Origin of the sequence: Actinokineospora bangkokensis, assembly GCF_001940455.1 — a bacterium.
GTDB lineage: Bacteria > Actinomycetota > Actinomycetes > Mycobacteriales > Pseudonocardiaceae > Actinokineospora > Actinokineospora bangkokensis.
Genome location: NZ_MKQR01000009.1, coordinates 369873 through 427543 on the forward strand (window position 1 = coordinate 369873; position 57671 = coordinate 427543).

The following is a 57671-nucleotide window of genomic DNA, read 5'->3' on the forward strand; positions in this document are numbered from 1 at the left end:
TAGCGGCCCGCCGACCGGTCCCCACCGCACCCGCCCGCCCCCGTCCCCTGTGGACGGCGGCGGGCGGGTGCCGTCTTCCCCCCCCAGCGCGGGAGTTGACCTCAAGCGCTTGAGGGCTGGTTCGCTCGTGGCATGGACACGAACGAGACTGCCCCGGTGCTGGTCACCGGTGGTTCCGGGTACCTGGCCACCCACCTGGTCGCCGCGCTCCTGCGGGAGGGGCGGTCGGTGCGGACGACGGTGCGCTCCACCGCTCGGGAGGGCGAGCTGCGGGCGGCGGTGCGCCGCGGTGGCGCCGACGACGCGCGGCTGACCCTGGTGGCGGCCGACCTGCTGGCCGACGACGGGTGGGACGCCGCGGTGGCGGGGTGCGCCGAGGTGCACCACGTCGCCTCACCGATCCCGCTGGCCCAGCCCGACGACCCCGACGAGCTGATCGTCCCCGCGCGGGAGGGGACGCTGCGGGTGCTGCGCGCCGCCTCCGCCGCGGGGGCCCGGCGCGTGGTGCTGACCTCGTCGTTCGCCGCCATCGGCTACACCCCGAAGGCCAGCGGCGAGTACGACGAGGACGACTGGACGGACCCGGACACCCCGGGACTGGCCCCCTACCCGAGGTCGAAGGCGGTCGCGGAGCGCGCGGCCTGGGACTTCGCGCACGCGCACGGCGGCACGGAGCTGGTGGTGGTCAACCCCACCTTTATCCTCGGGCCGACGCTGACCGCCGACCTGAGGTCGTCCACCCACCTGGTGCGGCAGATGCTGGAGGGCGGCATGCCGCTGGCCCCGGGCAGGCGGTTCGGCATCGTCGACGTGCGCGACGTGGTGGACCTGCACCTGCGGGTGATGACCACCCCGGAGGCGGCGGGCAAGCGGTTCCTCGCCGTCGCGGACGGGTCGACGGCCAGCTTCCTCGACGTGGCGACCATCCTGCGGGACAGGCTGGGGGAGCGCGCCGCGAAGGCGCCCGTCGAGCAGGACGGGGGCGCCGACCTGCCCCGGCTCACCCTCCGCAACGACCGCGCCAAGGCGCTCGGGTGGAAGCCGCGCCCGGTGGCGGACACCGTGGTCGACACCGCCGAGAGCCTGTTCGCCCTCGGTCTGGTGCGCGGCTGACGCCCACCGCCTGCCGCCGGGCACCCGGCGCGTCCGGGCAGCGCTGTTCACACGGGGCTGTGCGCACGGGGTAGCGAAGGACACGCCCGCCCCGCGTGTCGCCGGGGTGGTTGGTGGGTAGGTCCCCGGGTGAGGACGGAACCGGGCGCAGAGGGTGCCACGACGACGGGAGGCCACGATGACCGAGCACGCGACCGCCGGCGGTGCAGGGGGGCGGCACCGCGTCGTGATCATCGGCAGCGGGTTCGGCGGGCTGTTCGCCGCGCGGAACCTGCGCAAGGCCCCGGTGGACGTCACCCTCATCGCCAGCACCGGGCACCACCTGTTCCAGCCGCTGCTCTACCAGGTGGCCACCGGCGTGCTGTCCGAGGGCGAGATCGCGCCCGCCACGCGGGAGATCCTGCGCAGGCAGGACAACGCGACCGTCCTGCTGGGACACGTCACCCACATCGACGTCGAGCGCAAGGTGGTCGTCTCGCGCACGCCGGTGGGGGAGACCACGACCCCGTACGACTCGCTCATCGTCGCCGCGGGCGCCGGGCAGTCCTACTTCGGCAACGACCAGTTCGCCGAGTACGCCCCCGGCATGAAGAGCATCGACGACGCGCTGGAGCTGCGCGGCCGGATCTTCGGCGCCTTCGAGATCGCGGAGGTGCTGGAGGACCCGGCCGAGCGCGAGCAGTGGCTCACCTTCGTGGTGGTCGGCGCGGGCCCGACCGGGGTGGAGATGGTCGGGCAGATCGCGGAGCTGGCGGGCACCACGTTGCAGCGCGACTTCCGCCGCATCGAGTCCACCTCCGCGAAGGTCATCCTGCTCGACGCCGCGCCCGCGGTGCTCGGCCCGTTCGGGGACAAGCTCTCGCGCAAGGCCAAGCAGCAGTTGGAGCGGCTGGGCGTCGACGTGCAGCTCGGGGTGAAGGTCGTCGGCGTCGACTCCACCGGGGTCGACGTGATCGACCCCGACGGCAGCCCGCGCCGCATCACCGCGCGCACGAAGGTCTGGGCCGCCGGGGTCGCGGCGTCCCCGCTGGCGCGGCTGCTCGCGGACCAGACCGGGGCCGAGGTCGACCGGGCGGGCCGGGTGAAGGTCAACCCCGACACCTCCCTGCCCGGCCACCCCGAGGTCTTCGCCGTCGGTGACATGATGACCATGGACAAGCCCCTGCCCGGCGTGGCGCAGGTGGCCATGCAGCAGGGCAAGTACGCCGCGCGCACCATCGCCGCCCGGCTGGCGGGCAAGCCCGAGCTGCCGCCGTTCCACTACCGGGACAAGGGCAACATGGCCACGGTCTCCCGGTTCCACGCCGTCGCCAGCGTCGGCTCGAAGATCCGGCTCGCGGGCTTCATCGCCTGGTTGATGTGGCTGGCGGTGCACCTGGTGTACCTGATCGGGTTCAAGAACCGGGTCACCACCCTGCTGCACTGGACGGTGACGTTCATCGGCCGGGCGCGCTCGGAGCGCATCGCCACCGAGCAGCAGATCTTCGCCAGGATGGCCATCCAGCGCGAGCGCACCAAGTCCTCCGCCGACGCCGTGCCGGTGTCCGACTCGGCCTGACCGCGACCCGCGGGTGCGGCGCCGACGCGGTGGTGCACCCGCGGGACGAGCGCTCGCCGGGTGGGCGCAAACATCCCGAAGTGGAGCTGGGGTGCTGTGGCGCACCCCGGCTCCACTCCCGTGTGACGGGGTGGTCCGGTCAGTGCCGGGTAGCGATCTGGATGAGGTTGCCGCAGGTGTCGTCCAAGACGGCGGTGGTGACCGGGCCCATCGCCAGGGGTTCCTGGGTGAACCGCACGCCCAGGCCGCGCAGCCGCTCGAACTCGGCCTGCACGTCGTCGACCTCGAACGAGGTCAGCGGGATGCCGTCGGAGACCAGCGCCTCCCGGTACGGCGCCACGGCCGGGTGGTGGCTGGGCTCCAGCAGCAGCTCCACCCCGTCCGGGTCGTGCGGGGACACCACGGTCAACCACCGGTCGCGCTCACCGATCGGCACGTCGACCTTCTTCTGGAAGCCCAGCACATCGGTGTAGAAGGCCAGCGCGCGCTCCTGGTCGTCGACGAAGACGCTGGTGATGTAGATCCTCATGGTTCCCTCTCGTCCCCGACCGGGTGGTCGGTGGGCTCTGCCGGTGGTCGGTCGGTCGGCCACCGCTCGGTGATGGCCCGCAGCGGCGCGGTGTCGACGCGGTGGAACTTGTAGCGGCCCTCCCGCCGCGTCCGCACCAGCCCGACCTGCTCCAGGAGGTCCAGGTGCTGCGAGACCGCCTGCCGGGACGAGCCGAGGCCGTGCTTGCCCGACAACCGGGCGCACAGCTCGAACAGCGTCTGGTCGTCGCGCTCGCACAGCTCGTCGAGGATCGCCCGGCGGGTCGGGTCGGCCAGCGCCTTGAACACGTCCGCCACGCGCCCAAGATAGGCAAGTGCGCACTTGCGTGTCAATGTGGACAGCCGAAGCGGCCGGAGGGGACCTGGGTGGAGGTTGAACCGGATGACCCCGGGTAATCAGCACCGACACTCGCGAGTGGTGAAGGAGACTCTGGTGGCTGATGCCGGGCCGTGGTTGTACACAGCGGCGGGAGCGGCCACCCTGGCGGCGGCGGTGCTGCCCCGCGCGCTGTCCCGGATCCCGATCTCGATGCCGATGGTGTTCCTCGGCGCGGGCGCGCTGGTGTTCGGGCTCGTCGACGGCCTGCCCGCGCCCGACCCGGTCACCCACGCCGACGCCGCCCGGCGGCTCACCGAGCTGTGCGTGATCGTCTCGCTGATGGGCGCGGGCCTGGCCCTCGACCGCCCGGTCGGCCGACGGCGGTGGTCGACCACGTGGCGGCTGCTGGGGCTCACCATGCCGCTGTCGATGCTGGCGGTGGGCCTGCTCGGCTGGGGCGTGCTGGGCTTCGGGGTGGCGGGCGCGGTGCTGCTCGCCGCCGTGCTCGCCCCCACCGACCCCGTGCTGGCCACCGAGGTGCAGGTGGGTGAACCGGCGGGGGAGGAGGACGGCGACGAGGACGAGGCCCGCTTCGCCCTGACCTCCGAGGCCGGGCTCAACGACGGGCTGGCCTTCCCGTTCACCTACGCCGCCATCGCGATCAGCCTGGTGGGGGTGGCGCCGGGGGCGTGGCTGCCGCACTGGCTCGGCGTCGACGTGGCGCTGCGCCTGGCGATCGGCGTCGCGCTGGGACTGGTGATGGGGTGGCTGCTGCGCAAGCTGTTCTTCGGCGCCCGCGCCGAGCGGTTCCGGCTCGCGACCTACGCGGAGGGGTTCGTCGCGCTCGCCGCGACGTTCCTGACCTACGGCATCACCGAGTTCGCGCACGGTTACGGCTTCGTGGCGGTGTTCGTCTGCGGGTGCGCCCTGCGCGCGGGGGAGCGGGCGGGCACCTACCACCGCGTGCTGCACAGCTACGTCGAGCAGGGCGAGCGGATGCTCACCGTGCTGGTCGTCTTCCTGCTCGGCGGCGCCGCCGTCACCGGCCTGTTCGCCGGGCTGCGGTGGGTGGAGGTCGGCTTCGCCGCCGCGGTGCTGCTGCTCGTGCGCCCGCTGGCCGGGGTCGTCGGCCTGGCCGGGGGCAAGACCGGGCCGCGGGAGCGGGTCGTCATCTCCTTCTTCGGCGTGCGCGGGGTCGGCTCGCTGTTCTACGTCGGCTACGCGCTGACCCACGGCCAGTTCTCCGACCCGGGCACCATCTGGCGGGTCGTCGGCCTGGTCGTCGTGGGCTCGGTGCTGCTGCACGGGATCACCGCGACGCCGGTGATGCGCCTGCTCGACCGCAGGCGCGAGCGCACCGCCGAGCGCGAGCACGGCGACCCGGCCGAGGCCGCCCACACCCCCGTCTGACCCGTCCTCGATCCGGTCGCCCGGCGCGCCACCACCCGGGCACGTGCTCGACGTCTCACCACGCCGTACGCGATTTGGTTGTGCACAACTCAAATGGCGACTAGGTTCGACCTCGTCGGACGCGCCACCACCGTGAGGAGCACACCATGACCGCCAACCCCCGGAACCTGGTCCTCGAACCCGCCGCCCAGGCCTTCGCCGAGGCCACCGACGAGCCGCCCTACCTGTTCCAACTGCCGCCGGAGGAAGGGCGCAAGGCCGTCGACGGCGTGCAGGACGGCGAGGTCGAGATGCCCGCCGCCGACGTCGAGGTGCTGCGGGTCCCCGGTGGGCCCAGCGGCGAGGTGGAGGTGCGCGTCGTCCGCCCGCGGGGCGTCGAGGGCGACCTGCCGGTCCTGGTCTACATCCACGGCGCGGGCTGGGTCTTCGGCAACTTCCACACCCACGAGCGCCTGGTGCGCGAACTGGCCGTGGGCACCGGCGCCGCCGTCGTGTTCCCCGAGTACAGCCGTTCCCCCGAGGCCCGCTACCCGGTCGCCATCGAGGAGAACTACGCCGCGGCGAAGTGGGCCGTCGAGCACGGCGCCGAGCACGGCCTGGACACCTCGCGCATCGCCATCGCGGGCGACTCGGTGGGCGGCAACATGACCGCCGCGCTCACGCTGATGGCCAAGGAGCGCGGCGACGTCGACTTCCTGGCGCAGGTGCTGTTCTACCCGGTGACCGACGCGGCGTTCGACACCGAGTCCTACCACCTGTTCGCCGAGGGCTACTTCCTCGCCCGCGAGGGCATGCAGTGGTTCTGGGACCAGTACACCACCGACGAGGCGCAGCGCGCCGAGATCACCGCCTCCCCGCTGCGGGCGACCACCGAGCAGCTCGCGGGCCTGCCCCCGGCGCTGGTCATCACCGGTGAGGCCGACGTGCTGCGCGACGAGGGCGAGGCGTACGCGGCGAAGCTGCGCGCCGCGGGCGTGCCGACCACGGCCGTGCGCTACCAGGGCGTGATCCACGACTTCGTCATGGTCAACGCGCTGCGCGAGACCCAGGCCGCCGAGGCCGCGATCACCCAGGCGATCACCACCCTGCGGCGCGCGTTCGGCGCCTGAGCGGACCCGCGGGGCCCGTCTGAGCGCGCCTCGGCGGGCCTCGCGCCCCACCCCGGTCCCCTGATGAGCAGGTCCGCATGCCCGCGGGCCTGCTCATCCGCGTTCGGGCTTGACTTCTGCGCGTCAGCCGCATGCAATATATTGCATGCCGGTCCCGAGCACGTCCGTCCCGATACGCCGCGCGCTGCTGCGCGAGGACGTCTACGCCCGGCTGCGCGACGCCATCGTCGACTGCACCTTCGAGCCGGGGGAGCAGCTGCGCGACCAGGAGCTCGCCGCCTGGCTCGGGGTGAGCCGGACACCGGTGCGCGAAGCGCTGCTGCGGCTCGGTGAGGCCGGGCTCGTCCGCGCCGAGCCGGGCCGCTCCACCACCGTCGCGCCGCTCGACCACGCCGCCGTGCGCGACGCCCAGTCCGTCGTGGCCGCCATGCACCGGCTCGCCGTCGCGGAGGCCATCGCCGCGCTCTCGCCCGCCGACCTCGACCGGATGCGGGCGGCCAACCGGCGCTTCGCCGCGGCGGTGGCCGCGGGCGACGTGCACGCCGCGCTGGCCGCCGACGACGACTTCCACGCCGTCCCGGTGCGGGTCAGCGGGAACGCCGCGCTGCGCGCGGTGCTGGCGCAGTACGGCCCGGTGCTGCGGCGCCTGGAGCTGCTGCGGTTCGGCTCGGCGCAGGCCCGCGCCTGCGTCGAGCGCCACGACCGCCTCGTCGAGCTGTGCGCGGCCGGGGACGCCGCCGCCGCCGAGGTCTCGCACGACACCTGGAAGGACCTCACCTCGGTCCTCGACGACCCGGCGGCGCGGGACCCCCGCCCGCCCCTGACCGGAACGGACCGCCGATGAGGCTCGCCGAGTTCCCCCGCCACCCGCTGACCTTCGGGCCCAGCCCGGTGCACCCGCTGCGCAGGCTCAGCGCCCACCTCGGCGGCGCCCAGGTCTGGGCCAAGCGCGAGGACGTCGCCAGCGGCCTGGCCTACGGCGGCAACAAGGTCCGCAAGCTGGAGTACATCGTCCCCGACGTGCTGGCCAGCGGCGCGGACACGCTGGTGTCCATCGGCGGCTACCAGAGCAACCACACCCGCCAGGTCGCCGCCGTGGCCGCCCACCTCGGCCTGCGCTGCCGCCTGGTCCAGGAGCGCTGGGTCCCCTGGGACGACCCGGTGAACGACAAGGTCGGCAACCTGCTGCTCTCGCGCATGATGGGCGCCGACACGCGGCTGGACCCGGCGGGCTTCGACATCGGCATCCGCGACTCGTGGAAGGACGCCCTGCGCGAGGTCGAGGAGGCGGGCGGCAAGCCCTACCCCATCCCCGCGGGCGCCTCCGAGCACCCGCTGGGCGGCCTGGGCTTCGCCAACTGGGCGTTCGAGGTCGCCGAGCAGGAGCGCGAGCTCGGCGTCGTCTTCGACACCATCGTCGTCTGCACCGTGACCGGGTCCACCCACGCGGGGATGATCGCCGGGTTCGCCGCCCTGGAGGACCTGACCGGCGTCCCCCGCCGCGTCCTGGGCATCGACGCCTCGGCGACGCTGGAGAAGACGCGGGACCAGGTCGAGCGCATCGCGCGGCACACCGCGGAGCTGATCGAGCTGGGGCGGGAGCTGCGCGCGGACGAGGTGCAGGTGCTGGCGGGCTGGGCGGGCGAGCAGTACGGCATCCCGGTGGAGTCCACGATGGCGGCGATCGCCCTCGGCGCCGAGCTGGAGGCGATGATCACCGACCCGGTGTACGAGGGCAAGTCCCTCGCGGGCCTGATCGACCTGGTGACCAGCGGGGAGATCGGGCGGGACTCGACCGTGCTCTACGCGCACCTGGGCGGCCAGCAGGCCGTGAACGCCTACCACCGCTTGTGGGACTGAACGCCGCGCTCCCCTGTGGAGGGTGCGCACCGGGCGGCACCCACCGCCGCCCGGTGCGCCTGCGCCGCTACACGCGCCCGGCCAACTCCAGGAAGGGCCGCAAGGACCCGGGGTCCTGCAACGCGTCCCGGCTCACGGCCTTCTCCAGCGACACCCCGGCGAGGATCTTCTTCACCGGCACCTCGCACTTCTTCCCGTTCAGCGTCCGGGGCACCGAGTCGACCACGACGAACCGGTCCGGGACGTGCCGGGGCGACAGCTCCGACCGCAACGCCTTGCGCAGCAGCGGTTCCACGTCCTCCAGCGCCGTCCCCGGTGCCAGCACGAGGAAGCACAGCAGCGCGCCCTCGTCCTTCGCCCCCAGCTCGGTCGTGTCGATCACCAGGGAGTCGGCCACGCCGTCGAACGCCTCGACCACCGCGTAGAAGTCGGCGGTGCCCATCCGGACCCCGCCGCGGTTGAGCGTGGAGTCCGAGCGCCCGTAGATCACGAACGACCCGCGCGGGGTGGCCCGGACCCAGTCGCCGTGGCGCCACAGCCCCGGGTAGTCCGCGTAGTAGGCCTCGCGCAGCCGGGTGCCGTCCGGGTCGTCCCAGAACCGGACGGGCATGGACGGCATGGGCTGGGTGATGACCAGCTCGCCCACCTCGTCGACCAGGTCGGCGCCGTCCTCGTCGAAGGAGTGGACGTCGGCGCCCAGGGCGGCCACGGACAGCTCGCCCAGCCAGACCGGCACGGTGGGGGAGGAGCACAGGAACGCGGCGCAGACGTCCGTGCCGCCGGAGACCGAGCAGATCTGGATGTGCTCGCCCGCCGCGTCGGCGATCCAGCGGAAGCCCTCGGGGGACAGCGGGGCGCCGGTGGAGCCGAGGGCGCGCATGCCGGTGAGGTCGTGGGTGTCGCGGGGCCGCAACCCCGCCTTGAGGCAGGACTGGACGAACGGGGCGGAGGTGCCGAAGACGGTGACCCGGTGGCGCTCGGCCAGCGCCCACAGCGCGTCGAGGTCCGGGTGGCCGGGGCTGCCGTCGTAGAGCACGACGGTCGCGCCGACCAGCAGGCCGCCGATGAGGAAGTTCCACATCATCCAGCCGGTCGTGGAGAACCAGAAGAAGCGGTCGCCCGGGGCGAGGTCGGTCTGCAGGCGCAGCGCCTTGAGGTGCTCGACGACGATGCCGCCGTGGCCGTGCACGATGCCCTTGGGCAAGCCCGTGGTGCCCGAGGAGTAGAGCACCCACAGCGGGTGGTCGAACGGCACCGGCTCGAACTCCAACGGGCCCGCCTGCGCGGTGAACTCGGCCCAGGGCGTCGCCCCCGCCAGCTCCGCGCCCGGGTCGAGGTAGGGCACGAGCACGGTCGCGCGCAGCGTCGGCAGCTCGGCGCGCAGGGCGGAGACGGTGGGCAGGATGTCGAAGGACTTGCCGCCGTAGCGGTAGCCGTCGACCGCCAGCAGCACCGTCGGCTCCACCTGGGCGAAGCGGTCGCGCACCGCGCGGACGCCGAAGTCCGGCGAGCAGGACGACCAGGTGGCACCCAGCGAGGCCGCCGCGAGGAACACCACCAGGGTCTCCACCGAGTTGGGCGCCAAGGCCACCACCCGGTCGCCCTTGCCGACGCCCGCGGCCACCAGGCCCGCCCGGGCCCTGGCCACCTGGTCGCGCAGCTCGCGGTGGGTGACGGTGCGCTCCAGGCCGTCCTCGCGGGCGAACACCACCGCCACGTCGTCGTCGGCGCGGCCGGGGCCGGGGGTCAACGCGTGCTCGGCGTAGTTGAGGGTGCCGCCGGGGAACCACTGCGCGCCGGGCATCTCCCGCGACCCCAGCACCCGCTCGGGCCGTTCGTGCCAGCGCACGCCGCAGAACTCCGCGATCGCCGACCAGAAGCCCTCCAGGTCCGCGACCGACCACGCGTGCAGCGCGGCGTAGTCGGTGTCGGGCCGCCCGGTGGCCGAGGTCAGCTCCACCCCGCGCTGGTCGCGCACCCAGCGGGCGAACTCCGCGACGGCGCTGCCCGCAGCCTGCTCGGCGGTCGGGGACCACATGGTCTCCGGCACCTCGTGGGTCGCGGTGGCGTCGGACATGGTCACCCTCCGGTGATCTCGGCGTGGACAGCGGGCGGCCCCCAGCCTGCATGGCGGGGTGCGGGCGGACAAGTCCGCCGATCAGCCCACGGCGCGCCCGCGCAGGGTCGCGCTCGGCGGCGCGCCGAACTCCGCCCGGTAGAGGGCGGTGAACCGGCTGGGCCGGGCGAAGCCCCAGCGGGCGGCGACCGCGGTGACGGTGTCGCCGGGGTCGCCGCGGCGCAGGTCGTCGTGGGCGTGGTGCAGGCGGATCCGGCGCAGGTGGGCCATCGGCGTGGTGCCCAGGTGGCGGCGGAAGGCCAGCTGCACGGCCCGGACGGTCACCGACGCGGCCGCGGCGATGTCGGCGGCGCTGAGGTCGACGTCGGCGTGGGACTCCATGAACGCCAGCGCGGCGCGCAGGGTCGCCGGGTGCGCGTCGTGCCGGTCGACGGCGGTGGGCTCGACCACCGCGGTGCTCGGGAACGCGGCGAGGGTCGCGGCGGCCAGCAGGCGGGCGGCCTGGGCGGCCACGAGCGCGGGCAGCGCCGCGCCCGGGGTCCCGTCGACCAGCGCCCGCACCGCGGCGCGCACCCGGGACCACTCGGCGGCGGCCGCGGCGGAGGTGGGGGAGCGGTCGAGCAGGCGCACCGGGCCCTCGGCGTCCGAGCGGGGTTGGGCGACGGCGCCGAGCAGGGCGGTGTCGAGGACGGCCCAGTCGGCGTCCACCTGGTCCACCGCGACCTCCATCGCCTCGTCCGGGTGGCCGACCAGGAACAGCTCGCCGCGCGTGCGCAGCACCTCGGTGCTCCGGTAGCGGTAGCGGACCCGGCCGCTGCGCAGGCTGCCGAGGCAGTACGTCCCCATCGGCTCGACGGCGAAGTCGGCGCGCATCCCCAGCGTGGTCCAGTCCAACCTCGCCCCGGGCAGCTGCGCCTGGGCGATCCGCACGTGGTGCGCGCCCGTCCCGGACATCCGCATGGCGGCGTACTGCTCCGACAGCAGCGCCTCGGCGAAGTCGCGGTCGAAGGTCTCCAGCACCTGGTCCACCGGGGTCTCCTCCCGCCGCCGTCGGGCCAGCCTGCCACCGGGCGCGCCACCCGCCCCGGGCGGGTTCGCTTTCCGGTGCGCCGCGTTCGCTCCGGGGACTATCCCCGGCGGCCGTGGGCTGGTCGGCTTGACCCCGTCGGAGGCGAACGGGGGGTGGGTCGTGGGCACACCGGTTCCGCACCCGGCCGAGCACGCGCTCACCACGGAGGTGGACGGGCGGGCGGCGACGGTGGTGCTGCGCGGCGACCTGGACGTGGCCGCGGTCGGGTGGCTGCGGGTGGGCCTGCGCGACGCGCTGTCCCGCGGTCCCCGGGCGCTGGTCGTCGACCTCGGCGGGGTCACCCTGTGCGCCGCGGCCGCGCTGCACGTGCTGCTGGAGGCGACCGCCGACGCCGAGACCGCCGGGGTGCCGTGGGCGGTGGTGGCAGGGGGACCCGCCGCCCGGCGCGCCATCGAGGCGGCCGGGCTCGTCGACCGCCTCCACCCGGTGCCGTCCGCCGCGGCGGCGCCCTGGCTCAGCGACCGCTGACGCCCACCCGCGCCGACCGGTCGACCCCCAGGGTGAACACGTCCGGGCGGGCGTAGTGGCCGGTGGCGTCGAAGTCGAACCGCGCCCTGGCCAGGTCGTCGAGGTCCAGCTCGGCGGCGAGCACCCCCTCGCCGTCGCGCAGCGGGCCCGCCAGCACCTCGCCCAGCGGGGAGACGATCACCGAGCCGCCGCCGATCAGCACGGTGTCCGGGGCCTCGCCCTGCACCGGGTGCAGGTCCGCGGGCAGCGCGTCCCGCCGCAGGTGCTGCGCGGCGGCCAGGACGAAGCACCGGCCCTCCAGCGCGATGTGGCGCATGGTGGCCTGCCAGGCGTCGCGGTCGTCCACCGTGGGGGCGCACCACAGGTCGACCCCCTGGGCGTAGAGCGCCGTGCGCAGCAGCGGCATGTAGTTCTTGCAACAGGTTGCTGAATGTATGTGTGGCAAGCATACGATTGACTTATTCTGACTTTCACCTGTAACGGGCGTGTTCGTGTACGCGATACCCGTCCTAGTCTAAATTTGGGGTGTTGAATGATTGCTCGAATGCGCTTGACTAGCTATAAAGGATTTGAGAGTTTCACACTTAGCTTTCGAGGTGGGACCACCCTTCTGGTCGGACCCAATAATGCAGGCAAGAGTACTATCATCGACGCTCTCCGGTTGGCTTCCCATCTTCTCAATGTAACTAAGCGTAGAAATCCTGACATCCGCAGAAGAGACGAGACTCGTAAGCTAAACATTAAAGGATACAGTCTCGTCAAATATGGTTCAGACCTAATTGACGAGAACGTTCGTCACGAATTTCGTGAAGTTGAATCTAGGATAGAGCTCCATTTCAAGAACAAAGCGGCGATATATGTAGTGTGGCCTGTCGACAACGATGCATACTTTTACGTAGAGCATGAACCGACAGTGCAAGCTGGAACTCTTCAAACTGTACGTGAGCGGTTCGACACAATAGCAGTCGTTCGGACGATGACTCCGCTAGAGCCGAATGAGTCCATTCTCTCCGAGAAGTATGTTCGGGACAATCTGGGCAGCCGCTTGTCTAGTAGACAGTTTCGTAACCAACTTTTCTACTATCTCAGTAGGTCTGAAGACGATCCGTTTGTTTCTTTCGCGCTCGAAAATACCCCGGAATTGGAATCTTTCAGCGTCGTGGCTCAACCTCCTGACGTGAACGTCTATTTCATTGAGACGACAAGTCCGTGTGAAAAGGAGTTGTCCTGGGCGGGAGATGGCCTGCAAATTTGGTTGCAAATCCTATTCCACATATGGCGGCAACTCGACACGAAGATCCTCATACTTGACGAACCTGACGTGTACCTGCATCCGGATCTTCAGCGGCGCCTAATTGACCTATTGGAAAATCTCGACTGCCAGGTAGTGCTGGCGACGCATGCATCTGAGATGCTTGTCGAGGCAAATCGTGAATCAGTAGTGATCGTTGATCGCACGAAAAAGGCTTCAAGTCGAATCTCGAACGAGCAGGTTCTTACTGACTTGAACTATGCATTGGGTTCGGGATTCAATCTTAAGCTCGCTAGAGTTCTACGGTCACGAGTTGCCCTATTTGTTGAGGGGCAGGACATGCGCGTCATGAAGAGCCTTGCAAAGACTGTTGGAGCCGATCTTGTCGCCAAAGAGCAGGGACTTTCCATAGTTTCGATGGGCGGAGCGTCCAAAAGATCCCTTGCTGCATCATTTGGTTGGTTGAATGAGTCACTTCTTGAGTCTGCCGTACAAGTATTTTTGGTAATAGATAGGGATTATTTGGCGGACGAATCAGTTGTTGAGATATTGGATCAATTTGATTCAAAGCAAGTTGAAGCTCATGTTTGGGACAGAAAAGAGTTGGAAAGCTACTTGTTGGTCCCGGCGACTATTTCAAGAATATCGGGATTTGACGAAGGGATAATTAATGAATGGCTTGATGAAGTGAGCACTACGTTGAAGGAGTATACTTTCTCTCGAATACTAAGTTCTTGGACAAAGTTGGATTCGAACCGCGCCTTGGATGTTTCCACAATCTACCAACGGTGCAAAACAGAGTTCGATTCCAACTGGAAGTCATCCGGTTGGCGACTGCGAGTCATGCCAGCAAAAGATGTGATTAGTCGACTGAATCAGAAAATTCAAGAGGCGGATGGGAAACCGTTGTCTTCACGAGCACTGGCAGGTGCGATGCTTGCGCATGAGGTTCCAGAAGAGATGCGCAACTTCCTGCTAGGTGTCAACAGAAAGCTTGCATAGTCGATGAGCCAAAATCAAATTCAGTGAAATCTGTTAAAGATTTGCATTATACTATTAACGCATAAAATCCCCTGGTATATCAATATCGGGATGATTGGGTGAGCATAGGTAATGTTTTGCAATTAGTCTGTCCTTGCAAGCAAAGAAGCGAATTAGAATGAGGAAGGTTGGCTCATTTGGAAGGTATTCCTATCAGCAAGGCGAGGGGTTCGCGCTCCATCAATGCGCCTGCCTCCGGGTTTGGGCTATGCAGAGGGTCATGGGCAGAGGATTCAACAACCCGCTCGACGCTGCCCCTACCACTATCTCGGCCCGAGTGCCGTCGCGGCGGCCTGGCGTAGCCCGATCAGGGTGGGGAGGGGTCGCAACTTTGCGGAATGGTGGAGGGTGGCTATGGCGGCTTGCGGCTCCTCCCCACCCTGATAGCCCTTGGGAGGTCGTTGCAATGGCACGACCGATGTCGCCTGACCTGCGTTCGTGGCTCTTAACCAGCGGGTTCGGGGCTGGGTTCTGCGGGGTGCTTTGCGTCGGTGGGTGGTGTGGGCTGGTGGGGGCTTGTCACCCGGTGGGAGGGTCGCCCGGCCGGGCGGAGCGGAGCGGGAGCCCGGCCGTGGCGTGCCCGCACACCTATGGGCGACAAGCTGGCTGCCAAGTCCGCGGTGACCCGGCCCGCGTCGCGCAGCGGCGCGCTTGACTGGGGAAAAGAAAGTCTGAACCAGAGTCATGCGGTGCGGGGGTGGCGGCGTTGCTCACGGATGGTCTCGGCCCAGGTCTCCTCGCTGCTGAACTTGTAGCCGGTTCCGATCACGTGCCAGCTTCCGACCTTGTCGACGGGGCCTTCGGGCAGGGGCGGGAGTCCGTGGAACGCTCGGGCCTCGTCGGCGCGGTGTTGGGCTCGGTCGGCGCGCATGGCTCCCAGGGTGGTGGAGTAGCGGCGGCTCTTGGTGGAGAAGTGTCCGCCGTAGCCGAGCATGTGTGCCCAGTCCCGCAACCGGAACGACGGGTACGCCTCGGACAGGTGCCAGCAGGTCTCGATCATGCGGCGGGCATGGGGCGTCAGACCACGGATGCGCTCAAGGTGGCGGATGTTGCGCAATGGGGCGGATGTCGAGCTGCTTGCCCCACCTCAAGGTGTGGTCACCGGCGGACACCTGGGTAGCTCTGGCGGTGATGGTGATGGCCTCGGTGAGAGTGTCGGTGTCCATGCCGAACGGCGGCAGCTCATCCGGGCCTGCGGGTCCGTCCAACCTGATGACGGCGTGGAAGTGGACCAGGCCCCGGGACTGGTACTCGGCGACCTTCGCGAACTCCATCCGCAACACCGTCCCCAACTTCGACCTCGACACCTCGGCGGCCTCGGCTAGATGACGGCGCAGGTAGACGGTGAAGGTGTGCCATAGGTCCCCGGCCCGGTTGTTCCACAAGGCCGCGCTCTCGTAGTCATAGCAGATTGCCGTGCCGATCGTGGCCTCGCCGGTGCGCACGACCTCCAGGGTCGACCCGTCGCCCTGCCCCCACAGGTAGCGCTCGGCGGCGGTCGGCATGAGCTTGCGGCGCAGCCCCAGGAACCCCTCGGGACCCAGGTGCAGGGCCACGCAGTAGAGCGTGCCGCCGCGCCGCTCCACCGCGCCGACGACCGCGTGCACCCCGAGTTCACGGGTGAGCGTGGCGAGGGCGTCGACCTCCGGGCCGGGCACCTCCACGGCTGCGGCGTGGTAGCGGCGGAACAGCTCGCGCCCCTCCGCGGTGCGGCTGCCGACGGTGATGCCGAAGTCCAGGCCCTTCGGGTACCCGCCCAGGAACGCCTCGGGCAGCACCACCACCCGGGCGCCGTGGTCGACGACGGCCGAGCGGATCAGCCGCTCGGCCTTGGCCAGGGCGGCGGGCGTGTCGAACAGCGGGGCGGACGCCTGGACGACGGCGGCGGTGAGGGTGCGCATGGCGTCGAGACTAGGAATCCCACCACTAGGAATCCCGCCAGGCGGCCACCACCGCCGCGAGCTGGTGGGCGTCAGCTGATGCCGTCGAGCGGCCACCACGTGCTCGACGGCCAGTCCAGCCCGTCCCACGCGGCGCGCTGGGCGCCCTGGGGGTCGTCCGCGGTGTGCCCGCCGCCACTGCTGATGACCATGGTCGTGCGCCGCTCGGGGGTGTAGGTGGGCCAGTCCGGCAGGTCGTCGGCCGTCGGGGCGGCCCCGGCGAGGAAGGCGCCCCAGGCCTGGTGCATCCGGGAGTTCTCGGCCCAGATGAGGGGGCCGTCCGTGCCGTGCATGGCGGGCAGGGTGTCGAACGGTTCCGGCAGGTGGGTCAGCGGGCCGTCGAAGCGGGACCGCCACACGGGCGCGTGCGCGGACTGCGCGTCGGCCAGGCGGCTGGTGGGGACCACGTACCGGTTGTCGGTCATGACCGCCACGCGCAGGCCGGTCTCGTCGAGGTCCGGCCGCGCCCGCCGGTAGGCCGCGAACAGGGCGTCGCGGCCCGCCGGGCCGAAGTGACCCGCCAGGACCGTATCGGCGTGTTTGGTGACACCCGGCGCGCCCATCGCGAAGGCCAGGCACTCGTCCAGGCAGTGCTGCGCCAGCAGCGGCACGCCCGCCGCGCTGCCCGCGATGACGGCGTCCAGGGGCCGGGAGGTGAGCACCACGCCGTCGATGGCGGGGCGCCACAACCACGTGCCGCGCAGGTCGGTGGCGAGGGCGGTCTGCGCGGCCAGCAGGTCCGCGGCGCTCACGTCGCGGACGCGGTCGGTGCCCAGCTCCCGGAGGAACCGGCGGGTCACGCTCGCGGCCTGCTCCGGGGTCGCGACGTGGTCGGCGCCCCCGCTCGCGGACGCCGCCCGGTGGAACAACCCGCGCGCCCGCGGCGACCCCATCAGGTTCGCCACGGACTTCGCCCCCGCCGAGAGGCCGACCACGGCGACGCGGTCGGGGTCGCCGCCGAACGCGGCGATGTTGTCCCGGACCCAGCGCAGGGCGGCGACCTGGTCGTGCAGGCCGAGCGCGCCGGTCGGGTGCTCGCCGGGGACGGCCAGGAACCCCAGGGCGCCCAGCCGGTAGTTCAGCGTCACCACGACCAGGCCGTGCGAGCGGGCGAACGACGCGCCGTCGCCCGCCAGGTCGGTGCCGCTGCCCACCTGGTACCCGCCGCCGTGCAACCACACCACGACCGGGCGGCGGGTGCCCCCGGCGGGCGCGGTGACGTTGAGGACCAGGCAGTCCTCCGAGCACGGCGGCAGCACGGGCGCGCCGGGGTCGTCGAACAGCCCCGGCCGCGCGGGCGGGGGCTGGACCGCGGGCGCGCCGTACCGCGTCGCGTCGCGCGTGCCCGACCAGGCCGCGACCGGTTGGGGCGGGCGCAGCCGCAGCTCACCCACCGGCGGCTGGGCGTAGGGGATGCCCCGCCACGACAGGACCCCGTCGTCGACCTCGACGCCGCGCAGCGCGCCCGCCGCGTGCTCGACGACCAGCCCCCGCACCGCGGTCACGGCGCCCCCTCGGCGGGCTGGGCGGTGAGCGGCAGGGCGACGCGGAAGCGGGTGTCGCCGGGCACCGACTCCACCGAGATGTCGCCGTGGTGCTTCTTCACCACGATGCGCCAGGAGATGTCCAGCCCGAGCCCGGTGCCCTCACCGACGTCCTTGGTGGTGAAGAACGGCTCGAACACCCGGTCCCGGATCTCGGCCGGGATGCCCGAACCGGTGTCGCACACCTGCACCACCGCCCGGTCGCCCTCGCGCGCGGTGCGCAGGGTGAGGGTGCCCCCACCGGGCATCGCGGCCACGGCGTTGTCGATCAGGTTCGTCCACACCTGGTTCAGCTCGGCGGCGTAGGCGGGCAGCGGGGGCAGGGCGCGGTCGTAGTCCTTGACCACCTCGACGTCGCGGCCGATCTTGCCCGCGAGCATCACCAGGGTGGAGTCCAGCAGCTCGTGCACGTCGACGACCTGGAACGGCGCCCGGTCCAGCTGCGAGTACTGCTTGGCCGCCCCGACCAGGGTCGACACCCGGGTGGTGGCGTCGAAGATCTCGTTCATCAGCGTCTCGGTCTCCACCGTGTACGCCAGCCAGCGCAGCGCGGTCTCGGTGCCCGCCGAGGCGCACACCGTCAGCGCGCTCTCCAGCCACGGCACGTCCAGCCCGCCCGCGACCAGGATCGGCGCCAGGTCCCAGGACCCGGAGACCTCGTGCGACTCCAGCCAGTCGACCATCTCGTCCTCGGCGTCGTTGACCTGCATCGGCGTGCGCTCCGGGGCCTTGGCGACCTGCTCGACGGCCTTCTCCTGCAACCGCACCAGCCCCGGCAGGGTGGCCGGGTCGATCGCGCCCGAGGCGAGCATCGCCAGCTTGTGCCGCATGCCCGCCACCCGCTCGCGCAGCGCCGCGGTGGCCCGCACCGCCGCCGCGGCGGGGTTGTTCAGCTCGTGGGTCAACCCCGCCGACAGCGCGCCCAGCGCCAGCAGCCGCTCGCGCTGCCCGACCGCCCGCTGGGTGTTCTGCATGCCGAAGAACAGGCCCTCCAGCAGGTGCATGGCCATCGGGAACCACTCGCGCACCACGGGGCCGAACTCGTCGGCGGGCAGCTGGTACATCACCACGTCGGTGATCGCCTCGACCGTCATCTGGTAGGCCGACTTGGACGCGACGTCGGCCTCCAGGTAGGCCTGGGTGGCGCCGAAGTAGGAGCCGCGGTGGTCGGTGCGGCTGATCTCCACCCGCTCGCCGCCGATGGTGCGGCACAGCGCGACCGTGCCCTCCAGCAGCACGAAGAAGCAGGTGGCCTCCTCGCCCTCGCTGAGCACCGGGCCGCCGGCGGGGCTGGTCTCCACCGTGCCGTGCTCGGCCAGCCAGCGCAGCTGGTGCTCTTCGAGGTGCTGGAACAGGAACAGCCCGCGCAGCTCGTCGACCGTCAGCGCCATGTCACGACCTCGCCAGGTAGCGGTGCACCAGGGTCACGGCCATCGCGCCCTCGCCGACGGCGGAGGCGACCCGCTTGACCGAGTCCGAGCGCACGTCACCCGCCACGAACACCCCGGGCAGGCTCGTCTCCAGGTGGTAGGGCGGCCGGTCGAGCTCCCAGCCCGCCGGGGCGGCGCCGTCGACGAGCAGGTCCGGGCCCGCCAGGACGAAGCCGCGCTCGTCGCGGTGCAGCACGCCGTCGAGCCAGTCGGTGCGCGGGGCGGCGCCGATGAAGGCGAACAGCCACGAGGCGTCCACCGCGGTCTCCTCGCCGGTCTTGCTGTGCCGCAGGGTCAACCCCTCCAGGTGGTCGGTGCCGGTGCCCGCCACGACCTCGGTGCAGGTCAGCACCTCGATGTTGGGGATGCGGGCGATCTGCTCGATGAGGTAGCTCGACATCGACCGCTCCAGCGAGTCGCCGCGCACGACGATCACCACCCGGCGGGCGTGGGCGGAGAAGTACACCGCCGCCTGCCCCGCGGAGTTGGCGCCGCCGACGAGGTAGACGTCCTGGCCGGCGCAGTTGGGGCCCTCGGTGGTGGACGCGCCGTAGAACACCCCGCGACCGGACAGCTCGGACAGGCCCACGCCGTCGAGCACCCGGTAGGACACGCCGGTGGCGAGGATGACGGTGTGCGCGGCGATCTCGCTGCCGTCGTCGAAGCGCACCACCCTGGCCGCCCCGCGCGCCTCCAGGGCCACCACGTCCCGGGTGGTCAGCAGTTCCACCCCGAACTTCAGCGCCTGCCTGCGGGCCCGCTCGGTCAGCTGCTCGCCGGACACGCCGTCGGGGAAGCCCAGGTAGTTCTCGATGCGGCTGCTGGTGCCCGCCTGCCCGCCGGTGGCCAGCCGCTCCACCAGCACCGTGCGCAGCCCCTCCGAGCCGCCGTAGACCGCGGCGCCGAGCCCGGCGGGGCCGCCGCCGATGACGATGAGGTCGTAGAACTCCGCGGACGGGGCGGTGCTCAGCCCCACCCGCGCGGCCAGTTCGGCGTCGGTGGGGTCGACCAGCGGTTCGCCGTCGGGGGTGACCACCACCGGCAGCGCGGCGCCGTCGAGCCCGGCGGCGGTGAGCAGCCTGGCCGCCTCGCAGTCGGCGTCGTCGAGGTTGTGCCAGCGGAACGGCACGGAGTTGCGGGCCAGGAAGTCGCGCACGGCGTACGAGCGCGGCGACCACCGGTGGCCCACCACCCGCACCTGCCGGGCGGGCCGCCGGTCCAGCGCCGACCACGCCGAGAGCAGGTCGTCGAGCACCGGGTAGAGCTTCTCCTCCGGCGGGTCCCACGGCTTGAGCAGGTAGTGGTCGAGGTCGACGACGTTGATCGCCCGGATCGCGGCGTCGGTGTCGGCGTAGGCGGTCAGCAGCACCCGGCGGGCCAACGGGAACAGGTCCATCGCCGCTTCCAGGAACTCCACCCCGCTCATCCCGGGCATCCGGTGGTCGGCCAGCAGCGCGGCCACCTCCTCCCCGCGCAGCCGGATCTCCCGCAGCGCCTCCAGCGCCTGCTCCCCGGACTCGGCGCGGACGATGCGGTAGCGCTCCCCGTACTTGCGCCGCAGGTCGCGCGCGACGGCCCGGGACACGCCGGGGTCGTCGTCCACGGTGAGGATCGAGGGCCGCGCGGCCCGGGGCGCCTCGGTGGGCGGCGGAGTCGTCATGGGGACAGTCAAGCAGGCCGGTACCCGCCCACCGCACCGCAGCGGACGCGGGTCACAGGGTGTCGCTCGACCGGGTCCCCGCGACCGGGACTACGGTCGGCGGCGGGCCGCGGCGCACACCGGTCGCGGCAGTGAGGAGCCCCCGATGCCCACCTGCCCCGACCTCGACGTCGACACCCCCGACCCCACCCCCAGCACCACCGACGGCTGCGAGGACTGCCTCGCGGAAGGCACCCGCTGGGTCCACCTGCGCCTGTGCCTGACCTGCGGCAAGGTCGGCTGCTGCGATTCCTCCCCGCGCAAGCACGCCAGCGCCCACGCCGCCGCCGACCACCACCCGGTGATCCGCTCCGCCGAGCCGGGCGAGGACTGGCGCTGGTGCTTCGTGCACCAGACCGCGGGCTGACACCGCACGCCCCACCTCCCGGTAGCACGAGGACGCCCTGGTCTCCGACTCCGAGCCGGCACTAGGGGCTCGGCACTAAAGTCAACTAATTGCTATCGACTATCAAGATATACAGGTGCTCGCCGCGGATGGATGAGACGTGGAGTGAGCAGTCGTCAAGAACGCCACGGCGGGGAAACCCTGCGAGGCGATCGAGGTTGTGGCGGCGCTCAGGGGTGCTGGAGCGGTCAGGTGGTGAGGCGGGCGGCGATGTCCGCGGGGGTGGGGAGGTCGTGGATCTCGGCGGCGAGGGAGTGGGCCGCTCGGGCGTAGGAGGGGTCTTGCAGGACTGCGCTGAGGGCCTGGGCCGCGCCGTCGGGGGAAGGGGTGAGGGCGGCGCCTGCGGCGGTGGCGTCGGCGGCGATGTCGAACTGGTCGGTGGCGATGGGGGTGAGGACGAGGGGGACGCCGTGGGCCAGGGCGCCGAGGGTGGTGGCGGCGCCCGCGTGGCAGAGGACGGCGTCGACGTGGGGGAGGAGTTGGTTCTGGGGGATGAAGCGCTCGACGCGCACGTGCGGTGGTTGGTCGGCGAAGCGGGCGGGGTCGCCGTTGGCGCCGATGGTGACGAGGACGTTGACGGGGTGGTGGGCCGCCGCGGCGATCAGCGACTCCAGCAGGCCGGGTTGGGTGTTGTGGGAGACGCCCGCGGTGACGTAGACGGTGCGCTCGTGCGGGAGGCCGCTCAGCGCGTCGGGCAGCGGGCCCGGGCTGGGCAGCACGTGCTCCGGGCGAAGCGGCCAGGTCCGTGGGTAGTCCCACTCGACGCCGGGTTGGCGCAGCCCGGCGGGCCAGATGTCCAGGTAGGGGCCGGACTTGGCGGGCGCGGGCAGGCCCAGTTCCGCGGCGGCGGCCGCCCCGGCCGCCCAGGCGCCCGCCATGACCTCGGCGGTCTTGGGCGGTCCGATGGCGTGCACGGCGGAGGGGATGCCCAGTTCGGCGGCCACCACCAGCCCGGCGAACTCCCCGATCCCGGCGATCACGAGGTCGGGGCGCCACTCGCGGGCGAAGTCCAGGATCTCCCCGACCCGCGTGCGCACGCCGATGTCGGCCATCGCCCGCACGACGACGGCGAGCTTGGCGGTGCTGTCCATCTCGGCCAGGTCCGCGGGGGTGTAGACGGCGGACATGAACCGCGCGAAGGCGTCCGGCGGTGGGGGTGGCACGGCCAGTGGCCGCACGCCGGAGTCCACCACGGGGCCGACGGCGTCGGGTCCGGTCACGAAGGTGACGTCGTGCCCGGCGTCCAGCAGGGCGGAGGTCAAGGGCAGCAGCGGCACCACGTGGCTGTGCCAGACGCCTGCGGAGACGAGTACGCGCACCGCCGGGAATCTACGCGGCGCGGGGCATTCCGGTCGCTGCCGCGCGGAACGTGTCGCGAGACCGCCACGCGCCTGGTGAGCGCGGTCCGCCCGGTTCTCCGCGTTCTGCAACAACTCGGCGCGGGAGCGCTGGTCAAGCGGTTGCCGTGGCTCGGTTTCCGCTGTGCGTGGCGGTGGGTCAGCCGCTGGGGACGGGGTGGGTGCGGGCGTCGACCGCGTCCACGGCGCGGTGGAAGCGGTGTGTGGCGTCGCGGACGTCGTGGCCGATGGTGAGCAGGCCGAAGCGGCCGATGGACAGGGCGCCGAGCATGTAGGGGGTGGTGCCGGTGGTGCCGTCGAAGCGTTCGGGGCGCAGGGCGGTGAGGACGTCGGCGGGGGTGAGGTCGGCGTACTCGGGGCGCAGGACGCGGTCGGTGGCGTAGTAGGCGCGGGGGGTGCCGTCGGCGGCGAGGAGGGCGCCGTCGTCGGTGTGGGTGCCGCGGAGCAGGCCGTGGGCGAGGAAGTGGGGCGCGGTGCCGCCGCCCATGCGGAGGTTGACCTCCAGGGCGTGCAGGTCCCAGCGGGTGCCGTGGCGGGTGGCGATGAAGTCGACGCTGGCGATGCCGAGGGCGCCCGCGGTGTGGAGCCTGCGGGCGACGCGGTGGGCGTGGTCGAGCAGGGTGGTGCGGTAGGCGGGGTCGGCGGGGGCGGTGGCGCCGGTGAAGACCTGTCCGGAGAGGACCTGGTCGTGGGTGGACAGGACGCGGGTGCCGGTGGGGTCGATGAGGACCTGGGCGGAGGGGGAGGTGGTGGCGTCGCCGGTCAGGTACCGCTCGACGACGGCGCCCATCTGGGTGATCTTGGGGGCGTAGGCGTCCCAGGTGTCGGGTGGGGAGGCGAAGGCGGCGCGGGTGGGCAGTTCGCGCTCGACCCAGGCGCGCAGGCCGGTGATGGGGGCGCCCGCGTAGGGGAACAGGACGTTGCCGCCCGCGCCGAAGCTGTCGTTGAGCTTGATGAGGGCTTTCTCGGTGGTGGGGTCGTCCGTGCGCAGGGCGGTGAGGGCGTCGAGGACGTCGGGCAGGTCGCGCAGGCCGTCGTGGCCGGGGGCGGTGGGGACGCCCGCGGCGGCGAAGGTGCGGCGGGAGCCGGTCTTGGAGCCGAGGGGGGCCAGGTGGGGGTCGGTGGCGAAGAGGGCGGCGCCGGTGCGGGTGGCCAGCTCGCGTTCGAGGGCGGTGCCGGTGAAGGCGATGAGGGTGTCGGGGCGGCGGCCGCGCAGGGCGGCGACGAGGTCGGGGCGGCGCAGGACCTTCTCGGTGAGGGGGCGGGGGCTGGGGTCGGCGCAGTCGAGCAGGGTGAGGCGGTCGCGGGCGGGCAGGCAGCCGAAGGCGGTGAGGGTGTCGTGGACGAGGTCGGGGGGTGGGGTGGTGCTGGTGATGAGGATGAGGCGGGTGGCGGGGTCGCGCAGGAGGTGGAGGAAGGCGAGGAAGCGCTCTTCGTAGTGCTCGACGCCGGGGATCTTGGCGAGGCCGTCGCCGTCGAGGGTCATGCTGGGCACGAGGAGCAGGGTGCGGGCGGCGCCGGTGGGGTGGAAGGGGTCCGTGCGCGGGTCGGTGATCGCCCGTTCGGGGGATCCCGACCACCCTGTGCTGACCATCGGTGATCGTCTCCTCTCGCTGCGTGACATCGAGCGTACAGCGGACGGGCTGTGGTGGCGTTTGGGAGCGGGGCGAGGGGGAAGCCGCTGCGCGAGCGGGGTCGGCGTCGCCGCGGCGCGCCGGTCCCGACCGTGACGGGATGTCGGCTCGGCAAGTCAGGAGGTACCCGTGGACCAGGACCAGGTGCGCCCCGTGCTCGACGCGCGCGGCCCGTTCGCGTCGGTGTTCTGGGAGGACTCGTTCAACACCGAGGACGCGGCCAGGCAGCTCGACCTGAAGTCCCGGGAGATCGCCGCCGGGTTGGGGGAGCAGGGGGCGGACGAGGCGACGATCGATGCGGTGGTGACGGCGGTCCTGGACGGGGATCACCCGGTGGGGGCGGGTGGTCGGGGTGTGGTGGCCGCGCAGGGGCGGGTGCTGCTCGACCAGCGGTTGGCGGCGCCGCCCGCGCGGCAGGTCGCGCGGGTGTCGGAGTTGCCGTACCTGCTGCCGTTCATCTCGCACGGCGGCGCCGGGGTGTCGTACGTGGTGGTGGCCGTGGACCACCGGGGGGCGGACCTGGTGGAGCACGACGAGCACGGGCGTGAGGTCGGCAGCGAGACGGTGGCGGGGGAGCAGCACCAGGTGCACCACGTGCGCGGGGGTGGGTTCGCGCACGCGAGCATGCGGGGCAACGTCGACGAGGCGCGGGACCAGAACCTGGTGGAGGTGGCCGAGCGGGTGGCCGAGCGGGTGGGTCGGTCGCGGCCAGGGCGGGTGTTCCTGGTGGGGGAGCAGCAGTCGCGGCGGGCGTTGCACGCGAAGCTGCCCCCGGCGGTGCGGGCGATCACCGAGGAGTTGTCAGCGGGGGGTCGGGCGGCGGGGGCGGGCCGGGATGAGGTGGAGCGGGAGATCCGGGAGGCGTTGGCGCGGTACCGGTTGGCGGGGTACGAGGAGTTGGCCGAGCGGTTCCGGATGGGGGTGGGGCGCGCGGACGGGTTGGCGGTGACGGGGTTGGACGAGGTGGCCCGTGCGCTGTCGGAGGCCAATGTGGACACCGCGTTGATCGGTGACCCGGGGGACGCCGAGGTGTGGGTGGGGGCGTCGCCGGGGGAGATCGCGGTGGACGAGGGCGCGTTGCGGGCGTTCGGGGTGGGGTCGCGGCGGAAGCTGCGGGCGGATGAGGCGTTGCCGTGGATGGCGTTGGTGTCGGGTGCGTCGGTGGCGGTGCTCGACGAGCGGGTGGACCTCGACGGCGGGGTGGGGGCGTTGTTGCGCCACTCCTGAGGTCCGCGGCGGGTCGCCGGGCGGGTGCGGGTCGGGCCCCGTACCCGCCCGGGTGGTTACGCCTGGGCCGGTACGCGCACCGGCGCGCCGGTCCTGGCGACGACCTCGGCCGCGGTGACCCCGGGGGCGGTCTCGACCAGGACCAGGCCGTCGGGGGTGACGTCGAGGACGGCCAGGTCGGTGATGACGCGGTCGACGACGCCGGTGCCGGTCAGCGGCAGGGTGCAGCGCTCGACGAGCTTGGGGGTGCCGTCCTTGGCGACGTGGTCGGTGAGCACGACGACGCGGCGGGCGCCGACGACGAGGTCCATCGCCCCGCCCATGCCCTTGACCAGGGCGCCGGGGATGGTCCAATTGGCCAGGTCGCCGGTGGCGCCGACCTGCAGGGCGCCGAGCAGGGCCAGGTCGACGTGCCCGCCGCGGATCATGGCGAAGGAGGCGGCGGAGTCGAAGAAGCTGGCGCCCGGCACGGTGGTGACGGTTTGCTTGCCCGCGTTGACCAGGTCGGGGTCCTCGTCGCCGTCGAGGGGGAAGGGGCCGAGGCCGAGGATGCCGTTCTCGCTCTGCAGGGTGACGCGGACGCCGTCGGGGACGTGGTTGGCGACCAGGGTGGGGATGCCGATGCCGAGGTTGACGCAGGTGCCGTCGCGCAGTTCGCGGGCGGCGACGGCGGCCATCTGCTCGCGGGTCCAGCTCACGCGGTCACCTCCTGGCGGGCGCGCACGGTGCGCTTTTCGATGTGCTTGGCCCGCGGGGTGGCGGGGATGACGCGGTGGGCGTGGATGGCGGGGGTGATGACGACCTCCGGGTCGAGGTGGTCGTCGAGCAGGACCTCGGCCTCGACGGCCACGACGCGGCCGCAGGTGGCCACGAGGGGGTTGAAGTTGCGGGAGCTGCGCCGGTAGACGAGGTTGCCCGCCGCGTCGGCGGTGTGGGCGTGGACCAGGGACAGGTCGGCGGTGATGGCGCGTTCGCGCACGTGCGGGACGCCGTCGAAGTCGGCGTGGGGCTTGCCGTCGGCGACGGGGGTGCCCACGCCGGTGCGGGTGTAGAAGGCGGCGATGCCCGCGCCGCCCGCGCGCAGCCGTTCGGCGAGGGTGCCCTGGGGGCTGAACTCGACCTCCAGGGTGCCGTCGAGGTACTGGCGGGCGAACAGGGCGTTCTCCCCGACGTAGGAGGCGACGACCTTGCGGACCTGCCTGGCTTCGAGCAGCAGGCCCAGGCCCTTGCCGTCGACGCCCATGTTGTTGGACACCACGGTCAGGCCGGTGACGCCGGAGTCGCGGACGGCTTCGATGAGGTCGTGGGGGTTGCCGGTGAGCCCGAAGCCGCCCACGGCGATGGTCATGCCGTCGCGCAGCACGCCGTCCAGTGCCGCCGCTGCGGTGTCGTACCTTCTCGACACGCCTGTCTCCTCTCCGCTGGGTGGACGCTGCGGAACTGAACCGGTCGGCGTGGGATGCCGTCAACGGCAGGGAGTGTGGTGGGACGGTTCCTCTCGCTCGGTGGACGTCGTGGACCTCGGCGTTCACTGGGTGGACGCTAGGGTGGTGGCATGGCCGAGCCGCCCAACCACGTGATCGGGCGCATCGCCGCCGTGCTGCGGGCGCTGTCGTCGGCCCCGGGTGGCGCGAGCACGTCGCGGCTGGCGGGGGTCACCGGGTTGGCCCGGCCGACCGCCCACCGGTTGCTGGTGTCGCTGGCCCAGGAGGGGTATGTCGACCGCGACCAGCGCGACGGGCGGTGGTTCCTGGGCCCGGAGCTGTACGTGCTGGGTGGGGCGGCGGCGCACCGGTACGACGTGAGCGGGCACGCGCGCGCCGCGGTGCACCGGTTGGCGGCGGCGACGGGGGAGAGCGCGTTCTTCTCCGCCCGGCGCGGGGAGGAGACGGTGTGCCTGCTGCGCGAGGACGGGGACTTCCCGATCCGGTCGTTCGTGCTGTTCGAGGGTGCCCGGTTCCCGCTGGGTGTCGTCTCGGCCGGTCTGGTGGTGCTGGCCATGCTCGACGACCGGGAGGTGGCGTCCTACCTGGACCGGGTCGACCTCACCGGGCGGTGGGGCGCGCAGCACTCGGCGGAGCGGGTGCGCGAGCGGGTGGAGCGGACCCGCGCGCTCGGCTACGCGGTCAACCCGGGCCTGGTGGTGGAGGGCAGTTGGGGGATGGCGGCGGCGGTGTTCGACCGGGCCGGGCACCCGGCGTGGGCGTTGACGCTGACCGGGGTGGAGTCCCGCTTCCGCGCCGATCGCAGGCCGCAGTTGGGGGCGCTGCTGCTGCGCGAGGCGCACGCGCTGACCACAGCGCTGCGTTCGTGAAGCAGCGGGCGGAACGCGGCGCGATGGGCGGGGCAGCGGGCCGGGCCACGGGAGGCGGTCAGGCGGGGGTGGTGGCGACCTCGTCGGCCAGCACCGGCAGGCGCCTGCACCACGCCGCCGCGCCGATGGCCAGCAGGCCCGACGCCGACATCAGGGCCGCGGCGGGCCAGAACGCGCCGCCGGTGGTCTTGACCAGGTAGCTGACCAGGATGGGCAGCAGACCGCCGCCCACCACCGCCGCCAGCTGGTAGGCGGTGGAGATGCCGGTGTAGCGCACGTTCGCCGGGAACAGCCGGGCCACCAGGGCGGGCACGGCGGCGATGGCGGCGGAGTTGAAGACGAAGTTCACCGATACCGCCACCACGAGGCCCGCGGTGCCGCCGGACTCCGCGATGAGGAACGCGGGGAACGCCCACAGCGCCACCAGGACCCCGCTCAGCGCGGTGAACCCGCTGGGCTCGTGCCGGTCGAGCCTGCGGCCGAAGGCGTACAGGGCGACCACCATCAGCGCCGAGGCGATGATCAGCGCGGTCGTGGCCGCCGACTTGGGCAGCCCGTAGGCGGTCGTGGCCAGGCTGGGCAGGAACGTGGCCACGATGTACCCGGCGTGCGGCAGGAAGCTCACCCCGGCCCCCACCAGCACCGCGGGCCAGAACCGGCGCAGCACGTCCACCAGCGGCACCCGCACCACCGCCCGTTCCTGGCGGGCCGCCAGGAACTGGGTGGTCTCCGACACCCGCAACCGCACGTACAGGCCCACCGCCAGCAGCACCACCGACAGCAGGAACGGCATCCGCCACCCCCACGCGCGGAACTGCTCGGCGGGCATCAGCTGGAACAGCGCGATCACCCCCGCCGAGGACAGGATCCCCAGCGGGCTGCCGAACATGGGGAACGACCCGTAGAACGAGCGCTTCTCGCGCGGGGCGTGCTCCACCGCCAGCAGCACCGCGCCGCCCCACTCCCCGCCGACCGCCAGCCCCTGCACGAACCGCAGGGCCACCAGCAGCACCGGGGCCAGTACCCCCACCTCGGCGTAGGTGGGCAGCAACCCGACTGCCACCGTCGAGGCGCCCATCAGCACCAGCGACACCACCAGCGCGCCCCGGCGCCCCCACCGGTCGCCGAAGTGGGCGAACAGCAGCCCGCCGACCGGGCGGGCCAGGAACCCCACCCCGATCGTCGACAGCGCCACCAGCGAGCTGACCAGCGGGTCGGCCGCCGGGAAGAACAGCGCCCCGAGCACCACGACCACGCTGGTGCTGTAGACGGTGAAGTCGTAGTACTCGATCGTCGTGCCGATCAGCGACGCCGCGGCGACCCCGCGCGGGCCCAGCGGCGCCCGGCCCGCCGCGGTCGTGGTGTCCTCGGTGCCCATGTCCTCGTGCTCTTCCTCGCCCCGCGGCCGGGACCCGACCGCCGGGGGCATTCAAGCACCGCGCCCATCCGGGCTGATCGTGGTGGGGCCCGACGCGGCGAGGACCTGGGTGGCGTGGGCGACGAGCCCGCGGCCCACGACGCCTGCCGGCAGGACCGGCACATCGAGCCGGTCAGCGCTGCTTGTGCGCGACCAGGCCGCTGGACGCTGCGGGCGGGTGGTGCGTCCCTCGACCAGGTGGTGCTCCGGTGTGCCGCGCGGCGCGCAGGCGGGCCGACGCGCGGTGGCCCGCTAGCTTGCGGCCAGCCACCCCGCCGAACCCGGAGGTTCCCGTGACCACGACCGAGCATCGCGTGCCCGAGGTCGAGGCCGCCGTCCGCGACACCCTCGCCGCCCACAAGTCGCTGTACCTGGCCACCGCGGGCAGCTCGGGCCCCTGGGCGGGCGGGGTGTACTTCGCGGAGGTCGACCCGTTCACTCTCGCCGTGGTGCTGGAGGAGCGCGGCCGGACCCTGGCCGCGGTGCGGGAGAACCCGCAGGTCGCCGTGGTGGTGTCCACCGGGTCCCCGGCGCAGCCGTTCCTGCAGGCCCGCGCGGAGGCCGAGGTGGTGACCGGCGAGCGGGACGCCGACGTGCGCGCCCGGCTGCTGGCCAAGGTGCCCGAGTGCGCGCCGTTCCTGGGGTTCCCGATCGCCGCGGTGCACCTGTCGGTGCGAGCCTGGCGGATCACCGACCTGGACCGGGGGTGGTTGCCCGGCCGCGAGCTGGCGGCGGTCACCGACCCGCGGTGAGCCCCACCAGCTCGTCCAGGACCCAGTCCGCCACCTGCGCGAACGAGCGCCGCTCGTCCTCGTGCAGCCAGCGGGTGAAGGCGATCGCGAACACCGTCATGCCCGACTCGGCGGCCAGGGTGGCCGCCGGTTCGGGCACCCCGCGCCCGCGCAGGGCGGCCGCGATGGCCTCGGCGATGGTGGCCAGCTTGTGCCGCTCGCGCTCGCGCAGCGCCGGGACCGCGTCGACCACGGCCTGCCGGGCGCGCGAGCGGGGGCGGCGCTCGTCGGGGAAGTAGTCGGCGGACGAGCGCAGCGCGTGCTCGACCACCCGCATCGGCGGGGCGTCCGCGGGGGCGGCGGCCACCCCGTCGAGGAAGCAGGACAGCAGTTGGTCCTGCCCGTGGAACAGCACCTCGCGCTTGTCGCTGAAGTGGCGGAAGAAGGTGCGCTCGGTGAGCCCGACGGCGGCGGCGATCTCGGCGGCGGTGGTCTGCTCGAAGCCGCGGGTGGCGAACAGCTCCAGCGCCGCCTGCTGCATCCGCTCCGCGGTCCCGGGTTCCCAACGCGCCATGCCCGCGAGTCTAGTGCCGCACGACGCTGATGACAGCGGCTGACATTGCGAGTACGGTGATGTCCGTGGCTGACGTCAGTCGCAGACATCACCGCACAGACATCACCGAACGGGAGAGACCCCCATGCGCGTATTCGTCACCGGCGCCTCCGGCTGGATCGGCACCGCCGTCGTCGACGACCTGCTCGCCGCGGGCCACCAGGTCACCGGCCTGGTCCGCACCCCGACCGCCGAGGCCGCGCTGGCCGCCAAGGGCGCCACCCCCCACCGCGGCGACCTCGACGACCTCGACGGCCTGCGCGCGGGCGCCCGCGCCGCCGACGCGGTCGTCCACCTGGCCAACAAGCACGACTGGGCCGACCCGGCGGGCACCAACGCCGCCGAGCGCGCCGCCACCGCCACCCTCGGCGACGCCCTCGCGGGCACCGGCAAGCCCCTGCTGCTGGCCTCCGGCGTCGCGGCCCTGGCCCAGGGCAGGCCCGCCACCGAGGACGACCCGTCGCCCTTCCACGGCCCCGACTCCGCCCGCGGCGGCAGCGAGAACCTGGCCCTGGACCACGCCGAGCGGGGCGTGCGCGCGGTCGCCGTGCGCTTCTCGCCCACCGTCCACGGCGCGGGCGACCACGGCTTCGTCGCCATCCTCACGGCCATCGCCAAGGAGAAGGGCGTCTCGGGCTACCCCGGCGACGGCACCAACCGGTGGGCCGCGGTGCACCGCTCCGACGCCGCCCGCCTGGTCACCCTCGGCCTCACCGGCGCCCCCGCGGGTGCCCGCCTGCACGCCGTGGCCGAGGAGGGCGTGCCCACCCGCGAGATCGCCGAGGCCATCGGCCGCGCCCACGGACTGCCCACCGCCCCCATCGAGGACGCCGAGGCGCACTGGGGCTGGATCGGCCGGTACTTCGCCATGGACCTGGCCGCCACCGCCAAGATCACCCGCGACCTGCTCGACTGGACGCCCACCGGGCCCACCCTGATCGCCGACATCGACGCGGGCGGCTACCCCGGCTGAGGGCCCGCCCACGACCGGGGCGGGCGGCCTCGCCGCGCGCGGCCGCCGCACCCGGTCCTGGGCGCCCCGCCCACCTCCGCAGCCCAGCACCGCCACCCGCAACCCCGCCGGGCACCTCGTGCGGGGCTCGGGCCCACCGCGGCGACCCTCGACGGCGCCCACCGCCGCCTCCGGCCACCGGGTCGCCCCGGCCCAGCGGCGGCAGCCGCACACCCGATCAGCCCCTCCCGGAGCCCCGCGGGGCCGCATCACGGTCCGTGACTGGACCTGCGCGCGGCGCTGCGGGCACGATGGGGGAGGTGCGGCCGCCGCGCACCCCCGCCACCCGGAGGAGGGCCACGCTGAGCGCCGCGCGACCCGCCCTGCCCCGCTCCGCCGAGGTCGTCGTCATCGGTGGTGGCGCCATCGGCACCAGCGCCGCCTTCCACCTCGCCGAGGCCGGGGTCACCGACGTCGTGCTGCTGGAGCGCGACACCCTCGGCGCCGGGTCCACCAGCAAGGCCGCCGGGGGCGTGCGCGCCCAGTTCTCCGACCCGGTCAACGTCGAACTCGGCGCGCGCAGCCTCGCCGCCTACACCCGCTTCGAGCAGCGCCCCGGGCAGCGCATCGACCTGCACCAGGTCGGCTACCTGTTCCTGCTCTCGACGCCGGACGACGTCGCCGCCTTCGAGCGCGACATCGCCCTGCAGAACTCCCTCGGCGTGCCCAGCCGCCTGCTCGACCCCGCCGAGGCCGCCGCGCTCAGCCCGCTGATCAGCACCGAGGGGCTGCTCGCCGCGGCGTTCTCCCCCGACGACGGGCACTGCACCCCGGAATCGGTGGTGCTCGGATACGCCACCGCCGCCCGCGCGCTCGGCGCCACCCTGCTCACCGGGGTCACCGCCACCGGCATCGATGTGGTCGGCGACCAGGCCAGGGTCGTGCGCACCGACCACGGTCCCATCACCGCGGGCACGGTCATCTGCGCCGCGGGCGCCTGGTCGCGAGAGGTCGGGCAGTGGATCGGCACCGACCTGCCGGTCACCCCCGTCAAGCGGCAGACGATCTTCACCGAGCCGCTGCCCGACCTGCCCGACCGGGTGCCGTTCACCATCGACTTCAGCACCTCCTTCTACTTCCACCGCGAGGGCCGCGGGCTGCTCATGGGCCTGTCCGACCCCGACCAGGCACCCGGGTTCGACCTCGCCTACACCCCGGGGTGGCTGCCCCGGCTCGGCGCCGCGCTGGCCGCCCGCACCCCCGCCCTGCTCGACGTGGGCCTGGTCGACGGGTGGGCGGGGCTCTACGAGGTCACCCCCGACCACAACGCCCTCATCGGGCGCAGCACCACCACCCCCAACGCCCTGTACGCCACGGGGTTCTCCGGCCACGGGTTCCTGCAGGCCCCCGCCGTCGGGGAGGTCCTGCGCGACCTGCACCTGGGCCGCGACCCCGCCGTCGACACCGGCCCGCTCAGCGCCGACCGCTTCCGCGGCGGCACCGCCCGCCCCGAGTCCCACGTCGTGTGACCCGGGCCCGCGCGCGGACCCGACCACCGCAAGCACCCGGGAAAGGGGTGGCATGACGGTCAGCCAGTGGCGGCTGCGGGCGGCCTTCGCCCGTCGGCTCTCGCGGATGTACGGGCGCGAGGTCCCCGCCTACACGACCCTCGTCGAGGTCTCCGAGCAGGTCAACCGCGACGTGCTCGCCCGGTGGGGCGAGGCGGCCGAGCGCCTGGGGTCCCTCGCCCGCGTCACCGCCGAGCGGCACGGGGCCATCCGGGTCGGCACCCCCGCCGAGCTCAACCAGGTCGCCAGGGTCTTCGGGGCGCTGGGGATGCGCCCGGTCGGGTTCTACGACCTGCGCGAGGCCGCCGCCAGCGCCGTCCCCGTCGTCTCCACCGCCTTCCGGCCCGTCGACGCCGACGAGCTGGCCCGCAACCCCTTCCGCGTGTTCACCTCCCTGCTCACCCCCGACGACCCGCGCTTCTTCGACCCCGACCTGCGCGCCGAGCTGACCGCGTTCCTGGCCCGCAGGCAGCTGTTCAGCCCCGAGCTGCTGGCCCTGGCCGACCGCGCCGAGGCCGAGCGGGAACTGCCCGAGCAGGCCGCCGAGCGGTTCCTGGAGCTGGCCGTCGCCGCGTTCGAGCTGTCCACCGAGCCGGTCGACCACGCCTGGTACCGGCGCCTGGAGGCCGTCTCCGCCGTCGCCGCCGACATCGGCGGGGTCACCAGCACCCACGTCAACCACCTCACCCCGCGCGTGCTCGACATCGACGAGCTCTACCGGCGGATGCGCGGGCGCGGCATCGAGATGATCGACGCCATCCAGGGCCCGCCCCGCTGGCGCGGACCCGACGTGCTGCTGCGCCAGACCTCCTTCCGCGCCCTGGCCGAACCCCGCCCGCTGCGCCAACCCGACGGCACCGTCGTCCCCGGGTCGCTGCGGGTGCGCTTCGGGGAGGTCGAGGCCCGCGGCATCGCCCTCACCCGCGCCGGGCGCGCCCGCTACGACGCCCTGCTCACCGAGGTCGACCGGCGCCTGGCCGCCGACCCCGACCAGGTGCGCGCCGAGGTCGCCCGGCAGGTGTGGGAGCAGGGCCTGCCCGACACCGAGCGCGGGCTCCTCGGCGCCGACCTCGCCTTCTTCACCTACGACCCCGCCCCCGACCCGCCGCGGGGCACCCCGCCCACCACCCCCGCCGCGCTGGTCGACGGCGGGTGGGCCACCGCCACCCCGATCGTCTACGAGGACTTCCTGCCCCGCTCCGCCGCGGGCATCTTCCAGTCCAACCTCAGCGGCGAGGGCACCCGCCACCACACCTCCGCCGCCGCCGACCACGACGTCGACTGGCTGGCGGGCGCGGTCGGCCGCGACATCCACGACCCGTTCGACCTCTACGCCCGCGAGCAGGCCGACAGCCTCGACCGGCTGGCCGCGCGCCTGGGCACCCCGATCACCCCCGACCACGCACCGGCACCACCGGAAGGGCACCGATGACCGACACCACCACCGACCGCGCCACCGCGGTCCCGCCGACCACCGACGAGGTGCGCGCCAGGGTCCGCGCCGCCCTCGACCGGGTCGGCGCGACCGTCCCCGAGGGCACCGGGCTCGCCGCGCGCACCCCCATCACCGGGGACACCCTGTTCGAGCTGCGCGCCGACACCGCGGCGGACACCGACGCCGCCATCGGCGCCGCCGCCGAGGCCTTCCGCGCCTGGCGCACCACCCCGGCGCCCGCGCGCGGCGAGCTGGTGCGCACCTTCGGGGAGCTGCTGCGCGCGCACAAGGCCGACCTGGCCGTCCTCGTCACCGCCGAGGCGGGCAAGATCGCCTCCGAGGCGCTGGGCGAGGTCCAGGAGATGATCGACATCTGCGACTTCGCCGTCGGCCTGTCCCGCCAGCTCTACGGCCGCTCCATCGCCTCCGAGCGGCCGGGGCACCGGCTCGCCGAGACCTACCACCCGCTCGGCGTCGTCGGGGTCATCTCCGCGTTCAACTTCCCCGCCGCGGTCTGGGCGTGGAACACCGCGATCGCCCTGGTCTGCGGGGATGCGGTGGTGTGGAAGCCCAGTGAGCTGACCCCGCTGATCTCGCTGGCCGCGAGCCACCTGCTCGACCGGGCCATCGCCGCCACCGGCGCCCCCGCCGACGTCCACCGGCTCGTCCTCGGGGACCGGGCCGCCGGGGAGCGCGTGGTCGACGACCCGCGCGTCGCCCTGGTCAGCGCCACCGGCTCGACCAGGATGGGCCGCGAGGTCGGGCCCCGCGTCGCCGCCCGCTTCGGCCGGTCGCTGCTGGAGCTCGGCGGCAACAACGCCGCGGTCGTCGCCCCCAGCGCCGACCTGCGGCTGGCCACCGCGGGCATCGTCTTCGCCGCCGCGGGCACCGCGGGCCAGCGCTGCACCACCCTGCGCAGGCTCATCGTGCACGAGGACGTCGCCGACGACCTCGTCGGCCGCCTCACCGCCGCCTACGCGGGCCTGCCCATCGGGGATCCCTACGACGACGCCACCCTCGTCGGCCCGCTCATCAGCGACCGGGCCGCCGACACCATGGCCGCCGCGCTGGAGCAGGCCCGCGCCGAGGGCGGCGAGGTCCTCGTGGGGGGCACCCGCGTGCCGACCCCCGGCGGCGCCTACGTCCGGCCCGCGATCGTCCGGATGCCCGCCCAGACCGCGATCGTGCGCGAGGAGACCTTCGCGCCGGTCCTCTACGTGCTGACCTACCGCACCTTCGAGGAGGCCGTGGCCCTGCACAACGACGTCCCCCAGGGCCTGTCGTCGTCGATCTTCACCCAGGACCAGCGCGAGGCCGAGCGGTTCCTGGCCGCCGACGGCTCCGACTGCGGCATCGCCAACGTCAACATCGGCACCTCCGGCGCCGAGATCGGCGGCGCCTTCGGCGGGGAGAAGGAGACCGGCGGCGGCCGCGAGTCCGGCTCCGACGCCTGGCGGGCCTACATGCGCCGCGCCACCAACACCATCAACTACTCCGACACCCTCACCCTCGCCCAGAACGTCAGCTTCCTCTGACCCCGCGGGCCGGTCGCGCGGGGCAGGACCCCGCGCGACCGGTCGCGTCCCAGCACCGACCCGGGCGCGCGGGAACCGCCTGCCCAGGGGTGGCAGGCAGGGATGTCAGGACCTCACAGGGGAAATCGGCCGCTCGGCGCAGGCACCGGGGGAGTGCCAGGCGGTGCGGGGAGAGTCCCGCACCTCGGCCCGCCTGCCCGGGAGTGGACACCGGGGGCGGGCGGCGGCGGAGCGGTCGGACAGCGGCGGTGCTCAGCACCGCGGGGAACCGGGGGAGCGGGGGCGCTCAGATGAGACCGAGCTGCGCGGCCCGCACACCGGCCTGGAAGCGGCTGTGGGCGTCCATCCCGGTCATCGTGACCGCGACCTCGTTGCGGACGGTGCGCACGCTGACGCCGATGCGCCGGGCCACCGCCTCGTCGGTCAGGCCCTGGGCCAGCAGCCGCAGCACCTGCTCGGCGCGGTTGCTGCGCCCCGGCAGCGGCGTCACCGGCACCGCCCGCTCCCAGTGCCGCTCGGCCGCCGCGCCGAGGGCGTCGATGGCCACCGGGTCGCGCACCAGCCGGTCCTGGTCGTCCTCGGTCACCACCGCCAGCGAGTCGTCGATCAGCACCGCGTGCAGCGGCAGCCGGTCCACCACCCGCGGCGCCGCGCCGCGCTCGGCCAGCCACTGCGCGTGCCCGGCCACCGCGCTGTTCGCCGTGAGCGACGAGCGCAGCACCACCCGCACCTGCCCGCCGCGGCGCAGGATGGTGTCGGCGATCTCCCGGGAGAACTCCGGCGCGTCCGGGCGGTAGGTCGTGGCCAGCACGGTGATCCGCTCGGACACCCCCACCAGCATTCGTTCCGTCAGCCGGGACAACCGATCCCGGCAGGTGGTCCGCGCCGATTCGCCAATGGTGGTGCCGAGGGATAAGAGTTCCGGGTTTTCCAGCGTTCTCATGAATTTCTCCGCGATTCCACTCTGAGGTCTGGGATGTCCGCTTCCGGCCGGTGCTGTCCGCACCGGGTCACGGCGAGCACGGCCAGAACAGGCCGAGGGTGTGCGGTTCGCCCTGCTCGGGGACGTAGACGGTGGCGGAGACCCCGGTGGCGATCTGCTCGTGGTCGGCGGAGAGCGCGGCCGCGGCGGCGGGGGTGCCCACGGCGGCGGCCGCGATGGCGATGGCGGAAAGGAAGCGGTGCATGGTCTGCCCTTCTTGGTGCGTGACCGGCCGGTGGTCGTCCACGGGGCGGTCGGTGGGGGTGCGACCAATGAACCGCATGCCGAAGTGGGGCGCCAGCACGACGGCTGTCCGGACCGGGCCAGTTGTTGTCAAATAACGGCCAGTGCGATAGTCGCGTGTGCAACAATAGGGGTGATCATCGTTAGGGGTCGCATTCTTCCGAAAATCGACATCCGGCCCGCCTCGCCGCCGTTCGGCTGCGCGGGCCACCGCCGAACGGGTCAAGATCACCCACTGGGGAAACCCCTAGTCCGGGTCCGACCCCTGTGCCCGACCCGTGCCCGGGGTGCTCCGCGCGCCCGGATCGGCCCGGACCGGGCCGGTCGGGGCGCACCGGTCCGGACCGGGACAGGCCGGATCGGGACAGGGGAACGGGAGCGCGCCGGACCAGGACAGGCCGAATCCGGACAGGGCAGACGGGCACAGGACGGCCCAGGAGACCGGAACAGGACAGGGTGGGCCGGGGCGGGACAGGGCGCGCCGGGGCGGGTCAGCCCTCGGTGGGGCAGTAGGTCTCCACCTGGACGAGCCCGGCGCGCATCGCCGCGATCCCGAGCTGGAACCGGGTCTCGACCTCCAACCGCTCGAACATCGCGGTCAGGTAGCGGCGCAGCGTCCTGGTCGAGATGCCCAGCGCCCGCGCGATCGCCTCATCGGTGTCACCGCGGGTCAGCGCCTGCAGGATCGCCAGCTCGATCTCGCCGAACACCCGGTTGTCGTAGGAGATCTCCTCCACCGGCTGCGCCCGGTCCCAGATGTGGTCGAAGATGCTGACCAGGAAGTCCAGCACCACCGGGTCGCGCACCACCGCGGCGCCCGGGCCCTCCTCGGCGGGCAGCGGCACCAGCGCCACCGACCGGTCCAGCAGGATGATCCGGCTCGGCAGCATCGGCGCGGTGCGCACCGTCCCGCCCAACCCGCGCAGCAGCCGCATGTACTCGATGGAGTCCTGCTGCCTGCGCGCGGTGTGCGGCCAGACCACCTTGTAGTCCACCCCGCGCGCGAGCAGGGCGCGGTCGAGGGCCAACCCCTCGCGCAGCACCTCCACCGGTGCCATGGTGGGGTGCACCGCCATCACCTCGCGCTGGGCGCTGCCCGCCAGGTCGCTGAGCCTGCGGCGCACCTGCTCGCTGCCGCGCACCAGCTCGGTGCTGGAATCGGCGGACTGCTTGCGGCGCGCGGCCCGGTGCAGCGGTTCCAGCGACCCGAGCACCGCGCGCACGGACTCGGTGCGCTCGGTCAGCTCCCGCACCCGCTCCTGCAGCGGTGCCAGGGACGCGGCGATCGCGGTGTCGGGGGCCACGGCCTCCCACCCGCCGGGCAGCGCCAGCGCCGGGCGCACCAGGTGCATGGCCGCCAACCGGTGCAGGTCGGGCAGCGCGGGCCTGCCCACCGCGCCCGAGCACTCGTCGGTGGTGAGCGGTCCCTCCAGCAGCACGCCGTAGACCTCGACCAACGCCGGGTCCAGCGATGGCCCGACCCCGTGGCCGAGGTCCCCGCCGCGCGCAACAACGTCATCGTCGTCAACCACGGTTCCCCCTGCGTGCGGGGACCGCTCACCGCCGGGTTGTCCCGACCGGGTGGTGCTCGCGGTCACCGCGGGACGGACAGTAGCGCTCCGCACTGACCGCGACCACCGGGTCGGACCACGAAGATCCACGGGTAGGGGTGGCGATACCCCACCCCCTACAGGGGTCAGCCCACGGCACCCCGGTAGAAGTCCGGAACCGCCTGCCCACCACCGGAACCGGTCACGCGGTCGTGCGCCCAGCCGCCCACGGCCAGGTCCAGCACGCCCAACCCGAACGGGGCGAACACCACCGCCCGGCCCGGCTCCGGCACGACCTCCCCGCGCAGCACGCCCGCGATGGTGCCGTGCACGAAGTCGCGGTGGCCCACCACCTGCTCGGCCAGGTGCAGCGAGGTGCGCTCGCGCACCGCGTGGTCGACGTCGTCGGTGATGTTCGTGGCGGCCAGCACCACCTCCGGCGCCAGGTCGCGCAGCGACAGGTGCAGCACGACGGGGGCGTGGGCCAGCAGCGCCGGGTCGTGCACGTGCGGCTCGCCCGCGACGGTGGCCAGCACCACCAGGTCGCAGCCGAGGAATGCCCCCGACACCTCGTCCACCACGGTGGTGTCGTCCGCCCCGGGCATGCCGTCGGCGGCGATCGCGGCGGCGAAGCGCTCGGCGTTGGCGCGGCGGGTGTCGAACAGGTTCCAGCCGCCCACCGCCCAGCCCAGGTCGCGCAGGAACCGGCGCACGTGCTCGGCGATCAGGCCGGTGCCCACCACGCCGACGCGGGTCGCGCGGCGCGCGCCCACCAGCGCCTCGGCCGCCAGCACCGCCGACCCGGCGGTGCGGGTGGCCGAGATCAGCGAGGACTCCAGCACCGCGTACGGGTAGCCGCTGGCGTAGTCGTTGAGCACCAGCATCGCCGAGGCGCGCGGGATGCCGTGCTCGGTGTTGCCCGGGTAGCTGGCGATCCACTTGATCCCCGACACCGGGCGCTGCCCGCCGAGGAAGGCGGGCAGCGCGATGATCCGGTCGCGCGCCCGCTCCGGGAAGCGCAGGAAGCTGCTGTGCGGGTTGACGGTGTCGCCGTCGTGGTGGGCCAGGTAGGCCGCCCGCACGGCCGCCAGCGCGCCCTCGCGGTCGGACTCGATGACGGCGCCGATGTCGCCCGCGCCGATCACGCGCAGCTCGGGGACGGCGACGACCTCCTGGTCGGGCTCGGCGGCGCGCGTCGGTTCAGCGGTGGCAGTCATGTGCTGGTGCTCCGGTTCTGGGGGTTCTGGAGGGGTTTCGGGCGGTTTCGGCGGCGGCGCGGTCCGTGCGCGGTTCAGGGGTGCCGCTTCAGGCGGGCGCCGGGTCGAGCAGGGTCGCCGCCCACGCCGGGTTGTAGATGGTGTCGGCGTAGGCGGTGCCGCGGTCGGCGCACAGGAACACCGCGGTGGGGCGGGGACCGGCGCCGCCCGCGGGCAGGTCGGCGAAGTAGCGGGTCAGCGCCGAGTAGACGGTGCCGGTGGACCCGCCCGCGTAGAGGCCGTGCTCGCGCAGCAGGTCGTGGCAGCCGCGCACGGTGTCGGGCTCGGACACGATGAGCACCTCGTCGATGAGCGCCTTGCCGATCAGCGGCGGCACCATGCTCGACCCCAGGCCGGGGATGCGGCGGGTCTTGGGCGCCCCGCCGAAGATGGCCGAGCCCTCGGCGTCCACCGCCACCACCCGCACGCCCGGGTAGGCCTCCTTCAACCGCAGCGACACCCCGCCGATCGTGCCGCCGGTCCCGGCGCCGATGAACGCGTAGTCGATCCGGTCGAACGCGCGCACCAGCTCACCACCGGTGAGCAGGTAGTGCGCCTCCACCGCGTCGGCGTTGCCGTACTGGTCGGGCCAGAACGCCGCGGGCAGCTCCGCCCGCAGCGCCGCCACCCGGCGCAACCGGGTCGCCAGGTAGCCGCCGGTGGCGTCGCGCTCGGTCACCTTCTCCACCCGGTCGCAGGTCAGCCGCAGGTAGGCCTCGGTGGAGGCGTTGCAGTTCGGGTCGATCACCGGGACGAAGTCGATGCCCAGCACGCGGCAGAACGAGGCCATCGACAGGGCGAAGTTGCCCGAGGAGGACTCCACCACGGTCGTGCGCTCGGTGACGTCCCCGCGCTCCACGGCGCGCTTGAGGATCCAGAACGCCGAGCGGTCCTTGGAGCTGCCGTTGGGGTTGGCGTACTCCAGCTTGGCGTGCAGGTCGACCGCGCCGTGGCGCAGCGGGACGAGCGCGGTCTCGCGCATCGCCCCACCGATGCGCGCCAGTCCGCTCGCCAGCGGACCCAGGGTCGTCAGGTCGGGGCCGCTCGCGGTAGCGGTCACGCCAGGTCACCTCCAGTGCGGCGGCGGGACGGTCCCGCGCGCCCGTCGGGGCTGGGCGGCACGGCCGCTCAGCGGGTGGCGGTGCGCCGGTAGGCCCGCACCGCGAGCGGCGCGGCCACCAGCAGCAGGGCCAGCACCAGCGCGGTGCCCACGGCCAGCGGGTGCTGACCGGGCAGGCTGTCGGCGGTCGGGCCGGTGGCGTTGCCGAACAGCTGCCTGCACGCGGTGACCACGGCGCTGAGCGGGTTCCACTCGCACACCGCGCGCAGCCACCCGGGCAGACCGGTCAGCGGGATGAAGGCGTTGGACAGGAACGTCAGCGGCAGCACCACGAGCACGGCCACCGAGCTGATCGCCTCGGCGTCGCGCAGCAGCAACCCCAGCAGGGCGCCCAACCAGGACATCGCCAGCCCGAGCAGCAGCAGCAGGCCGAAGCCCAGCAGCGCGTCGAGCACCCCGGCGCGCAGCCGCCAGCCGATCCCGTAGCCCACCCCGGACATGACCAGGATGGACAGCGCGGACACCACCACCGCCGACGCGGTGCGCGCGGCCAGCACCGACCCGCTCGACATCGGCAGCGACCGGAACCGGTCCACCAACCCGTTGCCCAGGTCGGTCGCCACGCCCAGGGCGGTGCTCGACAGGTTCGTCAGCATCGTCTGGGCGAGGATGCCCGCCATCAGGTAGTCCTGGTAGTCGCCGCCCGGGGCGGCCATCGCGCTGCCGAACAGCACGCCGAACAGCGCCACGTAGGCGACCGGCATGACGGTGGCGCTGAGCAGCTTGGCGGGCATGCGCAGCAGGTGGCGCATCTGCCTGCCGAACAGCGCCGCGGTGTCGCTGAGCGCGCCGACGAGGGCGGGGGTGGCGGGGGTGGCGGTGGTCATGCTGCGGCTCCGTGTCCGGTCAGGGCGAGGAAGACGTCGTCGAGGGAGGGGCGGCGCACGCCGAAGTCCTCGACCTCGACGCCGAGGGCGGCCAGCGCGGCGGCGGCCTCGGCGATCGCGCCGATGCCCGGGCGCAGGCCCACCTGCACCACCCGCTCGCCCACCGCCACCGCGGCCTCGGCACCGACCCGGCTCAGCGCGGCCGCGGCGGTCGCGGACTGGGCGGGGTCGGCCAGCGTCACCGCCAGCCGCTCCCCGCCGACCTTGCGCTTGAGCTCGTCGGGGGTGCCCTCGGCGATGACCTGCCCGGCGTCGACCACGACCACGCGGTCGGCGAGCTGGTCGGCCTCCTCCAGGTACTGCGTGGTCAGCAGCACCGTCACCCCGGCCTGCACCTGGGACCGGATGCGCTGCCAGAGGGTGTTGCGGCTGTGCGGGTCCAGCCCGGTGGTCGGCTCGTCGAGGAAGAGCACCGACGGCTCGGCGACCAGGCTCGCGGCCAGGTCCAACCGCCGCCGCATGCCCCCGGAGTAGCCCTTCACCGGGCGGTCGGCGGCGTCGGTGAGCTCGAAGGAGGCCAGCAGCTCCTCGGCCACCGCCCGTGCCCTGGCCCGGCCCAGCCGGTGCAGGACACCGACCAGGCGCAGGTTCTCCCGGCCGGTGAGGGTGTCGTCGAGCGCGGCGTACTGGCCGGTGAGCCCGATGCGCCTGCGCACCTCGGCGGGCGCGCGGCGCACGTCGTGCCCGGCCACGGTCGCGGTGCCGCCGTCGGCGTCGAGCAGCGTCGCCAGGATCCGCACGGTGGTCGTCTTGCCCGCGCCGTTGGGGCCCAGCACGCCCAGCACGCTGCCGCTGGGCACGGCCAGGTCGATCCCGCGCAGCGCCTGGTGGCTGCCGTAGTCCTTGCGCAGGCCCTCGGCCTCGATCGCGTAGTCCACTCGTGCACCTCGGTTCGCTCGCGGCGGTGGCACGCCTGCTCCGGCGTGCGCCACCACTCAAGCAGCGGCGCCCGCGCCCGCCCAGCGCGTTGCAGCAAGCTGAAACCCCGTTGCCGGGCAACGCATCCCCGGCCCGACCAGCGGTGCAGCTAGCTGCAAGGCGATTGCCGGGGCGAGCGCGGGATCCCGACACTGGCTGCACCCCGCCCCCCGTGCCGCACCGCGAGCGAAGGTGATCCCCGAATGAACGCTGCGCCCCCGCGCCTGCCGTTGACGGCCGCCCAGTCCGGCGTCGTCTTCGCCCAGCGCCTCGACCCGGCGAACCCGGTCTACAACATCGCCGAGCACGTCGAGGTCGCCGCGCGGGTGGACGCCGGGCTGCTGCGCGCCGCCCTGGTGACGGTGCTCGCGGAGGCCGAGGCGCTGCGGGCGCGGGTGTCGGTCGACGCCGACGGGACCGCCACCCAGGCCATCACCACCGCCACCGACCCCGGTCTGTCCGAACTGGACTTCTCCGCCGCGGCGGACCCGGAGGCCGAGGCGACCGCGTGGATGCGCGCGGAGCTGGCCACCCCGGCCGACCTCGACGGCGGCCCGCTGTTCGCCTTCGCCCTGCTGCACGTGGGCCCCGACCGGTCCTGGTGGTACCAGCGCTACCACCACGCCCTGCTCGACGGCGTGGGCATGTCGCTGGTGCAGCGGCGCGTCGCGGAGGTCTACACCGCGCTGTGCGGGGGCGGCCCCTGCGGCCCCAGCCCGTTCCCGCCGCTGCGCGAGCTGGTGGAGGAGGAGCGCGACTACCGCGCAGGCGAGCGCTTCGAGCGCGACCGCGCGCACTGGGCCCAAGCGCTGGCCCACCGCCCCGAACCGGTCAGCGTCACCGGCGACCGGCCCGTCATGCCGCACCGGCTCGACCGCAGGCGCGCGCACCTGACCGGGGAGGACATGGCCGCCGTGCGCGGGCTGGCCCGCGAGGTCGGCTGCGCCTGGCCCGCGGTGGTCGTCGCCGCGTTCGGCGCCTACCTGGGCAGGCTCACCGGCGCCCGCGAGGTCGTGCTCGGCATCCCGGTCTCCGCCCGCCCCAAGGGCCCGGCCGCCGGGGTGCCCGGGATGGTGTCCAACATCGTCCCGCTCGTGCTGCCCGCCGACCCCGCCGCCACCTGCGGCGAGCTGACCGCGGCCGCCTCGACCCGGCTGCGCGCCGCGGTGCGCCACCAGCGCTACCGGTACGAGGACATGCGCCGCGACCTCAAGCTGGTCACCGACGACGCCCGGCTGGTCGGCCCGCACGTCAACATCGTCCTGGTCGACCAGGACGACCTGCGCTTCGGCACCGCCCCCGCCCGGCCGGTCAACCTCGCGGGCGGCCCGGTCGACGAGCTGTCGCTGGTCATCGACGCCCGCGGCGCCGGGCAGGGCGTCGACCTCGTCCTCGACGCCAACCCCGACCTGTTCGGCCCGGCCGCGCTCGACGCCCTGCACGCCCGGTTCACCGCCTTCACCGCCGCGTTCGCCGCCGCGGGCCCCGAGGCGCCGCTCGCGGCCCTGGAGGTGGCCACCCCCGACGAGCTGGACCTGGTGCTGCGCCGGTGGAACGACACCGCGCGCCCCAACCCCGTCGAGACCGCCGTGGACCTGCTCGACGCCCAGGCCGCGGCCACCCCGGACGCCGTCGCCGCCCGCCACGGCGGCACCGCGCTGACCTACGCCGAGCTGCACGGGCGCGCCAACCGCCTCGCCCGGCTGCTCGTCGAGCGCGGGGCCGGGCCGGAGACCGCCGTCGCCCTGTGCCTGCGCCGCACCCACGACCTGCTCGTGGCGGTGCTGGCCGTGCTCAAGTCCGGCGCCTCCTACGTCCCGGTCGACCCCGCCTACCCCGCCGACCGCATCGCGTTCATGCTCGCCGACGCCGCGCCCGTGCTCGTGCTCACCGACACCTCGGCCCGCTCGGCCCTGCCCGGGGGCGACCACGCGCTGCTCGTGCTCGACGAGACCGACACCGCCGCGCTCGACCCCGCCCCGCTGACCGACGCCGACCGCCGCGCCCCGCTGCGCCCGGCCACCGCCGCCTACACGATCTTCACCTCCGGCTCCACCGGCCGCCCCAAGGGCGTCGTCGTCGAGCACGCCGCCCTGGCCGACCTGCTGCGCTGGGCCGCGGCGGACTTCGGGCCCGCGCGGCTGGCGCACGTGCTCGCCGCGACCTCGCTCAACTTCGACGTCTCGGTCTTCGAGCTGCTGGGCCCGCTGGCCTGCGGCGGCTCGGTCGAGGTCGTGCGCGACCTGCTCGCGCTGGCCGAGCAGCCCGGCGCCCGCTGGTCGGGCACCCTCGTCAGCGCCGTGCCCTCGGCCCTGGCCCAGGTGCTCGCCCACGGCGGCGTGCGCGTCGAGGCCGGGGACGTGGTGCTCGCGGGGGAGGGGCTGTCGCTGCCCAACGCCCGCCTGGTGCAGGAGACCGTCCCCGGCACCCGGCTGTCGAACATCTACGGCCCCACCGAGGCCACCGTCTACGCGACCGCCTGGTACGCCGACGGCCCGGTGGCCGCCGCGCCGCCCATCGGCGCCCCCATCCGCAACACCCGCGCCTACGTGCTGGACACCGCGCTGCGCCCGGTGCCCCCCGGCGCCACCGGCGAGCTGTACCTGGCCGGTGCCGGGCTCGCCCGCGGCTACCTCGACCGCCCCGGCCTGACCGCGCAGCGGTTCGTCGCCGACCCCTTCGGCGGCCCCGGCGACCGCATGTACCGCACCGGCGACGTCGTGCGCTGGAACCCCGACGGCGACGTCGAGTACCTCGGCCGCGGCGACGACCAGGTGAAGGTGCGCGGGTTCCGCATCGAGCTCGGGGAGGTCGAGACCGCCGCCGCCGCGCACCCCTCGGTCGCCCAGGCCGCGGTGGTCGTCCGCGAGGACACCCCCGGCGTCAAGCAGCTGGTCGCCTACCTCGTCGGCGCGGGCGGTGCGTCCGCCGACGTCGACGGCGTGCGCTCGGCGCTGGCCGCGGCGCTGCCGGAGTACATGGTGCCCGCCGCGTTCGTCGAGCTGGACCGGTTGCCGCTCAACCCCAACGGCAAGCTCGACCGCAAGGCCCTGCCCGCCCCCCGCTACCTCGCCGCCGGGGCCGGTGACGAGCCCGCCGACGAGTCCCAGCGCCTGCTGTGCGAGCTGGTCGGGGACGTGCTCGGGGTCGACGGCGTCGGCCCCGCCGACAGCTTCTTCGACCTCGGCGGCGACAGCATCGTCGCCATCCGGCTCGTCTCCCGCGCCCGCGAGGCCGGGCTGCTACTCACCCCGCGGCAGGTCTTCGACGCCCGCACCCCCGCCGCGCTCGCCGCCGTGGCCGAGCGCGCCGGGCGGGCGCCCGCCGCCGCGGGCACCGGCCAGGGCACCGGTGCGCTGGCGCCGCTGCCCATCGTGGCCGACCTGTTCGACCGCGGCGGCCCCGTCGACGGCCTGCACCAGGCCGTCCTGCTCGACACCCCGGCCTGGCTCGACCCCGACGGGTTCGCCACCGCCCTGCAGGCGCTGTTCGACCACCACGACGCCCTGCGCACCCGCGTCGTCGTCGACGCCGACCACTGCGGGCCGCGCCTGGAGGTGGGCGCGCCCGGTTCGGTGCGCGCCGCCGACCTGATCACCCGGGTCCCCGCGGGCACCGACGTCGAGGAGGCGACCCGCGCGGCCTGGCAGCGGCTGTTCCCCGAGGACGGGGTGCTGGCCCAGGTCGTGTGGTTCGACGGCGCCCGGCGGGTCCTGCTCGTCCTGCACCACCTGCTCGTCGACGGGGTGTCCTGGCGCATCCTGCTGCCCGACCTGGCCCAGGCCGCCACCGCCGTGGCCGCGGGCGACCCGGTGCGCCTGCCCGAGGTCGGCACCGCCTACCGGTGGTGGGCCCAGCAGCTGTCCACACTGGACCGATCGGGTGAGGCGGGGCTGTGGCGGGAGCACCTGGCCGTGGCTGACCCGCGCTTCGGCGACCGCGCCTTCGACCCCGCCCGCGACACCCGCGCCACCACCGCGACCACCACCCTGCGGGTGCCCGGCGCGCTCGCCGCCGAGCTGCTGGGCCCGGTCGCGGCCGCCTTCGGCGGCGTGGCCGAGGTGCTGCTGGCCGGGCTCGCGCTGGCCGCGGAGTCGGTGCGCCCGGCGGGCGGCCTGCTCGTCGACGTCGAGACCCACGGCCGCGCCGACGTGCTGCCCGGGGTCGACCTGTCCCGCACCGTCGGCTGGTTCACCGCCGTGCACCCGCTCGGCATCGACCTGTCCGGTGTGGACCTCGGCGACGCCATGGCGGGCGGGCGTTGCGCGGGCACCGCCGTCAAGCGCGTCCGCGACCTGCTGCGGGCCGTGCCCGACAGCGGCGTCGGCTACGGCGTGCTGCGCCGCGCGGGCGGGCTGCCCGGGGCCGCGGTGCCGCAGGTGTGCTTCAACCACCTCGGCTCGCTCGTCCTGCCCGACCTGGGGGAGTGGGCGCTCGCCGACGCCCCCGCCGTCCCCGGCGACCACGACGGGGCCCGCCCCGCGCACGCGGTCGAGGTCACCACCCTGGTCACCCCCGACGGCGGCCTCACCGCGCACGTCACCGCCGCCGTCGACGCGGTGGGCCACGACCTGCCCGCCGACCTGGTCGCCGCCTGGCAGCAGGCCTTGGCCGCCATCGCCGCGCACGTCGCCGCCGTCGGCGGCCGCGTCGGCGCCACCCCCGGCGACTTCCCGCTGGTCGAGCTCGACCAGGACCGGGTCGACGCGCTGGAGCTGCGGTACGGCCCGCTGCGCGACGTGCTGCCGCTGGCCCCCCTCCAGCGCGGGCTGCTCTTCCACGCCCGCTTCGACGACGCCGAGGCCGACGTCTACACCGTCCAGTTCGGGTTCGACGTCGACGGCCCGGTCGACGAGACCGCGCTGCGCGCCGCCTTGGCCGCCCTGCTGCGCAGGCGCCCCGAGCTCGGCGCCGCCTTCCCCGCGGGCGGCGGCGACCCGGTGCAGGTGCTGCCCGCCGAGGTCGAGGTCCCGCTGGCCGTGCACGACCTGTCCGCGGCCCCCGACCAGGCCGCGCGGCTGGCCGCTGTGCAGGCCGCCGACCGCGGCGCCCGGTTCGACCTGGCCGCCCCGCCGCTGCTGCGGGTCGCGCTGTTCCGCCTCGGCGGCGGCAGGCACCGGATCACCCTGACCAACCACCACATCCTGCTCGACGGCTGGTCCACCCCCATCGTCGCCACCGAGCTGTTCGCCCTCTACGGCGACGCGGGCGCCGACCTCGGCCCGGCCCGGCCGTTCCGCGACCACCTGGCCCACCTCGCCGCGCTGCCCGCCGAACCCGCCCGCCAGGCGTGGGCCGCCGAGCTGGCCGGGGTCGAGGAACCGACCCTGCTGCTGCCCACCGAGCGCCCCGAGCACGCCGCCGAACCCGCCCGGGTCAGCGTGCACGTGCCCGCCGCCCCGCTCGACGCGCTGGCCCGCGCCCGCGGGATCACCACCAACACGCTGGTGCAGGGCGCGTGGGCGCTGCTGCTGTCCGCGCTCACCGGCCGCACCGACCTCACCTTCGGCGCCACCGTCAGCGGCCGCCCCGCCGACCTCGACGGCGTGGAGACCATGGTCGGGCTGTTCATCAACACCGTCCCCGTGCGGGTGCGGCTCGACCGGCACCGCCCCGCCCTGGACGCCTTCGCCGACACCCAGGACCGGCAGGCGGGCCTGGTGCCCCACCAGCACCTCGGGCTGGCCGAGGTGCAGCGCCTCGCAGGCGTCGGGGAGCTGTTCGACACCCTGGTGGTGTTCGAGAACTACCCGCTCGACCCGTCCGCGCTCACCCTGCCCGGCGCCACCATCACCGGCATCGACGGCGTCGACGCCACCCACTACCCGCTGACCCTGATGGCCGTGCCTGGCCCGGAGCTGGAACTGCGCCTGGGCCACCGCCCCGACCTCGTTGACGCCGACGCCGCGCGGCTGCTGCTCACCCGCCTGCGCCGCGTCCTGGACACCCTCGTCGCCCACCCCGATGCCACCCCCGCCCAGATCGACGTGCTCGGCGACGACGAGCGCCACCTGGTGCTGCGCGGGTTCAACGACACCGCCGCCGACCTCCCCGACACCACGCTGACCGCCCTGCTCGCCGCGGCCGCCGCGCGCACCCCGCACGCCGAGGCCCTGGTGTTCGAGGACCGCTCGCTGACCCACGCCGAGTTCGACGCCGAGGCCAACCGGCTCGCCCGGCTGCTGGTCGAGCGCGGCGCGGGCCCCGGCCGGTTGGTGGCCGTGGCGGTGCCGCGCTCGGTCGAGCTGGTCGTGGCCCTGCACGCGGTGCTGCGCGCTGGTGCGGCCTACCTGCCCATCGACCCGGACTACCCGGCCGACCGCATCGGGTTCCTGCTCGAAGACGGCGCCCCCGCGCTGCTGCTGACCACCCCCGAGCTCGACCCCACCCTGCCCGGCGACGTCCCCCGGCTGCTGCTGCCCGTCGACACCTCAGCGCACAGCCCGGCCCCGCTCACCGACGCCGACCGCACCACCCCGCTGCTGCCCGAGCACCCCGCCTACGCCATCTTCACCTCCGGCTCCACCGGCAGGCCCAAGGGCGTGCTCGTCCCGCACCGCGGCATCGTCAACCGCCTGCTGTGGACCCAGCACGCCTACGGGCTGCGCACCGACGACCGGGTGCTGCAGAAGACCCCGTCCGGGTTCGACGTGTCGGTGTGGGAGTTCTTCTGGTCCTTCCTCGCGGGCTCCGCGCTGGTGGTCGCCCGCCCCGAGGGCCACCGCGACCCCGGCTACCTGGCCGAGCTGATCGACCGGCAGCGGGTCACCACCGTCCACTTCGTCCCGTCGATGCTCCAGGCGTTCGCCGCCGAGGCCGACCCGGCGCGCTGCACCAGCCTGCGCCGGGTGCTGTGCAGCGGCGAGGCCCTGCCCGGTGAGCTGGCCACCCGCTTCAGCTCCGAGTTCGCCGTGCCGGTGCACAACCTCTACGGGCCCACCGAGGCCTCCGTCGACGTCACCTCCTGGGCGGTCACCCCCGAGGACGGCACCTCGGTGCCCATCGGCCGCCCGGTGTGGAACACCGCCACCTACGTCCTCGACCCCGCGCTGCGGCCGGTGCCGCCCGGCGTCCCCGGCGAGCTGTACCTGGCGGGCCGCCAGCTGGCCCTGGGCTACCACCAGCGCCCCGGCCTCACCGCGGGCCGCTTCGTCGCCGACCCGCACGGCGGCCCCGGTGACCGCATGTACCGCACCGGCGACATCGCCCGCTGGCGCGCCGACGGCGCCCTGGAGTACCTGGGCCGGGTCGACGACCAGGTCAAGATCCGCGGCCAGCGGGTCGAACCCGGCGAGGTCGAGGCCGTGCTGGCCGGGCACCCCGCGGTCGAGGCCGTCGCCGTCGTGGCCCGCCGCGACCGGCCCGGCTCGGTGCGCCTGGTCGCCTACGCCGTCGGCGCCGCGGTCGACCCCGAGCAGCTGCGCGCGCACGCCGCCGCCGCGCTGCCCGAGCACATGGTGCCCGCGGCGGTGCTGGTCCTCGACGCGCTGCCGTTGACCCCCAACGGCAAGCTCGACCGCAAGGCCCTGCCCGCCCCCGACCCGGTGCGCTCCGGCGCGGGCAGGCGCGCCGAGGGCCCGGTGGAGGAGCTGATCGCCGGGCTGGTGGCCGAGCTGCTGGGCCTGGCGTCGGTCGGCGCCGACGAGAGCTTCTTCGAGCTCGGCGGCGACAGCATCATCTCCATCCAGCTCGTGTCCCGGGCCAGGGCCGCGGGGGTCGTGCTCACCCCGCGCCAGGTCTTCGAGCACCGCACCCCCGCCCGCCTCGCGGCGGTCGCGGGCACCGCCACCACCGCCGTCGCCGAGGACGCCGACGCGGGCACCGGGCCGCTGGTGCTCACCCCCATCTCGCACTGGCTGCTCGACCTGCCCGGCAAGCTCACCGGCTTCCACCAGTCGATGCTCGTCACCACCCCCGCCGGGGCGGACGTGGTGCGCCTGGCCGCCGCGCTGGACGCCCTGCTCGACCGGCACGACGCGCTGCGCCTGCGCCTGGACCCGGCCGGGGGCGCCGCCGTCGAGCCGCGCGGCGCGGTGCGCGCCACCCAGCTGCTCAGCCGGGTCGACGTCACCACCGTCGACCCGGAGGGCCTGGCCGCCGTCGTCGCCGAGGAGGTCGAGCACGCCCGCCGCGCCCTGGACCCGTGGGCGGGCCGGGTGGCCCGGTTCGTGTGGTTCGACGCCGGTGCCCGCCGCCCCGGGCGGCTGCTGCTCGTGGTGCACCACCTCGCCGTGGACGGGGTGTCCTGGCGGGTCCTGCTGCCCGACCTGGCCGCGGCCTGGCAGGGCGCCGAACCCGCCCCGGTGCCCACCTCCTACCGCACCTGGGGGCGGCTGCTCACCGAGGAGGCCACCCGCCGCACCGCCGAGCTGCCGCTGTGGCTGGAGCAGGTCGGGCAGCCCGACGCGCCGCTGGCCGCCCGGCCGCTGGACCCGGCCCGCGACACCGCGGGCACCGCCGAGGTCGTCACCGTCGAGCTGACCCCGGCCGAGACGCTGCCGCTGCTGACCGAGGTGCCCACCGCCTTCCACGCCGGGGTGCAGGACGTGCTGCTGGCCGCGCTGGCCATCACCGTCGCCGACCAGCGCCTCGACGCCAGCGGCCCGGTGCTCGTCGACGTCGAGGGCCACGGCCGCGCCGACCTGCCCGGCGCCGACGTCTCCCGCACGGTCGGCTGGTTCACCAGCCTGCACCCGGTGCGGCTGGACCCCGGCGTCGACGACTGGGACGAGCTGTGGGCGGCGGGCCCGGCCGCGGGCCGCGCCCTCAAGCAGGTCAAGGAGCAGGTGCGGGCGCTGCCCGACGGCGGCATCGGCTACGGCCTGCTGCGCCACCTCAACCCGGCCACCGCCGCGGCGCTGGCCGCCGGGACCACCCCGCAACTCGGCTTCAACTACCTGGGCCGGGTCAGCGAACCCGGCGACGGCGGCGACTTCGAGGCCGCCCCCGAGGCACCCGGCCTCGGCGGCGGCGCCGACCCCGCCATGGCGCTGCCGCACGCGGTGGAGATCACCGCGGTCGCCGTCGACGGCCCGGACGGGCCGCGGCTGTCGGCGACCTGGCGCTACCCGGCCGGGCTGCTCAGCGCCGCCGAGGTCGGCGCGCTGGCTCGCACCTGGCGGCGCGCCCTCGGCGTGCTCGTCGAGCACGCCGCCCGCCCCGACGCGGGTGGGCTGACCCCGTCCGACCTGGCCCTGGTGTCGGTCAGCCAGGACGACATCGACGAGTTCGAGGACCTCCTCGACTGAGCCGGGCCCCCGGACCCGGCACCCCCCGACCCGCCACGCGCACGGCCCCGCACACCGACGACCAGCCTGCGCCACCCCTCTTGCGAGACGAAGCCCTAGGAGACGACTGGTGCCCCACAACGCACAAGACCCCGCCGTGCGCGCGCAGGCCAAGGCGCCGTCGAAGGTGGCGGACGTCCTCCCGCTCTCCCCCCTGCAGGAGGGGCTGCTCTTCCACGCCCTGTTCGACGAGGCCGCCCAGGACGTCTACACCGTCCGGTTCGCCTTCGACCTGGCCGGGCCGCTCGACGCCGCCGCGCTGCGCGCCGCCGCCGAGACCCTGCTGGAGCGGCACGCGGTGCTGCGCACCGGCTTCCGGCAGAAGAAGACCGGCGAGACCGTGCAGGTCGTCGCCCGCCGCGCCGAGCTGCCTTGGCGGGAGCTGGACCTGGCCGCCGAGCCCGACCCGGCCGCCGCCGCCGAGCGCGCCGCCGAGGCCGACCGCACCACCCGCTTCGACCTCACCGCGCCGCCGCTGATCCGGTTCACCCTGCTGCGCCTGGGCGCCGACCGGCACCGGCTGCTGGTCTGCCACCACCACATCCTGCTCGACGGCTGGTCCATGCCGGTGCTGGTGCGCGAGCTGTTCGCCGCCTACGCCGGGGCTGAGCTGCCCCGCGTCACCCCCTACCGCGACCACCTCGCGTGGCTGGCGGGCCGCGACCGCGACGCCGACGCCAAGGCCTGGGGCCGCGTCCTCGACGGGCTCACCGAGCCCACCCTGGTCGCCCCCGCCGACCCCGGCCGCGCCCCCGCCGAACCCGCGCGCCTGGAGGCGGTGCTCGACGAGGCCACCACCACCGCCCTCGCCGCCACCGCCCGCGCCTACGGGCTCACCGTCAACACCGCCGTGCAGGGCGCCTGGGCGCTCGTGCTCGCCGCGCACACCGGCCGCCAGGACGTCGTGTTCGGCTCGGTCGTCTCCGGGCGCCCCGCCGACCTGCCCGGCGTGGAGTCCATGGTGGGCCTGTTCATCAACACCGTGCCCGTGCGCGTCCCGCTCGACCCCGCCGACACCCTCGCCGAGGCGCTGTCCACGCTGCGCAAGCAGCAGACCGAGGTGCTGGGCCACCAGCACGGCAGGCTGGCCGACATCCAGGCCGCCACCGGCCTGGGCGAGCTGTTCGACACCCTCGCCGTCTACGAGAACTACCCGCTCGACCCCGAGGCCCTGAAGCTGCCCGGCACCGGCCTGGCGCTGACCGGGGTCGACGTCCGCGACGCCACCCACTACCCGCTGGTGCTGGTCGCCCTGCCCGGCGACGCGCTGCGGCTGCGCCTGGACCACCGCGCCGACCTCGTCGACGCCACCACCGCCCGCGCCCTGCTCGACCGGGTGCTGCGCGCGCTGACCACCATCGCCACCACCCCCGAGGCGCTGGTGGGCTCGGTCGACCTGCTCTCCGCGCACGAGCGCGACCTGGTGCTGCGCCGCTGGAACGACACCGCCGCGCAGATCCCGCGGCTGACCTTCCCCGAGCTGTTCGACGCCGCCGCCACCCGCGACCGCGGCGCCACCGCGCTCGTGCACGGCGCCACCGAGCTGAGCTACGCCGAGGTCGACGCCCGCGCCAACCGCCTCGCCCGGCTGCTCGTCGAGCGCGGCGTGCGCCCGGAGGAGCGGGTCGCGCTCGTGCTGCCCCGCTCGCCGGAGCTGGTCATCGCCGCGCTCGCGGTCACCAAGGCGGGCGGCGCCTACCTGCCCGTCGACCCGGACTACCCGGCCGACCGCATCCGCTTCACCCTCACCGACGCCGAGCCGGTGCTGGTGATCACCGCCGCGGGCGTGGACTGCCCCGGCACCGGCGCCGCCCACCTGCTCGTCGACGAGCCCACCGACGCCTACCCCGCCGACCCGGTGACCGACGCCGACCGGTCCGCCCCCCTGCTGCCCGAGCACCCCGCCTACGTCATCTACACCTCCGGGTCCACCGGTGTGCCCAAGGGCGTCGTGGTCTCGCACGCCGGTGTCGCCGCGTTCGCCCAGTCCTGCGTGGAGCGCTTCGCCGCCGACGCGGGCAGCCGGGTGCTCCAGTTCTCCTCGCCCAGCTTCGACGCGTTCGTGCTGGAGCTGTGCACCGCCTTCGGCGCGGGCGCCGCGCTCGTCGTGCCCGACCGGGGCCCGCTCGCCGGTGAGGTGCTGGCCGAGGTGCTGGCCGAGCAGCGCGTCACCCACGCCCTGATCCCGCCCGCCGCGCTGGCCAGCGTCCCGCCGACCGCCCTGCCGCACTTCCGCTCGCTGGTCGTCGGCGGCGACGCCACCTCCGCCGAGCTGGTCGAGACCTGGTCGCCCGGCCGCCGGATGGTCAACGCCTACGGGCCCACCGAGGCCACCGTCGCCGCGACCACCAGCGCCCCGCTGGCCCCCGGCCGCGTGCCGCCCATCGGCACCCCGCTGCACAACACCCGCGTCCACGCCCTCGACGCCCAGCTGCGCCCGGTGCCCCCCGGCCAGGTCGGGGAGCTCTACATCGCCGGCGGCGGCCTCGCCCGCGGCTACCTCGCCCGCCCCGGCCTCACCGCGTCCCGGTTCGTCGCCGACCCGTTCGGCGCGGCGGGGGAGCGGATGTACCGCACCGGCGACCTGGTGTCCTGGACCCCCGAGGGCGAGCTGGTCTTCCACGGCCGCGCCGACGACCAGGTCAAGGTGCGCGGGTTCCGCATCGAGCTGGGCGAGCTCGAGTCCGCGCTGCGCGCGCACCCCGGCGTGGAGCAGGCCGTCGTGGTCGTCCGCGAGGACCGGCCCGGCGTGCGCATGCTCGTCGGGTACGTCGTCGCCGCCGAGGGCGCCACCTGCGACAGCGACACCCTGCGCGCGCACGTGGGCACCACCCTGCCCGACTACATGGTGCCCGTCGCCGTCGTCCCCCTCGCGGCGTTCCCGGTGACCGCCAACGGCAGCAAGGTCGACCGGGCCGCGCTGCCCGCCCCCGACCTGGGCCGCGCCGGGGCCACCCGCGCCCCCGCCACCGAGGTCGAGCGGCTGCTGTCCGAGCTGTTCGCCGAGGTGCTGGGCGTCGCGGGCGTCGGCGCCCAGGACAACTTCTTCGACCTGGGTGGCGACAGCATCATGTCCATCCAGCTCGTCAGCCGCGCCCGCCGCGCCGGGTTCGTCCTGACCCCCAAGGACATCTTCACCCTGCGCACCGTCGAGGCGCTGGCCGCCGCCGCCCGCCCGGTGGCCGAGGCCGTGCGCACCGACCCGGACGCCGGCACCGGCGTCGTGCCGCTCACCCCGATCGTGCACTGGCTGCGCGAGCACGGCGGCCCGGTCGACTCCTTCCACCAGTCGACCCTGCTGCGCGTGCCCGCGGGCCTGGACCCCGTGCACCTGGGCACCGCGCTGACCGCGCTGCTCGACCACCACGACGCGCTGCGCCTGCGGCTGACCCGCGCGGGCGGTGTGGTGTGGGGCCTGGAGGTCCCCCCGCGCGGCTCGGCCACCGCGAACGTGTCCATCGTGGACGCCCGCGCCGCCGACCTGGCCGAGCTGGTCGCCACCACCGCCCGCGCCAAGGCCGCCGAGCTGTCCCCCGAGCGCGGCGACCTCGTGCGCGCGGTGTGGTTCGACCGCGGTGCCGAGCCCGGCCGCCTGCTCGTCCTCGTGCACCACCTCGCCGTCGACGGCGTGTCCTGGCGGGTGCTGCTGCCCGACCTCGCCGCCGCCTACGCCGCGGCCGCCGCGGGCCGCAGGCCCGAGCTGGACCCGGTCGGCACCCCGCTGCGCGCGTGGGCCGAGCACCTGGCCGCCGCCGCCCAGGACCCCGCCACGCTGGCCGAGATCCCGTACTGGACGGGGGTCGTGCGCGCCGACGAGCCGCTGACCCCCGCCCCGGTGCGCGACCGCGACACCGTGGCCACCGTCCGCGACCTGCGCGTCGAGCTGCCCACCGCGGTCACCGAGGCGCTGCTGACCGACGTGCCCGCCGCCTTCCGCGCGGGCGTGCAGGACGTGCTGCTCACCGCCCTGGCCGTCGCCGTCGCCGACTGGCGCGCCCGCCGCGGGCACACCAGCACCGCGGCGCTGCTCGACCTGGAGGGCCACGGCAGGCACGAGGTCGACGGCACCGACCTGTCCCGCACCGTCGGCTGGTTCACCGCCCTGCACCCCGTGCGCCTGGACCTCGACGGCCTCGACACCGCCGACGCCCTCGCGGGCGGCGACGCCGCGGGGGCCGCGCTGAAGTCCGTCAAGGAGCAGCTGCGGGCCGTCCCCGGCCACGGCACCGGCCACGGCCTGCTGCGCCACCTCAACCCGCAGACCGCCGCCCTGCTGGCCGCGGGCGAGTCGCCCCGGCTCGGCTTCAACTACCTGGGCCGGTTCAGCGCCACCGACGCCGACTGGGCCCAGGCCCCCGAGGCCGCGGGCCTCGGCGGCGGCATCGACCCGGCGACCCCGCTGCCGCACGCGCTGGAGCTGACCGCCGTCACCGAGGACCTGGCCGACGGCCCGCACCTGACCGCCACCTTCGCCTGGGCCGGGCACCTGCTGGCCGAGGACGACGTGCGCGAGCTGGCCGGGGCGTGGACCCGCGCGCTGACCGCGCTCGTCGAGCACACCGCCCGGCCGGGCGCGGGCGGGGCCACCCCCTCGGACTTCCCGCTCGCCCGGCTCACCCAGGCCGAGCTGGACGCCGTGCTGCCGACCGTGCCCGCGGGCGCGGACCTGCTGCCGCTGTCGTCGTTGCAGGCGGGCCTGCTCTTCCACTCCCTCTACGACCAGGGCGCCGACGTCTACACCGTGCAGCTCGCGGTGGACCTCGTCGGCCCGGTCGACGCCACCGCCCTGCGCCGCGCCGCCGACGCCCTGCTGGCCCGCAACCCCGGGCTGCGCCTGGGCTTCCGCCACGACGGCCTGGCCACACCGGTCGCCTTCGCCCCCGCCGCGGTCACCGCGCCCTGGCGCGAGGTCGACCTGACCGGCGCCGACGACGCCACCGTCGACGGGCTGCTGGCCGAGGACCGGGCCGCCGGGTTCGACCTGGGCGCCCCGCCGCTGGTCCGGTTCACCCTGGTGCGCCTGGCCCCCGAGCGGCACCGCTTCGTGCTCACCAACCACCACGTGCTCTTCGACGGCTGGTCCATGCCGCTGCTGGCGGGCGAGCTGTTCGCCCTCTACGCCGGGCAGACCCCGGCCGCGGCACCGCCGCCGCAGGACTACCTGCGCTGGTTGGCCGCCCAGGACCGCGACGCCGCCCGCCGCGCGTGGGCCGACGTGCTCGCCGGGGTCGAGGAGCCCACGCTGATCGCGCCGGGCGCCGCGGGCACCGCGCCGGGCGCGCCGCAGCGGCTGGTGCTGCGCACCCCGCTCGCCCCGCTGACCGCGTTCGCCCGCGGCCGCGGCCTGACCCTCAACACCGTCGTCCAGGGCGCCTGGGGCCTGCTGCTGTCCGGGCTCACCGGCCGCGCCGACGTCGTCTTCGGCGCCACCACCTCCGGCCGCCCGGCCGAGCTGCCCGGCGTCGAGGCCATGATCGGGCTGTTCATCAACACCCTGCCGGTGCGCGTCGCGCTGCGCCCGGACGAGCCGGTCGCCGCCCTGCTGGGCAGGCTCCAGGAGCAGCAGGCGTCCCTGCTGGCCCACCAGTACCTCGGCCTCACCGAGGTGCGCGAGGTCGCGGGCACCACCGAGCTGTTCGACACGCTCACCGTGTTCGAGAACTACCCGCTCGACCCGGCGGCCGTGCGGCTGCCCGGCGGGCTGCGCGCCGAGGCCGCCCGGGTCGACGACAGCACCCACTACCCGCTGACGCTGATCGCCCTGCCCGACGGCGAGCAC

General features: G+C 74.2%; 41 protein-coding genes (1 of these 41 only partly in view). 18 read left to right on the plus strand and 23 right to left on the minus strand.

Going from position 1 to position 57671, the window contains the following annotated elements; genetic code table 11:
• The first annotated feature begins 132 nt into the window (after positions 1–132).
• Positions 133–1113 (plus strand): NAD-dependent epimerase/dehydratase family protein, encoded by a 981-nt coding sequence (locus BJP25_RS09925; RefSeq protein ID WP_075974533.1) that lies wholly within the window; start codon positions 133–135, stop codon positions 1111–1113.
• 178 nt (positions 1114–1291) lie between these two features.
• A complete protein-coding gene (locus BJP25_RS09930; protein WP_075974534.1) occupies positions 1292–2671 on the plus strand; it encodes an NAD(P)/FAD-dependent oxidoreductase in 1380 nt (459 codons plus the stop codon).
• 139 nt (positions 2672–2810) lie between these two features.
• On the opposite strand, the gene BJP25_RS09935 is transcribed toward BJP25_RS09930, so the two are convergent.
• Positions 2811–3200, minus strand: coding sequence for a VOC family protein (locus BJP25_RS09935; RefSeq protein WP_075974535.1), 390 nt, complete (start codon positions 3198–3200; stop codon positions 2811–2813).
• The gene (locus BJP25_RS09940; protein WP_075974536.1) at positions 3197–3517 is read right to left on the minus strand and encodes an ArsR/SmtB family transcription factor; all 321 of its coding nucleotides are present in this window, start codon (positions 3515–3517) and stop codon (positions 3197–3199) included. The genes BJP25_RS09935 and BJP25_RS09940 overlap by 4 nt, the downstream gene beginning before the upstream one ends.
• A 136-nt stretch (positions 3518–3653) precedes the next feature.
• Here BJP25_RS09940 and BJP25_RS09945 point away from each other — a divergent pair, with 136 nt between their 5' ends.
• The 4 genes from BJP25_RS09945 to BJP25_RS09960 all read left to right on the plus strand — a co-directional run bounded on the left by BJP25_RS09945 (position 3654) and on the right by BJP25_RS09960 (position 7918).
• Positions 3654–4949, plus strand: coding sequence for a cation:proton antiporter (locus tag BJP25_RS09945; protein WP_075974537.1), 1296 nt, complete (start codon positions 3654–3656; stop codon positions 4947–4949).
• 146 nt (positions 4950–5095) lie between these two features.
• Positions 5096–6058, plus strand: a complete 963-nt coding sequence (locus tag BJP25_RS09950; RefSeq protein ID WP_075974538.1) for an alpha/beta hydrolase — start codon at positions 5096–5098, stop codon at positions 6056–6058.
• A gap of 145 nt (positions 6059–6203) precedes the next feature.
• Positions 6204–6902 carry a GntR family transcriptional regulator gene (locus BJP25_RS09955; RefSeq protein WP_075974539.1) on the plus strand — a complete coding sequence of 233 codons (699 nt, stop codon included), beginning with the start codon at positions 6204–6206 and terminating at the stop codon, positions 6900–6902.
• Entirely contained in the window at positions 6899–7918 is a 1020-nt protein-coding gene (locus BJP25_RS09960; protein WP_075974540.1) for a 1-aminocyclopropane-1-carboxylate deaminase, read from the plus strand. Before BJP25_RS09955 ends, BJP25_RS09960 begins: the two co-directional genes overlap by 4 nt.
• 67 nt (positions 7919–7985) lie before the next feature.
• Here the strand turns inward: BJP25_RS09960 and BJP25_RS09965 are convergent, their stop codons facing one another.
• A complete protein-coding gene (locus BJP25_RS09965; RefSeq protein ID WP_075974541.1) occupies positions 7986–9995 on the minus strand; it encodes an acetoacetate--CoA ligase in 2010 nt (669 codons plus the stop codon).
• A gap of 81 nt (positions 9996–10076) precedes the next feature.
• Positions 10077–11024 carry a helix-turn-helix domain-containing protein gene (locus BJP25_RS09970; protein ID WP_075974542.1) on the minus strand — a complete coding sequence of 316 codons (948 nt, stop codon included), beginning with the start codon at positions 11022–11024 and terminating at the stop codon, positions 10077–10079.
• 160 nt (positions 11025–11184) lie between these two features.
• On the opposite strand from BJP25_RS09970, the gene BJP25_RS34070 reads away from it, so the two are divergent.
• A complete protein-coding gene (locus tag BJP25_RS34070; RefSeq protein WP_158075624.1) occupies positions 11185–11553 on the plus strand; it encodes an STAS domain-containing protein in 369 nt (122 codons plus the stop codon).
• Here BJP25_RS34070 and BJP25_RS09980 read toward each other — a convergent pair.
• Positions 11540–11959 (minus strand): nitrilase-related carbon-nitrogen hydrolase, encoded by a 420-nt coding sequence (locus BJP25_RS09980; RefSeq protein ID WP_198943411.1) that lies wholly within the window; start codon positions 11957–11959, stop codon positions 11540–11542. The genes BJP25_RS34070 and BJP25_RS09980 overlap by 14 nt on opposite strands.
• 138 nt (positions 11960–12097) lie before the next feature.
• Between BJP25_RS09980 and BJP25_RS09985 the strand changes: the two genes are divergently transcribed.
• The gene (locus BJP25_RS09985) at positions 12098–13807 is read left to right on the plus strand and encodes an ATP-dependent nuclease (protein ID WP_158075625.1); all 1710 of its coding nucleotides are present in this window, start codon (positions 12098–12100) and stop codon (positions 13805–13807) included.
• Between the two features lie 721 nt (positions 13808–14528).
• Here BJP25_RS09985 and BJP25_RS09990 read toward each other — a convergent pair.
• The 5 genes from BJP25_RS09990 to BJP25_RS10010 all read right to left on the minus strand — a co-directional run bounded on the left by BJP25_RS09990 (position 14529) and on the right by BJP25_RS10010 (position 20420).
• Positions 14529–14903 (minus strand): replication initiator, encoded by a 375-nt coding sequence (locus tag BJP25_RS09990; RefSeq protein ID WP_143218971.1) that lies wholly within the window; start codon positions 14901–14903, stop codon positions 14529–14531.
• A complete protein-coding gene (locus BJP25_RS32090) occupies positions 14881–15747 on the minus strand; it encodes a replication initiator (RefSeq protein WP_084793839.1) in 867 nt (288 codons plus the stop codon). The genes BJP25_RS09990 and BJP25_RS32090 overlap by 23 nt, the downstream gene beginning before the upstream one ends.
• A gap of 71 nt (positions 15748–15818) precedes the next feature.
• A complete protein-coding gene (locus BJP25_RS10000) occupies positions 15819–17291 on the minus strand; it encodes a carboxylesterase/lipase family protein (RefSeq protein WP_084793840.1) in 1473 nt (490 codons plus the stop codon).
• Positions 17288–18721 (minus strand): ATP-binding protein, encoded by a 1434-nt coding sequence (locus BJP25_RS10005; RefSeq protein ID WP_075974545.1) that lies wholly within the window; start codon positions 18719–18721, stop codon positions 17288–17290. The genes BJP25_RS10000 and BJP25_RS10005 overlap by 4 nt, the downstream gene beginning before the upstream one ends.
• A gap of 1 nt (position 18722) precedes the next feature.
• The gene (locus BJP25_RS10010) at positions 18723–20420 is read right to left on the minus strand and encodes an FAD-dependent oxidoreductase (RefSeq protein ID WP_075974546.1); all 1698 of its coding nucleotides are present in this window, start codon (positions 20418–20420) and stop codon (positions 18723–18725) included.
• A gap of 145 nt (positions 20421–20565) precedes the next feature.
• On the opposite strand from BJP25_RS10010, the gene BJP25_RS35330 reads away from it, so the two are divergent.
• Positions 20566–20826, plus strand: a complete 261-nt coding sequence (locus tag BJP25_RS35330; RefSeq protein WP_075974547.1) for a UBP-type zinc finger domain-containing protein — start codon at positions 20566–20568, stop codon at positions 20824–20826.
• Between the two features lie 227 nt (positions 20827–21053).
• On the opposite strand, the gene BJP25_RS10020 is transcribed toward BJP25_RS35330, so the two are convergent.
• Positions 21054–22184 carry a glycosyltransferase gene (locus BJP25_RS10020; protein WP_075974548.1) on the minus strand — a complete coding sequence of 377 codons (1131 nt, stop codon included), beginning with the start codon at positions 22182–22184 and terminating at the stop codon, positions 21054–21056.
• A gap of 178 nt (positions 22185–22362) precedes the next feature.
• The gene (locus tag BJP25_RS10025) at positions 22363–23817 is read right to left on the minus strand and encodes a hypothetical protein (RefSeq protein ID WP_075974549.1); all 1455 of its coding nucleotides are present in this window, start codon (positions 23815–23817) and stop codon (positions 22363–22365) included.
• 169 nt (positions 23818–23986) lie between these two features.
• Here BJP25_RS10025 and BJP25_RS10030 point away from each other — a divergent pair, with 169 nt between their 5' ends.
• A complete protein-coding gene (locus BJP25_RS10030) occupies positions 23987–25084 on the plus strand; it encodes an Rv2629 family ribosome hibernation factor (protein ID WP_075974550.1) in 1098 nt (365 codons plus the stop codon).
• 56 nt (positions 25085–25140) lie between these two features.
• On the opposite strand, the gene BJP25_RS10035 is transcribed toward BJP25_RS10030, so the two are convergent.
• Both BJP25_RS10035 and BJP25_RS10040 read right to left on the minus strand, forming a co-directional pair.
• Positions 25141–25782: a 3-oxoacid CoA-transferase subunit B gene (locus BJP25_RS10035; RefSeq protein ID WP_075974551.1), complete on the minus strand. Its 642-nt coding sequence runs from the start codon at positions 25780–25782 to the stop codon at positions 25141–25143.
• Positions 25779–26489, minus strand: coding sequence for a CoA transferase subunit A (locus BJP25_RS10040; RefSeq protein WP_075974552.1), 711 nt, complete (start codon positions 26487–26489; stop codon positions 25779–25781). The genes BJP25_RS10035 and BJP25_RS10040 overlap by 4 nt, the downstream gene beginning before the upstream one ends.
• A gap of 150 nt (positions 26490–26639) precedes the next feature.
• Between BJP25_RS10040 and BJP25_RS10045 the strand changes: the two genes are divergently transcribed.
• Complete coding sequence (locus BJP25_RS10045; RefSeq protein ID WP_075974553.1) at positions 26640–27398, plus strand: IclR family transcriptional regulator; 759 nt, start codon at positions 26640–26642, stop codon at positions 27396–27398.
• A gap of 58 nt (positions 27399–27456) precedes the next feature.
• On the opposite strand, the gene BJP25_RS10050 is transcribed toward BJP25_RS10045, so the two are convergent.
• Positions 27457–28827: an MFS transporter gene (locus BJP25_RS10050; protein WP_084793841.1), complete on the minus strand. Its 1371-nt coding sequence runs from the start codon at positions 28825–28827 to the stop codon at positions 27457–27459.
• Positions 28828–29108: 281 nt separating this feature from the next.
• Between BJP25_RS10050 and BJP25_RS10055 the strand changes: the two genes are divergently transcribed.
• Positions 29109–29567 carry a pyridoxamine 5'-phosphate oxidase family protein gene (locus BJP25_RS10055; protein ID WP_075974554.1) on the plus strand — a complete coding sequence of 153 codons (459 nt, stop codon included), beginning with the start codon at positions 29109–29111 and terminating at the stop codon, positions 29565–29567.
• Here BJP25_RS10055 and BJP25_RS10060 read toward each other — a convergent pair.
• Complete coding sequence (locus BJP25_RS10060; RefSeq protein ID WP_075974555.1) at positions 29551–30120, minus strand: TetR family transcriptional regulator; 570 nt, start codon at positions 30118–30120, stop codon at positions 29551–29553. The genes BJP25_RS10055 and BJP25_RS10060 overlap by 17 nt on opposite strands.
• Positions 30121–30244: 124 nt before the next feature.
• Between BJP25_RS10060 and BJP25_RS10065 the strand changes: the two genes are divergently transcribed.
• The 4 genes from BJP25_RS10065 (at position 30245) to amaB (ending at position 35649) form a co-directional block, all read left to right on the plus strand.
• Positions 30245–31132 (plus strand): SDR family oxidoreductase, encoded by an 888-nt coding sequence (locus tag BJP25_RS10065; RefSeq protein ID WP_075974556.1) that lies wholly within the window; start codon positions 30245–30247, stop codon positions 31130–31132.
• Positions 31133–31473: 341 nt separating this feature from the next.
• Positions 31474–32640 carry an NAD(P)/FAD-dependent oxidoreductase gene (locus BJP25_RS10070; RefSeq protein WP_408607135.1) on the plus strand — a complete coding sequence of 389 codons (1167 nt, stop codon included), beginning with the start codon at positions 31474–31476 and terminating at the stop codon, positions 32638–32640.
• 52 nt (positions 32641–32692) lie between these two features.
• Positions 32693–34111 (plus strand): 2-oxoadipate dioxygenase/decarboxylase, encoded by a 1419-nt coding sequence (gene hglS / locus BJP25_RS10075; protein ID WP_075974557.1) that lies wholly within the window; start codon positions 32693–32695, stop codon positions 34109–34111.
• Positions 34108–35649, plus strand: a complete 1542-nt coding sequence (gene amaB / locus BJP25_RS10080) for an L-piperidine-6-carboxylate dehydrogenase (protein ID WP_075974558.1) — start codon at positions 34108–34110, stop codon at positions 35647–35649. The genes hglS and amaB overlap by 4 nt, the downstream gene beginning before the upstream one ends.
• Positions 35650–35935: 286 nt before the next feature.
• On the opposite strand, the gene BJP25_RS10085 is transcribed toward amaB, so the two are convergent.
• The 7 genes from BJP25_RS10085 to BJP25_RS10115 all read right to left on the minus strand — a co-directional run bounded on the left by BJP25_RS10085 (position 35936) and on the right by BJP25_RS10115 (position 42565).
• Positions 35936–36478 (minus strand): helix-turn-helix transcriptional regulator, encoded by a 543-nt coding sequence (locus BJP25_RS10085; protein ID WP_158075626.1) that lies wholly within the window; start codon positions 36476–36478, stop codon positions 35936–35938.
• 181 nt (positions 36479–36659) lie between these two features.
• Positions 36660–36836, minus strand: coding sequence for a hypothetical protein (locus BJP25_RS34075; protein ID WP_158075627.1), 177 nt, complete (start codon positions 36834–36836; stop codon positions 36660–36662).
• Between the two features lie 529 nt (positions 36837–37365).
• Entirely contained in the window at positions 37366–38406 is a 1041-nt protein-coding gene (locus BJP25_RS10095) for a helix-turn-helix transcriptional regulator (RefSeq protein ID WP_143218974.1), read from the minus strand.
• A gap of 164 nt (positions 38407–38570) precedes the next feature.
• Positions 38571–39641 (minus strand): 2,3-diaminopropionate biosynthesis protein SbnB, encoded by a 1071-nt coding sequence (gene sbnB, locus BJP25_RS10100; RefSeq protein WP_075974562.1) that lies wholly within the window; start codon positions 39639–39641, stop codon positions 38571–38573.
• Between the two features lie 88 nt (positions 39642–39729).
• On the minus strand, positions 39730–40740 hold the full coding sequence (gene sbnA, locus BJP25_RS10105; RefSeq protein ID WP_233157988.1) for a 2,3-diaminopropionate biosynthesis protein SbnA: 1011 nt from the start codon (positions 40738–40740) through the stop codon (positions 39730–39732).
• A gap of 68 nt (positions 40741–40808) precedes the next feature.
• Positions 40809–41627, minus strand: coding sequence for an ABC transporter permease (locus BJP25_RS10110; protein ID WP_075974563.1), 819 nt, complete (start codon positions 41625–41627; stop codon positions 40809–40811).
• The gene (locus tag BJP25_RS10115; protein WP_075974564.1) at positions 41624–42565 is read right to left on the minus strand and encodes an ATP-binding cassette domain-containing protein; all 942 of its coding nucleotides are present in this window, start codon (positions 42563–42565) and stop codon (positions 41624–41626) included. The genes BJP25_RS10110 and BJP25_RS10115 overlap by 4 nt, the downstream gene beginning before the upstream one ends.
• A gap of 243 nt (positions 42566–42808) precedes the next feature.
• Here BJP25_RS10115 and BJP25_RS10120 point away from each other — a divergent pair, with 243 nt between their 5' ends.
• Both BJP25_RS10120 and BJP25_RS10125 read left to right on the plus strand, forming a co-directional pair.
• Complete coding sequence (locus BJP25_RS10120; RefSeq protein WP_075974565.1) at positions 42809–51853, plus strand: non-ribosomal peptide synthetase; 9045 nt, start codon at positions 42809–42811, stop codon at positions 51851–51853.
• 109 nt (positions 51854–51962) lie between these two features.
• A protein-coding gene (locus tag BJP25_RS10125; RefSeq protein ID WP_084793844.1) for a non-ribosomal peptide synthetase crosses the window boundary here: on the plus strand, positions 51963–57671 show its 5' end (the start). The gene runs 9057 nt beyond the window's last position; 5709 of the gene's 14766 nt are visible here — the first part of the coding sequence; the start codon lies at positions 51963–51965; the stop codon falls past the right edge of the window.

Excerpts from the sequence above, each read along its gene's own strand:
- BJP25_RS09985 (WP_158075625.1), top strand. The coding sequence starts at position 12,098 with ATGCGCTTGACTAGCTATAAAGGATTTGAGAGTTTCACACTTAGCTTT.
- BJP25_RS32090 (WP_084793839.1), bottom strand. The coding sequence starts at position 15,747 with ATGCGCACCCTCACCGCCGCCGTCGTCCAGGCGTCCGCCCCGCTGTTC.
- amaB (WP_075974558.1), top strand. The coding sequence starts at position 34,108 with ATGACCGACACCACCACCGACCGCGCCACCGCGGTCCCGCCGACCACC.
- BJP25_RS09955 (WP_075974539.1), top strand. The coding sequence starts at position 6,204 with ATGCCGGTCCCGAGCACGTCCGTCCCGATACGCCGCGCGCTGCTGCGC.
- BJP25_RS09930 (WP_075974534.1), top strand. The coding sequence starts at position 1,292 with ATGACCGAGCACGCGACCGCCGGCGGTGCAGGGGGGCGGCACCGCGTC.
- BJP25_RS10025 (WP_075974549.1), bottom strand. The coding sequence starts at position 23,817 with ATGGTCAGCACAGGGTGGTCGGGATCCCCCGAACGGGCGATCACCGAC.
- BJP25_RS09950 (WP_075974538.1), top strand. The coding sequence starts at position 5,096 with ATGACCGCCAACCCCCGGAACCTGGTCCTCGAACCCGCCGCCCAGGCC.
- BJP25_RS10005 (WP_075974545.1), bottom strand. The coding sequence starts at position 18,721 with ATGGCGCTGACGGTCGACGAGCTGCGCGGGCTGTTCCTGTTCCAGCAC.
- BJP25_RS10045 (WP_075974553.1), top strand. The coding sequence starts at position 26,640 with ATGGCCGAGCCGCCCAACCACGTGATCGGGCGCATCGCCGCCGTGCTG.
- BJP25_RS10050 (WP_084793841.1), bottom strand. The coding sequence starts at position 28,827 with ATGCCCCCGGCGGTCGGGTCCCGGCCGCGGGGCGAGGAAGAGCACGAG.
- BJP25_RS35330 (WP_075974547.1), top strand. The coding sequence starts at position 20,566 with ATGCCCACCTGCCCCGACCTCGACGTCGACACCCCCGACCCCACCCCC.
- BJP25_RS09980 (WP_198943411.1), bottom strand. The coding sequence starts at position 11,959 with ATGCCGCTGCTGCGCACGGCGCTCTACGCCCAGGGGGTCGACCTGTGG.
- BJP25_RS09960 (WP_075974540.1), top strand. The coding sequence starts at position 6,899 with ATGAGGCTCGCCGAGTTCCCCCGCCACCCGCTGACCTTCGGGCCCAGC.
- BJP25_RS10110 (WP_075974563.1), bottom strand. The coding sequence starts at position 41,627 with ATGACCACCGCCACCCCCGCCACCCCCGCCCTCGTCGGCGCGCTCAGC.
- BJP25_RS34075 (WP_158075627.1), bottom strand. The coding sequence starts at position 36,836 with ATGCACCGCTTCCTTTCCGCCATCGCCATCGCGGCCGCCGCCGTGGGC.
- BJP25_RS10010 (WP_075974546.1), bottom strand. The coding sequence starts at position 20,420 with ATGACGACTCCGCCGCCCACCGAGGCGCCCCGGGCCGCGCGGCCCTCG.
- BJP25_RS10065 (WP_075974556.1), top strand. The coding sequence starts at position 30,245 with ATGCGCGTATTCGTCACCGGCGCCTCCGGCTGGATCGGCACCGCCGTC.
- BJP25_RS10060 (WP_075974555.1), bottom strand. The coding sequence starts at position 30,120 with ATGGCGCGTTGGGAACCCGGGACCGCGGAGCGGATGCAGCAGGCGGCG.
- BJP25_RS10120 (WP_075974565.1), top strand. The coding sequence starts at position 42,809 with ATGAACGCTGCGCCCCCGCGCCTGCCGTTGACGGCCGCCCAGTCCGGC.
- sbnB (WP_075974562.1), bottom strand. The coding sequence starts at position 39,641 with ATGACTGCCACCGCTGAACCGACGCGCGCCGCCGAGCCCGACCAGGAG.
- BJP25_RS09935 (WP_075974535.1), bottom strand. The coding sequence starts at position 3,200 with ATGAGGATCTACATCACCAGCGTCTTCGTCGACGACCAGGAGCGCGCG.
- hglS (WP_075974557.1), top strand. The coding sequence starts at position 32,693 with ATGACGGTCAGCCAGTGGCGGCTGCGGGCGGCCTTCGCCCGTCGGCTC.
- BJP25_RS09965 (WP_075974541.1), bottom strand. The coding sequence starts at position 9,995 with ATGTCCGACGCCACCGCGACCCACGAGGTGCCGGAGACCATGTGGTCC.
- BJP25_RS09925 (WP_075974533.1), top strand. The coding sequence starts at position 133 with ATGGACACGAACGAGACTGCCCCGGTGCTGGTCACCGGTGGTTCCGGG.